At 74.1% G+C, this 57671-nt stretch carries 45 protein-coding genes (1 of these 45 cut by a window edge); 22 read left to right on the top strand and 23 right to left on the bottom strand.

What is annotated here, in order from left to right; all coding sequences use genetic code 11:
• Positions 1-583, top strand: the end of a protein-coding gene (locus tag ACIQOW_RS30090) for an ABC transporter ATP-binding protein (protein WP_401090183.1). Its footprint begins 1163 nt before the window's first position; only the last 583 of its 1746 coding nucleotides appear in the window; its start codon lies beyond the left edge, outside the window; the stop codon is at positions 581-583.
• Complete coding sequence (locus ACIQOW_RS30085) at positions 580-2334, top strand: ABC transporter ATP-binding protein (protein WP_401090181.1); 1755 nt, start codon at positions 580-582, stop codon at positions 2332-2334. The genes ACIQOW_RS30090 and ACIQOW_RS30085 overlap by 4 nt, the downstream gene beginning before the upstream one ends.
• Before the next feature lie 54 nt (positions 2335-2388).
• Here the strand turns inward: ACIQOW_RS30085 and ACIQOW_RS30080 are convergent, their stop codons facing one another.
• Positions 2389-2556 carry a hypothetical protein gene (locus ACIQOW_RS30080; RefSeq protein ID WP_401090180.1) on the bottom strand — a complete coding sequence of 56 codons (168 nt, stop codon included), beginning with the start codon at positions 2554-2556 and terminating at the stop codon, positions 2389-2391.
• Positions 2557-3143: 587 nt separating this feature from the next.
• Between ACIQOW_RS30080 and ACIQOW_RS30075 the strand changes: the two genes are divergently transcribed.
• The 3 genes from ACIQOW_RS30075 (at position 3144) to ACIQOW_RS30065 (ending at position 7157) form a co-directional block, all read left to right on the top strand.
• Positions 3144-4085 (top strand): C40 family peptidase, encoded by a 942-nt coding sequence (locus ACIQOW_RS30075; RefSeq protein ID WP_401090178.1) that lies wholly within the window; start codon positions 3144-3146, stop codon positions 4083-4085.
• An 89-nt stretch (positions 4086-4174) separates the two neighbouring features.
• The gene (locus ACIQOW_RS30070) at positions 4175-4588 is read left to right on the top strand and encodes a VOC family protein (protein WP_401090177.1); all 414 of its coding nucleotides are present in this window, start codon (positions 4175-4177) and stop codon (positions 4586-4588) included.
• A gap of 178 nt (positions 4589-4766) precedes the next feature.
• Positions 4767-7157: an ATP-binding cassette domain-containing protein gene (locus ACIQOW_RS30065; protein WP_401090176.1), complete on the top strand. Its 2391-nt coding sequence runs from the start codon at positions 4767-4769 to the stop codon at positions 7155-7157.
• 58 nt (positions 7158-7215) lie between these two features.
• On the opposite strand, the gene ACIQOW_RS30060 is transcribed toward ACIQOW_RS30065, so the two are convergent.
• The 4 genes from ACIQOW_RS30060 to ACIQOW_RS30045 all read right to left on the bottom strand — a co-directional run bounded on the left by ACIQOW_RS30060 (position 7216) and on the right by ACIQOW_RS30045 (position 11711).
• Positions 7216-7725 (bottom strand): GNAT family N-acetyltransferase, encoded by a 510-nt coding sequence (locus ACIQOW_RS30060; protein WP_401090174.1) that lies wholly within the window; start codon positions 7723-7725, stop codon positions 7216-7218.
• 86 nt (positions 7726-7811) lie between these two features.
• Positions 7812-9677, bottom strand: a complete 1866-nt coding sequence (locus ACIQOW_RS30055) for an endonuclease/exonuclease/phosphatase family protein (protein WP_401090172.1) — start codon at positions 9675-9677, stop codon at positions 7812-7814.
• A 224-nt stretch (positions 9678-9901) separates the two neighbouring features.
• Positions 9902-10855 carry a Gfo/Idh/MocA family protein gene (locus ACIQOW_RS30050; protein WP_401090170.1) on the bottom strand — a complete coding sequence of 318 codons (954 nt, stop codon included), beginning with the start codon at positions 10853-10855 and terminating at the stop codon, positions 9902-9904.
• Positions 10856-10895: 40 nt separating this feature from the next.
• Complete coding sequence (locus ACIQOW_RS30045; RefSeq protein WP_401090168.1) at positions 10896-11711, bottom strand: sugar phosphate isomerase/epimerase family protein; 816 nt, start codon at positions 11709-11711, stop codon at positions 10896-10898.
• Between the two features lie 113 nt (positions 11712-11824).
• On the opposite strand from ACIQOW_RS30045, the gene ACIQOW_RS30040 reads away from it, so the two are divergent.
• From ACIQOW_RS30040 to ACIQOW_RS30030, 3 genes are all read left to right on the top strand, one after another.
• Positions 11825-13039, top strand: coding sequence for an ROK family protein (locus tag ACIQOW_RS30040; RefSeq protein WP_401090166.1), 1215 nt, complete (start codon positions 11825-11827; stop codon positions 13037-13039).
• A gap of 70 nt (positions 13040-13109) precedes the next feature.
• Positions 13110-14135 (top strand): hydroxyacid dehydrogenase, encoded by a 1026-nt coding sequence (locus ACIQOW_RS30035; RefSeq protein ID WP_401090164.1) that lies wholly within the window; start codon positions 13110-13112, stop codon positions 14133-14135.
• 3 nt (positions 14136-14138) lie between these two features.
• Positions 14139-15407 (top strand): sulfatase, encoded by a 1269-nt coding sequence (locus tag ACIQOW_RS30030; RefSeq protein WP_401090162.1) that lies wholly within the window; start codon positions 14139-14141, stop codon positions 15405-15407.
• Positions 15408-15441: 34 nt separating this feature from the next.
• Here the strand turns inward: ACIQOW_RS30030 and ACIQOW_RS30025 are convergent, their stop codons facing one another.
• The 7 genes from ACIQOW_RS30025 to ACIQOW_RS29995 form a co-directional block, all read right to left on the bottom strand.
• Complete coding sequence (locus ACIQOW_RS30025) at positions 15442-17451, bottom strand: hypothetical protein (RefSeq protein ID WP_401090160.1); 2010 nt, start codon at positions 17449-17451, stop codon at positions 15442-15444.
• Positions 17452-17468: 17 nt separating this feature from the next.
• Positions 17469-19331, bottom strand: coding sequence for a dipeptide ABC transporter ATP-binding protein (locus tag ACIQOW_RS30020; protein ID WP_401090158.1), 1863 nt, complete (start codon positions 19329-19331; stop codon positions 17469-17471).
• Positions 19328-20176: an ABC transporter permease gene (locus tag ACIQOW_RS30015; RefSeq protein WP_401090156.1), complete on the bottom strand. Its 849-nt coding sequence runs from the start codon at positions 20174-20176 to the stop codon at positions 19328-19330. The genes ACIQOW_RS30020 and ACIQOW_RS30015 overlap by 4 nt, the downstream gene beginning before the upstream one ends.
• Positions 20173-21132: an ABC transporter permease gene (locus ACIQOW_RS30010; RefSeq protein WP_188297993.1), complete on the bottom strand. Its 960-nt coding sequence runs from the start codon at positions 21130-21132 to the stop codon at positions 20173-20175. The genes ACIQOW_RS30015 and ACIQOW_RS30010 overlap by 4 nt, the downstream gene beginning before the upstream one ends.
• Before the next feature lie 84 nt (positions 21133-21216).
• Complete coding sequence (locus tag ACIQOW_RS30005) at positions 21217-22779, bottom strand: ABC transporter substrate-binding protein (protein WP_401090153.1); 1563 nt, start codon at positions 22777-22779, stop codon at positions 21217-21219.
• Positions 22780-22828: 49 nt separating this feature from the next.
• On the bottom strand, positions 22829-23620 hold the full coding sequence (locus ACIQOW_RS30000; protein WP_401090151.1) for a polysaccharide lyase: 792 nt from the start codon (positions 23618-23620) through the stop codon (positions 22829-22831).
• A 67-nt stretch (positions 23621-23687) separates the two neighbouring features.
• On the bottom strand, positions 23688-25256 hold the full coding sequence (locus tag ACIQOW_RS29995) for a DUF3604 domain-containing protein (RefSeq protein ID WP_401090149.1): 1569 nt from the start codon (positions 25254-25256) through the stop codon (positions 23688-23690).
• A 349-nt stretch (positions 25257-25605) separates the two neighbouring features.
• Between ACIQOW_RS29995 and ACIQOW_RS29990 the strand changes: the two genes are divergently transcribed.
• Entirely contained in the window at positions 25606-26622 is a 1017-nt protein-coding gene (locus ACIQOW_RS29990) for a hypothetical protein (protein ID WP_401090147.1), read from the top strand.
• A 28-nt stretch (positions 26623-26650) separates the two neighbouring features.
• On the opposite strand, the gene ACIQOW_RS29985 is transcribed toward ACIQOW_RS29990, so the two are convergent.
• A complete protein-coding gene (locus tag ACIQOW_RS29985; RefSeq protein ID WP_188297988.1) occupies positions 26651-27562 on the bottom strand; it encodes a LysR family transcriptional regulator in 912 nt (303 codons plus the stop codon).
• Positions 27563-27790: 228 nt separating this feature from the next.
• Between ACIQOW_RS29985 and ACIQOW_RS29980 the strand changes: the two genes are divergently transcribed.
• From ACIQOW_RS29980 to ACIQOW_RS29960, 5 genes are all read left to right on the top strand, one after another.
• Positions 27791-29266: a hypothetical protein gene (locus ACIQOW_RS29980; RefSeq protein ID WP_401090144.1), complete on the top strand. Its 1476-nt coding sequence runs from the start codon at positions 27791-27793 to the stop codon at positions 29264-29266.
• Positions 29267-29443: 177 nt separating this feature from the next.
• The gene (locus ACIQOW_RS29975; RefSeq protein ID WP_401090142.1) at positions 29444-30880 is read left to right on the top strand and encodes a TolB family protein; all 1437 of its coding nucleotides are present in this window, start codon (positions 29444-29446) and stop codon (positions 30878-30880) included.
• Positions 30881-31088: 208 nt separating this feature from the next.
• Positions 31089-32495, top strand: a complete 1407-nt coding sequence (locus ACIQOW_RS29970; RefSeq protein ID WP_401090140.1) for a TolB family protein — start codon at positions 31089-31091, stop codon at positions 32493-32495.
• Positions 32496-32702: 207 nt separating this feature from the next.
• Positions 32703-34064 carry a TolB family protein gene (locus ACIQOW_RS29965; RefSeq protein WP_401090138.1) on the top strand — a complete coding sequence of 454 codons (1362 nt, stop codon included), beginning with the start codon at positions 32703-32705 and terminating at the stop codon, positions 34062-34064.
• Positions 34065-34238: 174 nt separating this feature from the next.
• Entirely contained in the window at positions 34239-35786 is a 1548-nt protein-coding gene (locus ACIQOW_RS29960; protein ID WP_401090136.1) for a TolB family protein, read from the top strand.
• A gap of 225 nt (positions 35787-36011) precedes the next feature.
• Here ACIQOW_RS29960 and ACIQOW_RS29955 read toward each other — a convergent pair whose 3' ends face one another.
• Positions 36012-37205, bottom strand: coding sequence for a glycine C-acetyltransferase (locus tag ACIQOW_RS29955; protein ID WP_401090134.1), 1194 nt, complete (start codon positions 37203-37205; stop codon positions 36012-36014).
• Between the two features lie 117 nt (positions 37206-37322).
• Positions 37323-38351: an L-threonine 3-dehydrogenase gene (gene tdh / locus ACIQOW_RS29950; protein ID WP_188297981.1), complete on the bottom strand. Its 1029-nt coding sequence runs from the start codon at positions 38349-38351 to the stop codon at positions 37323-37325.
• A 507-nt stretch (positions 38352-38858) separates the two neighbouring features.
• Between tdh and ACIQOW_RS29945 the strand changes: the two genes are divergently transcribed.
• Positions 38859-40307 carry a serine hydrolase domain-containing protein gene (locus ACIQOW_RS29945; protein ID WP_401090132.1) on the top strand — a complete coding sequence of 483 codons (1449 nt, stop codon included), beginning with the start codon at positions 38859-38861 and terminating at the stop codon, positions 40305-40307.
• A gap of 88 nt (positions 40308-40395) precedes the next feature.
• Here ACIQOW_RS29945 and ACIQOW_RS29940 read toward each other — a convergent pair whose 3' ends face one another.
• Entirely contained in the window at positions 40396-41457 is a 1062-nt protein-coding gene (locus ACIQOW_RS29940; protein ID WP_401090130.1) for an ATP-dependent DNA ligase, read from the bottom strand.
• Between the two features lie 66 nt (positions 41458-41523).
• Between ACIQOW_RS29940 and ligD the strand changes: the two genes are divergently transcribed.
• Positions 41524-42558, top strand: coding sequence for a non-homologous end-joining DNA ligase (gene ligD, locus ACIQOW_RS29935; protein ID WP_401090128.1), 1035 nt, complete (start codon positions 41524-41526; stop codon positions 42556-42558).
• A 16-nt stretch (positions 42559-42574) separates the two neighbouring features.
• Here ligD and ACIQOW_RS29930 read toward each other — a convergent pair whose 3' ends face one another.
• Positions 42575-43771: an 8-amino-7-oxononanoate synthase gene (locus ACIQOW_RS29930; RefSeq protein WP_401090126.1), complete on the bottom strand. Its 1197-nt coding sequence runs from the start codon at positions 43769-43771 to the stop codon at positions 42575-42577.
• A 171-nt stretch (positions 43772-43942) separates the two neighbouring features.
• On the opposite strand from ACIQOW_RS29930, the gene ACIQOW_RS29925 reads away from it, so the two are divergent.
• Entirely contained in the window at positions 43943-46435 is a 2493-nt protein-coding gene (locus ACIQOW_RS29925) for a DEAD/DEAH box helicase (protein ID WP_401090349.1), read from the top strand.
• A 48-nt stretch (positions 46436-46483) separates the two neighbouring features.
• Here ACIQOW_RS29925 and ACIQOW_RS29920 read toward each other — a convergent pair whose 3' ends face one another.
• Positions 46484-47335, bottom strand: coding sequence for a hypothetical protein (locus ACIQOW_RS29920; RefSeq protein ID WP_401090124.1), 852 nt, complete (start codon positions 47333-47335; stop codon positions 46484-46486).
• 259 nt (positions 47336-47594) lie between these two features.
• Here ACIQOW_RS29920 and bioB point away from each other — a divergent pair, with 259 nt between their 5' ends.
• From bioB to ACIQOW_RS29900, 4 genes are read left to right on the top strand one after another with little or no spacing between them, the layout of a single operon-like run.
• Entirely contained in the window at positions 47595-48851 is a 1257-nt protein-coding gene (gene bioB / locus ACIQOW_RS29915; protein WP_401090122.1) for a biotin synthase BioB, read from the top strand.
• Between the two features lie 30 nt (positions 48852-48881).
• The gene (locus ACIQOW_RS29910; protein WP_401090120.1) at positions 48882-50186 is read left to right on the top strand and encodes an adenosylmethionine--8-amino-7-oxononanoate transaminase; all 1305 of its coding nucleotides are present in this window, start codon (positions 48882-48884) and stop codon (positions 50184-50186) included.
• Complete coding sequence (bioD, locus tag ACIQOW_RS29905) at positions 50183-50941, top strand: dethiobiotin synthase (RefSeq protein ID WP_401090118.1); 759 nt, start codon at positions 50183-50185, stop codon at positions 50939-50941. The genes ACIQOW_RS29910 and bioD overlap by 4 nt, the downstream gene beginning before the upstream one ends.
• A gap of 52 nt (positions 50942-50993) precedes the next feature.
• Entirely contained in the window at positions 50994-51440 is a 447-nt protein-coding gene (locus ACIQOW_RS29900; RefSeq protein ID WP_401090116.1) for a hypothetical protein, read from the top strand.
• Between the two features lie 133 nt (positions 51441-51573).
• Here the strand turns inward: ACIQOW_RS29900 and ACIQOW_RS29895 are convergent, their stop codons facing one another.
• Positions 51574-53181, bottom strand: a complete 1608-nt coding sequence (locus tag ACIQOW_RS29895) for an MFS transporter (protein WP_401090114.1) — start codon at positions 53179-53181, stop codon at positions 51574-51576.
• 87 nt (positions 53182-53268) lie between these two features.
• Here ACIQOW_RS29895 and ACIQOW_RS29890 point away from each other — a divergent pair, with 87 nt between their 5' ends.
• Positions 53269-53634: a winged helix-turn-helix transcriptional regulator gene (locus ACIQOW_RS29890; protein WP_401090112.1), complete on the top strand. Its 366-nt coding sequence runs from the start codon at positions 53269-53271 to the stop codon at positions 53632-53634.
• Between the two features lie 60 nt (positions 53635-53694).
• Here the strand turns inward: ACIQOW_RS29890 and ACIQOW_RS29885 are convergent, their stop codons facing one another.
• Genes ACIQOW_RS29885 through ACIQOW_RS29870 form a run of 4 tightly spaced genes read right to left on the bottom strand, consistent with a single transcriptional unit; the run spans position 53695 to position 57405 of the window.
• Positions 53695-55008, bottom strand: a complete 1314-nt coding sequence (locus ACIQOW_RS29885) for an NtaA/DmoA family FMN-dependent monooxygenase (RefSeq protein WP_401090110.1) — start codon at positions 55006-55008, stop codon at positions 53695-53697.
• Positions 55005-55853: a creatininase family protein gene (locus ACIQOW_RS29880; RefSeq protein ID WP_401090108.1), complete on the bottom strand. Its 849-nt coding sequence runs from the start codon at positions 55851-55853 to the stop codon at positions 55005-55007. Before ACIQOW_RS29880 ends, ACIQOW_RS29885 begins: the two co-directional genes overlap by 4 nt.
• The gene (locus ACIQOW_RS29875) at positions 55850-56779 is read right to left on the bottom strand and encodes a dihydroorotate dehydrogenase (protein WP_401090106.1); all 930 of its coding nucleotides are present in this window, start codon (positions 56777-56779) and stop codon (positions 55850-55852) included. The genes ACIQOW_RS29880 and ACIQOW_RS29875 overlap by 4 nt, the downstream gene beginning before the upstream one ends.
• Positions 56780-56832: 53 nt before the next feature.
• The gene (locus tag ACIQOW_RS29870; protein ID WP_401090104.1) at positions 56833-57405 is read right to left on the bottom strand and encodes a nucleoside 2-deoxyribosyltransferase; all 573 of its coding nucleotides are present in this window, start codon (positions 57403-57405) and stop codon (positions 56833-56835) included.
• Positions 57406-57671 lie beyond the last annotated feature (266 nt).

The following is a 57671-nucleotide window of genomic DNA, read 5'->3' as shown; positions in this document are numbered from 1 at the left end:
CTGGGGAGGCGTTCCGCTCGCGGACGTCGCCCTGGCCGAGGTCCGCGGCCGGATCGTGGTGGCGGACAACGACGCCGACCTCTTCTCCGGCCCGCTGCGCACGGTGGTCGGGGGCCGGACCGAGCACACCGACGCGTCCATCGCCCGGGCCGTCCGGGACGCCGCCGCACAGGACGTCGTGCAGGCGCTGCCCGACGGTCTCGACACACCCGTCGAGGCCCGGGGCAGCAACCTCTCCGGCGGGCAGCGCCAGCGGCTGCGGCTCGTCCGCGCCCTGCTCGCCGACCCCGAGGTGCTGCTGCTGGTCGAGCCCACCTCCGCCGTGGACGCCCACACCGAGGCCGCCATGGCCGCCGGGCTGCACCGGGCCAGGGCCGGGCGCACCACCGCCCTCACCTCGACCTCCCCCGTCCTGCTGGAGCGGGCCGACACCGTCTGCTACCTCGCCGACGGCCGCCTGGTGGCCGCCGGCCCGCACCGGGCGCTGCTCGCGTCGGAGCCCGGCTACCGCGCGCTGGTGGCCCGCGGCGGCGACGGACCCGACGCCACCGCGTCCGCCCACTCCGAGGAGGCCGCCCGATGACCGCCCCCACCGAGACCGCCCGCGGGCTCCCGGTCGCCGGGGCCGCCGAGGCCCGCCGTGCCGCCGTGCGCCTGGTGCGCGAGGACGGCCGCGCGGTCGTCGCGATGCTGGCCCTCAACGGGCTCGCCGCGGCGGCCGGGCTGGGCGGGCCCTGGCTGCTCGGCAGGATCGTCGACGACGTCAGGGCCGGGGCCGGGACCGGCCACGTCGACCGGCTCGCCCTGGGCATCCTCTGCTTCGCCCTGGCGCAGCTGCTGCTGGGCCGCTTCGCCCGGTACGCCGGGTACCGCTTCGGCGAGCGGACCCTGGCCCGGATCCGCGAACGGTTCGTCGAGCGGGCCCTCTCCCTGCCCGCCTCGGTGGTCGAACGCGCGGGCACCGGCGACCTGATGACCCGTGGCACCGCCGACGTCGCCACCGTCGGCACCACCCTGCGCGACGCCGCGCCCGAGGTCTCCGTCGCCCTCGTCCAGGTCGTCCTCATCCTGGCCGCCATGCTCGCGGTCGACCTGCCGCTGGGCGTCTGCGGGGTGCTCTGCCTGTCCGGGATCTGGTTCGCCACCCGCTGGTACCTGCGCCGCGCCCACACCGGCTACCTCGCCGAGGGCGCCGCCGACTCCGCGCTCGCCGAGGTGCTCGGCTCCACCGCCGCCGGGGCCAGGACGGTCGAGGCGCTGGGCCTGGAGGAGCGCCGGATCGCCGCCGCCGCCGAGGCGATCGAGAACTGCCGGGCCGCCCGCACCCACACGCTCAACCTGCGCAGCGTGCTCTTCCCTGTGGTCGAGTTCTCGTACGTCGCCCCGGTCGCGGGCATCCTGCTGATCGGCGGCGCCCTGCGCGGCACCGGCGCGGTCGGCATCGGAGCGGTCGTCTCCTGCGCCCTCTACGTCTGGCAGCTCGCCGAGCCGATGGACAAGGCCCTGCTCTGGCTCGACCAGCTCCAGCGCAGCAACGCCTCCTTCGCCAGGGTCGAGGGCGTCGGCCGGATCGACGCGCCGGTCGTGACCGGTGGCGCGCGGCCCGCCGACGACCGGATCGACGTGGTCGGCGTCCGGTACGCCTACCAGGGGGAACGGGACGTCCTGCACGGCGTCGACCTGACGGTCCGCCCCGGCGAGCGACTGGCCGTGGTCGGCCCCTCGGGTGCCGGAAAGTCCACCCTGGGCCGGCTGCTGGCCGGAGCCGAGGTGCCGCGCACCGGCCGGGTGACGGTCGGGCGGGTCCCCGTCGCCGAGCTGGACCCGGCACAGCTGCGCCGCCACGTCGTCCTGGTCTCCCAGGAGCACCACGTCTTCCTCGGCACCGTCCGGGACAACCTCGGGATGGCCGCGCCCACCGCCGGCGACCAGGAGCTGCGGGCGGCGCTGGCCGCCGTCGGCGGCGACTGGGTGGACGAGCTGCCGGACGGGCTGGACACCGGACTCGGCGCCGGAGGGCACCGCCCGGACGCCCAGCAGGCCCAGCAACTCGCCCTGGCCCGCGTGGTCCTGGCCGATCCGCACACGGTGATCCTGGACGAGGCGACCTCGCTGCTCGACCCGGCCACGGCCCGGCACACCGAGCGCTCCCTGGCGGCCGTGCTCAGGGGCCGCACCGTGATCGCCATCGCCCACCGCCTGCACACCGCGCACGACGCGGACCGGGTCGCGGTGATGGACGGCGGCCGGGTGACCGAACTGGGCAGCCACGACGAGCTGTTGGCGGCCGACGGCGGCTACGCGGCGCTGTGGAGGTCCTGGCACGGCGGCTGAGGGCGCGGCCCGGCGGGTCCGGTTGCCGCACGCCGCCCGGCCCCGCGGGTCCGGTCACACCGGGCCGGCCAGCGTCTCGATCGGGTCCGCGGCCCACGGATCGGGCTCGCGGGTGAGGCTCGCCAGTTCCTCGGGCGGTTCGCTCCCGTCCCGGACGGCGGCCACGTAGGCCCTGGCCTCCCGCAGGCCCAGCCGCTGGGCCCGCCGGCGCAGGTGCCGCATGGCGGCGGCCGGCCCGGCACCGTCCGCGAGGCGCCGGACGTCCGCGGCGAGGGGGTCGGGCGGTCGGATGCCCCTGACCCGCCTGAGGTAGTCCTCCTCCCAGTCGTCCCGCCACTCGGTGCCGGGGACGAAGTGGATGCTCCCGTCCTCCCGGTCGACCAGGCAGGGGCCGCCGAGGAGGGTCCCGCGCAGGGCGGGGTCGCGAGCGCCCTGCCGAGGTCCAGTGGACGAGCCAGCCGACCGACCGCTCCTCGACGGCGTACGCGGCCAGCTTCGGGATCCGCCGCGCCCACGCCCAGCCCGGCCGCTCGCGCTCCAGACAGGACTCGACCAGCTCGACCGCTCGCTCCCGGGAGATCACGCCGCCCATTCTTCACCCCCGGTCAACCGGGATTCCGGCCCCTTCCGTGCTCGGTCCGCCGGCGCGGGAGCGCGCGCGTCGGCGGCCGTTCACCCCCGGGCGGGACGCCGTACAGATGCCGGTCGCCATACCCCTGACCTGCGAAGAAACAGGTGTTCGGAGCACAGGAAGTGTGTGCACGACAGCCATTGACCCGGAGTCAGGGATTCCGAAAGGATGCGCGACCATGACTACTACGCGCGTAAACCTTCTGTCGAGACGGTTGATCGCCCCGCTGCGCTGGGCGGCCCTGCTGTCGCTGCTGGTCTCGGTCGGAGTGTTCTTCGCCGGCGCCGGCGAGGCCCAGGCGGCGCCCTCGTGCGCGGTGCTCTCCACCGGTGCCGCGCCGCAGGCGAGCGCCGCCGTCCGCTCCGCCTGCGGGCTGATCGGCACCCCGTACTCGTGGGGCGGCGGCCACGGCGGGCAGCCCGGCCCGACGTACGGCCTCTGCGACCCCGCCAACGGCGCGCCCGACGACTGCCACGTCCGCGGCCTGGACTGCTCCGGCCTGGTCCGCTACGCCTACGACCTGGCCGTCGGCGAGGACGTCATCAACGGCACCACCCGGACCCAGTGGCCGACCTCCCGGGCGGTCGCCCGCTACTACCGGGCGGACGGCACCGCACCGCTGCTCCCCGGCGACCTGGTGTACTTCGGCAACACCGCCTCCACCATCCACCACGTCGCGATGTACCTCGGGCAGGGCTGGATCGTCGAGGCCCCGTACTCCGGCGGCTACGTCCGGGTGGCGGCGCTCTCCTCGCACGGCGACTACTACGGCGCCATCCGGCTGTACGGCCCCGGCAACTCCGGCACGACGCCGCCCACGCCCCCGACCACGCCCCCGTCGGGCGACGGCAGGTACTGGGTGGACACCTACGCCAACGCGCCGGTGTACGGCTCCCCGGCCTCCACCACCGGCACCGGGACGCTGTACCAGGGGACGAACTACGTCTACTGCAAGGCCTGGGGCCGCGAGGCGTCGAACGGCAGCGGCTACAACCACTGGTGGCTGAAGACCGACCCCGACGCGGGCCCCGGCGGCCAGTGGGTCTCCGCCCTCTACCTGTCCCGCTGGGGCAACGACACCGCCAAGGACAACAACGGCACCACCATCCCGAACTGCTAGGTCCGCCCGCATGCCGCCCCGGGCCGGTCGCGCGGACCGATCAGGATTCGAGAAGCGCCCGGCCCGGGTGCGCGCCTAGCGTTGCAGTCATGAACGAGATCACCATTCACTGGACCTTCCTCCCGCACACCGACCCCGAGGCCTCCCTCGCCTTCTACCGCGACCTGCTCGGCTTCGAGGTGCGCAGCGACGTCGGCGGCGGCCCGATGCGCTGGATCACCGTCGGCCCCGCCGGCCAGCCCGACGTCTCCCTGGTGCTGGAGCCGGCCTCCGCCGACCCGGGCCGCACCGAGGAGGAGCAGCGGACCATCACCGAGATGATGGCCAAGGGCACCTACGCCCGGCTCGTCCTGGGCACCCCCGACCTGGACGGCGTCTACGACCGGCTGAAGTCCGGCGGCGCCGAGCTGGTCCAGGAGCCGACCCGGCAGCCGTACGGCGTCCGGGACTGCGCGTTCCGCGACCCGGCGGGCAACATGGTCCGCTTCAACGAGGTGCGCTGACCCTCGCCGGTACCGGGCCCGTCCTGCCCGCCGCCGGACGTGCGCGAACCTGTTCGACCCCGGCCGGAAATGGTTGGATCGGGGGGTTCGAGCACACCGACGGCGGCCGGACCGGGCGGGCCCACCGGTCCACCACCTGTCCCAGAGAACCGCCGAGAGCCAGGGAGCGAAGAGAACGATGCCCAAGCGGACGGACGCGCAGCCGCACGTCGCCGACAGCCACGACCTGATCCGCGTGCACGGCGCCCGCGAGAACAACCTCAAGGACGTCAGCGTCGACCTCCCCAAGCGCCGGCTGACGGTGTTCACCGGGGTGTCCGGCTCGGGCAAGAGCTCCCTGGTCTTCGACACCGTCGCCGCCGAGTCCCAGCGGCTGATCAACGAGACCTACAGCGCCTTCGTCCAGGGCTTCATGCCCACCCTGGCCCGCCCCGAGGTGGACGTCCTCGAGGGCCTCACCACCGCGATCATCGTCGACCAGCAGCGGATGGGCGCCGACCCGCGCTCCACCGTCGGCACCGCCACCGACGCCAACGCGATGCTGCGCATCCTGTTCAGCCGCCTCGGCACCCCGCACATCGGCTCCCCCAAGGCGTTCTCCTTCAACGTCCCGTCGATCAGCGGCGCCGGCGCCGTCACCGTCGCGCGCGGCGGCAAGACGGTCAAGGAGCGGCGCAGCTTCAGCATCACCGGCGGGATGTGCCCGCGCTGCGAGGGCCGCGGCAGCGTCTCCGACATCGACCTCACCCAGCTCTTCGACGACGGCAAGTCGATCTCCGAGGGCGCGATCACCATCCCCGGCTGGAAGACCGACAGCTGGTGGACGGTCGGCGTGTACGCCAACTCCGGCTTCCTCGACCCGGACAAGCCGATCCGCAGGTACACGAAGAAGGAGATGCAGGACTTCCTGTACCGGGAGCCGACCAAGGTCAAGGTCAACGGCGTCAACCTCACCTACGAGGGCCTGATCCCCAAGATCCAGAAGTCCATGCTGGCCAAGGACAAGGACGCGCTCCAGCCGCACATCCGGGCCTTCGTGGAGCGCGCCGTCACCTTCACCGCCTGCCCCGACTGCGGCGGCACCCGGCTCAGCGAGGCCGCCCGCTCGTCCAGGATCGCGGGCGTCAGCATCGCCGACGCCTGCGCGATGCAGATCAGCGACCTCGCCGCCTGGGTCGCCGGCCTCGACGAGCCCTCGGTGGCACCGCTGCTCGGCACGCTCCGCCAGGCCCTCGACTCCTTCGTGGAGATCGGCCTCGGCTACCTCTCGCTCGACCGCCCCTCCGGCACCCTCTCCGGCGGCGAGGCGCAGCGGGTCAAGATGATCCGCCACCTCGGCTCCTCGCTCACCGACACCACGTACGTCTTCGACGAGCCCACCACCGGCCTGCACCCGCACGACATCGAGCGGATGAACCGGCTGCTGCTGCGCCTGCGGGACAAGGGCAACACGGTGCTGGTGGTGGAGCACAAGCCGCAGACCATCGCGATCGCCGACCACGTGGTGGATCTCGGCCCCGGGGCCGGCGCGGCGGGCGGCACGGTCTGCTACCAGGGCGACGTCGAGGGGCTGCGCACCAGCGGCACGGTGACCGGCCGCCACCTGTCCGACCGGACGGCGCTGCGCGGGACGGTGCGCGAGCCCACCGGCCGGCTGGAGATCCGCGGCGCGAGCACCCACAACCTGCGGAACGTGGACGTGGACGTCCCGCTCGGGGTGCTCACCGTGGTGACGGGGGTGGCGGGCTCCGGGAAGAGCTCGCTGATCCACGGGTCGCTGTGCCGACCGTCGGGGGCCGGGAACGAGGGCGTGGTCTCCGTCGACCAGGGCGCGATCAAGGGCTCCCGGCGCAGCAACCCGGCCACCTACACCGGGCTGCTCGACCCGATCCGCAAGGCCTTCGCCAAGGCCAACGGCGTGAAGCCGGCCCTGTTCAGCGCGAACTCCGAGGGCGCCTGCCCGACCTGCAACGGCGCCGGGGTGGTCTTCACCGACCTGGCGATGATGGCCGGGGTGGCCACCACCTGCGAGGACTGCGAGGGCAAGCGGTACCAGCCGGCGGTGCTGGAGTACCACCTGGGCGGGCGGGACATCGCCGAGGTGCTGGCGATGTCGGTGACCGAGGCGGAGGAGTTCTTCGGCTCGGGCGAGGCGAAGCTCCCGGCCGCGCACCGCGTCCTGGAGCGGCTCGCGGACGTCGGGCTCGGCTACCTCAGCCTCGGCCAGCCGCTCACCACGCTCTCCGGCGGCGAGCGGCAGCGGCTCAAGCTGGCCACCCACATGGCGGACAAGGGCGGTGTCTACGTCCTGGACGAGCCGACCACGGGGCTGCACCTGGCCGACGTCGAGCAGCTGCTCGGGCTGCTGGACCGGCTGGTCGAGTCCGGGAAGTCGGTGATCGTGATCGAGCACCACCCGGCGGTGATGGCGCACGCCGACTGGATCATCGACCTGGGCCCCGGCGCCGGGCACGACGGCGGGCTGGTGGTCTTCGAGGGCACCCCGGCCGAGCTGGTCGCCGCGCGGTCCACGCTGACCGGCGAGGCGCTGGCCCGGTACGTGGGCTGAAGCCGCGCGTGGGCTGAGCCGTACGTGGGCTGAGCCGAGGGCTCTCCCGGCGGGCCGGTCAGTCCAGCGGGAGGGCCATCTCCAGGATGCGCGCCGAGGCGTCCAGCACGTACGGCGTCGCCTCCCCGGTGTACGCGAACCCGCGCCGCAGGTAGAAGGCGGCGGCGCGGGGGTTCGCCTCGTGCACCCCGAGCAGCAGCCGCCCGGCGCCCCGGACCCGCGCCCAGGCGAGCACCGTGTCCAGCAGGGCGTCGGCGACGCCGCGCTCGCGGCCGCGGTGTGCCGGGTCCACCCAGACGCCGATGACGTCCAGCGCGGAGGCCTGGACCCGGTTCGGGGCGGACAGCATGGTGGCGACCCACTCCCCCGCGGTGTCCACCGCGACCAGGCCGAGCCGGTCGGGCTCGTTGACCCAGTCACACCGGGCCCGCCACTCACCCTCGCCGTGGCGGGTCGCGGTCTCGTGGGTCTCGCCGAACGCGAGCGGTGTGTCGAGGAGTTGGGCCAGCCGCACCTTCCGCAGCCGCTGCCAGTCGGCGCGCCCGATCCGCTCGATCCTGCACTCCATCGCTTCGGCTCCCCCGTCGCACGGCACGGCACTGCCTCCGCCGCCGGTGATCACCGGCGGCGGAGGCAGGATAGCCGGGGCGCCGGTCACGGCTTGATGCGGACCACCTGCGGGTCGTGGTCGCTGGCCTGCTGGGCGAACTCGGCGTTGATGTGCACCACGTCGTACTTGGCGTAGCCGACCTCGGGACTGACCAGGATGTGGTCCAGCACCTGCGAGTTGCCCTGGTAGACGTACGAGTACTGCTCGGTCTCCGGCAGCTGGTTCACCAGGTCGCGCAGCACGCCGTCCTTGGTGAGCGCGGCCAGCGCGGGCGAGAACTGGTAGTCGTTGAAGTCGCCGAGGGAGACGACCCTGGCCTCCTTGTCGGCGGCCAGCAGCTTGGCGACGAAGGCCTGCTCGATGGTGGCCTGCTTGATCCGCTGCACCTCGGAGCCGCGGGTCGGCTGCTGGAAGCGGCTGTCGATGCCCTGGTCGCCACCCTTGCTGTTGAAGTGGTTGGCGATCACGAAGACCTTCTTGCCGCGGAAGGAGAACTGGCCGACCAGCGGCTTGCGGCTGGTGGTCCAGGCCTCGTCGTTCGGCTCGATCCGGCCGGGCGAGGCGGTCAGCGCGGTGCTCGCGCCGGTGCCGGTCACGCCGACGGCGGTGGTGGCGTCGCCGCCGGGGATGTCGGTGAAGGACACCCGCTGCGGGTTGAACAGGAAGACCTGGCGGATGTTGCCGCCGGGCTCGCCGCCGTCCTTGCCGTCCTGCGGGTCGACCGAGCGCCAGTCGTAGGCCGGGCCGCCGGCCGCCCTGATGGCGGCGACGAACTTGGCGACGGTCCGGCTCGCGTCCACCGTGCCGTCGTTCGTGGCCCCGTTGTCGTCCTGGATCTCCTCCAGGGCGACGATGTCGGGCGAGCGCAGGTTGGTGACGACGCCCTGGGCCAGCTCGGCGAACTTGGCGTCCGGGTTGCCCGGGGCCAGGTTCTCCACGTTGTAGGTGGCGAGGGTGAGTTCGCGGTCGGCCGGCTGGGCGGTGACCTCGCGCTGGAGGTGGTTGTCCTTCAGGGCGCCCATGGTGCCGGCGACCAGGGTGTAGCCGCCGAAGTTGTTGTAGTCCAGCGGGCCCGCGGTGGTGCCGGTCAGCTCGTCGCCGACGTTGGCCACCGGGAACGGCTGCTGGCCGACCGGGGCCTGCTGCTGGATCATCAGGCGGCCGACGTTGGGCTCGCGGTAGGACTCGTACAGCACGCCGCCGCGCTTGCTGCGCTGGTCCTGCTTGTCGGCGGCGACCCACAGCTCGTTGTACTTGTCGGTCGCCTGGATCACCCGGACGTCCTTGACCTGGACGAGCATGCCCTCCAGGGACTCGTAGAAGTCCAGGGCGTACTTCTCCGGGTCGAGCGCCACGGCGTCGATGGAGCCGTCCGCGGCGGCCGGCGGGGCGTAGGTGCCGGGGATGTTGCGGGTGTCCACGGTGACCGGGGCGGGCAGCGGGTTGCCGGCCGACAGCACCGTGATGCCGGGGGCGGTGATCTCGGTGATGGACTGCGAGCCGCCGCCGAAGTTCGGGTAGTACTCGGTGACCTTGCCGCTCACCAGCACCGAGTCGCCGGCCTTCACGGTCGGGTTGCCGCCGGTGAAGACGAAGACGCCCTCGCTGGTGGCCGGGTCGGCGTCCGGGTTCGGGTCCTGGATCCAGAAGCCCTTGGAGCTGCCGTAGGCGCGCACGCCGGTGACGATGCCGGGCACGCCGGTGACGGGCTTGCCGGCCTGCGGGGATATCCGGGTGCCGCCCTGGACGTCGTGGATGCGCAGCGGGCCGGCCTCGGTCGGGGCGGGGGTGGCCGCGGCGGCGTTCGCCACCGGCAGCGGGACGAGCACCAGCGAGGCGGCCAGCGAAGCCGGGATCAGGGCGGCGCGCAGCAGGGCTCTGCGGGGGCGGGGAGCGGAGGCGGTGGTCACCGGGGCAGGACTCCTAGCTCCGTCGTGCGGCACTGGTGGCGCGCGACGGTCCGGGCGGAGGCGCGAACGGGCGCGCGCTACTCGCGGAGAGGGAAAGCGGAGGACGGACACCCGCCCCCCGCGGCGCCCCTCAAGATACGCGCGTAGAAAATGCCCCGACAAGACCCTGCCGGTGAACTGTCGGTTCCTCGCAGGTGACGTGACCTCCGGTCAGGCCGGGCCGCTCACAGCCCGCTCCCAGTGGACTCCCAGGAAGCCTCGATCCGCTCGACGACCAGCTCGCACAGCTCGTGGGTGCGCAGCGCGTCGTGGGCGTCCAGGGTGTGCCCGGCGCGGACGGCGGCCAGGAAGGCGAGCACGCACTGCTCGATGCCGCGCTGACGGGCCACCGGCACCCAGTCCCCGCGGCGGCGGACGGTCGGCTGGCCGCGGTGGTCGATCACCTCGGCGAGGTTGTGCACCTCGCGCTTGGAGTCGCCGCCGGAGACCTCCAGCACCTCCTCGGTGGAGCCGGAGACCCGGTTCATGATGCCGAGCGCGGTGAACCCGTCCCCGCCGAGGGTCAGCACCACGTGCTCGACCAGTCCGTCGCGGCTGCGGGAGCGGACGTCCACGTGCTCGATCTCGCCGGGGGCCAGGAAGCGCAGCACGTCCACGACGTGGATGAAGTCGTCGTACACCAGGGTGCGGGCGGTCTCGGCCAGGCCCTCGCGGTTCTTCTGCAGCACGATCAGGTCGCGCGGGCGCTCCCTGGCCTGGGCGTAGCCGGGCGCGTGGCGGCGGTTGAAGCCGACCATCAGCGAGCGGCCGGTGCGGTCGGCCAGGTCGACCAGCCGGCGGGCGCCGTCCAGGGTGTAGTCGAGCGGCTTGTCCACGTAGACGTCCACGCCCGCGGTGAGCAGCTGCTCGACGATCGGGACGTGCTGGTCGGTGGCGGCGTGCACGAAGGCGGCCCTGATGCCGCTGCCGATCAGCGCGCCGAGGTCGGTGAAGCGGTGTCCGGGCGCGATCCGGTGGGTCTCGCCGAGGCGGTCCAGCTTGGCCGCGTCCCTGGTCATCAGCCGCAGGTCCAGCCCGGGCAGGGCGGCGAGCACCGGCAGGTAGGCCTTCTGGGCGATGTCGCCGAGGCCGATCACCCCGACCGGGAGCGGGGTCTCGGTCGTTGCGCTCGCGTTCATCGGGTGCCTCCTGCCGGTGGGATGGTCGTACGGGTACACCCTAGAGGGCGGGCCGATCGGCCCGGCGGTCGGCGGCGCGACGGTCGGCGGCGCGGAGGAAGGCCGCGCCCGCCGGGAGCAACGGGGGCAGCGGGGCGGCGGCCGGGTGCCAGGGCGCCTCGTACTCCCAGCAGACCCAGGCGTCCGGCGGCAGCAGGCGCAGGCAGTCGGCGATCGGCAGGACGCCCGCGCCGAGCGGGAGCGGGGTGCGGTCCTGGGGGTCGGCGATGTCCTTGACCTGCACGTGGCCGAGGTACGGGGCGAGCGCCGCGTGGCTCCCGGCGGGGGTCTCGCCGGCCAGGTGGGTGTGCATCAGGTCCCACAGGGCGCCGACGGCCGGGTGGGCGACCCGGGCCAGCAGCCCGGCCACCGCCCGGCCGCCCCGGTGGGAGTCGTGGGTCTCGACGAGCACCCGCACGCCCAGCCGCCCCGCCTCCTCGGCGACGTCCGCGAGCCGCCGGGCGGCCCGGTCGTCGGCCTCGGCGCGCGGGCCGTCGCCGCCGCGCGGGAAGACCCGGACGGCGCCCGCGCCGAGGTCGGCGGCGAGCCGCAGGTGGGTGCGGAGCGAGCCGGTCACCGGGGCGTCCGGGCCCGGGGCGGCGACGCCCACGTAGGAGGCGAGCGCGAGGGGGGTGAGGCCGTGGGCGCGCATGGTGCGGGCGGCCGCCCCGCGCTCCCCCCGGGTCATCGCCGGGTGGACGGACTCGCCCTCGGCGCACCGCAGTTCGAGCCCGTCCCAGCCGTGGCCGGCGGCGAGCCCGGCGGCCTCGGCCAGCGGGAGCCCGGGGACGCCGAGCGTGGAGTAGGCGAGCGGCATGGCGGCTCCGTGAGGTGTCGGGCGGCCCGGGGCGGGCCGGGCCAAGGATATATTCAAGCTGAGACAAAGTCCTGACCAGCCACCCGGGCCCGGTCAGGTCCGAGGAGCGCGCGATGCCCACGAGCCGCACCCCCGCCACCGCCACGACGCAGACCGTCGCCCAGGTGAACCAGACCGTCCTGCTGGAGGTGCTGCGGCGGCACGGCACGCTGTCCCGGCAGCGGCTGGCCGCCGAGAGCGGGCTGAGCACCGCGACCGTGCACCGGCTGGTGGAGGTGCTGCGCGCCGAGGGGCTGGTGGAGGTGGAGACGGAACGGGCGCCGTCCGGTGGCGGCCGGCCGCCGCAGCTGATCCGGTACAACGCCCGCGCGCAGACCGTGCTGGCGGTCGCGGTGCGCCCGCGCCGGATCGTCGGGGTGGTGGCCGCCCTGGACGGCACGGTGCTGCACGAGGCCGAGCACCACTGGGAGTTCGCCGGCTCGGACCGGCCGCGGGAGATCGCGTCCGCCGACCTGACCGGCCCGCTGCTCGCGCTGGTGGACGGGCTGCGGGACTGGGCCGGGCGGCACGCGGGGGCTCCCCGCGCCCTCGTCACCGGCGTGCCCGGAGTGGTCAGGGACCGCACCGGGCTGGTGGAGTTCGCGCCCGCGCTGGACTGGCCGGGGCTGCGGCTGGGCGTGCTGCTCCAGGAGCGCTACGGCGTCCCGGTGGCGGTCGAGAGCAACGTCAACCTGGTCGCGCTGGCCGTGCGGCAGTCGCCGGCCGCGGCCGGTGTGAGCGACCTGGCGGCCGTCGTGGTGGGCATCGAGGTCGGCGCCGGGATCGTGCTGGACGGCCGGCTGCACCGCGGCCGGCTGGGGGCGGCCGGGGCGCTCGGCCATCTGATGTCCGGGCACGCGGCGCTGGACCGGCCGCTCGGGCGGACCGGCGACACCCAGGCGGGGATCGGCGACCACGCGGTGGACCGGCGGATCACCGAGGCCGGCCTGACGGTGTCCGGCACCCCGGCGGAGCGGGTGGCCGGGCTGTTCCGGCTGGGCCGGGAGGGCGATCCGGCGGCGGTCCGGCTGATCGGCGAACTCACCGACGACCTGGCGCTGCTGGTCGCCAACCTGAGCGTGGTGCTCGCGCCGGAGCTGATCGCCCTCGGCGGGCGGCTGTTCTGGGAGAGCGGGGGCGAGCTGCCCGCCGCGATCGAGAGCCGGCTGCAGGGGCGGGTGCCGGTGCTGCCGCGCCTGGTGGTCGTGCACAGCACCACCACCGAGCTGGTCGGCGCGGCCGCCGCCGCGGTCCGGCTCGCGGACGGGGCGACCTTCATCACCCGGTGAGCGGGCCGACCCACCCTCGTCACTATTTCTCACTGTGATAGAAACTCCTCGTGCGCCAGAGTTCCGGCGCGTGCGCCAGCGACCCGAGGAGAACCGGATGCCCACCGCCGCCTTCGCGATGGACCCGGAGCGCTTCCCCGACGTGTACGGCCCGGAGGCCCGCGCCCGGGTCGCCGCCCACGCCGGGCTGACGGCCGACCCGGCCTCGCCCCACGGGGTGTGGAGCGCCGAACGGCTGGCCGCCGCACCGGAGGCACTGCGCGACGTCGAGGTGCTGTTCACCGGCTGGGGCGGCCCGGTCCTGGACGCCGCCGCCCTGGCCGGGCTCCCCCGCCTGCGACTGGTGCTCTACGCCGCGGGATCGGTGCGCCGGATCGCCGGCGAGGCGTTCTGGGCCACGGGCATCCCGATCGTCACCGCCGCGCACGCCAACGCCGTCCCGGTCGCGGAGTTCACCGTCGCCCAGATCGTCTACGCGCTCAAGGGCGGCTGGCGCCACGTCCTCGCCGCCAGGGCCGCCCGCGCCGCCGTCCCGGCCGCCCGCACCCCGGGCGGGTACGGCTCCACCGTCGGCGTCCTGTCGCTCGGCGCGGCCGGCCGGCTGGTCTGCGAGATGCTGCGCGGCTACGACGTGCGGGTCCTCGCGCACGACCCGTACGCCCCGGTGCCGCCCGGGGTGCGGGCCGTCGGCCCGGACGAACTCTTCGCCACCGCCGACGTGGTGAGCGTGCACACCCCGCTGCTGCCCGAGACCCGCGGACTCGTCGGGCGGCGGCTGCTGGAGTCGATGAAGCCCGGCGCCACACTGGTCAACACCTCGCGCGGAGCCGTCCTGGACGAGCCCGCACTGCTCGCGGTCCTCGCCGAGCGCCCCGACCTCTTCGCCGTGCTCGACGTCACCGACCCCGAGCCGCCGCTGCCGGACTCGCCGCTGTTCACCCTGCCCAACGTGGTCGTCACCCCCCACCTGGCCGGCAGCCGGGGGCTGGAGCGCCGCCGCCTCGGCGACCTGGTGGTCGACGAGTTCGAGCGCTGGCTGCGCGGAGCCCCGCTGCGCCGGGCACTCGACCCGCACACCTACGAACGGATGGCCTGACCCGTGCCGAAGCCCCGCAACCCCGACGTGGTGGTCGTCCTGACGGACCAGCAGACCGCCGACGCGATGAGCGCCGCGGGCAACCCGTACCTGCGCACCCCCGCGATGGACTCGCTGGCCGCCGCCGGCACCCGCTACCCCCACGCCTACTGCGCCCAGCCGCTCTGCACCCCGTCCAGGGCCAGCCTGATGACCGGCCGCCTGCCCAGCACGGTCGGCGTCACCGGCAACACCGGCGGCCCCGAGGACCCGCTGCTCGGACGGCTGTTCACCGAGGCCGGGTACGACTGCGGCTACGGCGGCAAGTGGCACCTGCCGGAGCTCGACCTGCCCGAGGGCCGGGGCTTCCGCCGGATCCACCCGGCGGGCGGGGACGACGCCGGACTGGCCCGCGCCGCCGCCGAGTTCGTCCGCGCCCCGCGCGAGCGGCCGTTCCTGCTGGTCGCCTCCTTCCTGGAGCCGCACGGCATCTGCGAGTGGGCCCGCGGCCAGGACCCGCGCACCGGCCCGCTCCCGCCCGCGCCGCCCGTCGCCGAACTCCCGCCGCTGCCCGCCAACTTCCCGGTCGGGCCGTACGATCCGGCACTGCCCAGGCTCGCCCGGCAGGCCCAGCCGCACACCCATCCGACGGCCGAGTGGCGGGAGGACGACTGGCGCCGCTACCGGCATGCCTACTACGCGCTCGTGGAGCGGGTGGACCGGCACGTCGGACAGCTGCTGGCGGCGCTGGAAGGGCGGGGCAGGGAGACGGTGGTGGTGTTCGGCTCCGACCACGGCGACGGCGCGGGCGCCCACCGCTGGAACCAGAAGTGGGCGCTGTACGAGGAGTGCGTACGGGTGCCGCTGGTGGTCACCGGTCCCGGGGTGGCCGCCGGCGCGGTCGACGAACGGCTGGTCGCGGTCGGCCTCGACCTGATCCCGACGCTCTGCGACCTGGCCGGCATCGCCGCGCCCGACGGCCTGCCGGGCCGCAGCGTCCGCGCGGCGCGCCCGCACACCAGCGTGGTGGTCGAGACCCGCTGGGAGATCCCCGGCTTCAACAACGCCCTGGGACGGATGGTCCGCGCCGGACGGCACAAGTACGTCTGCTACGCCTGGGGCGACCACCGGGAGCAGCTGTTCGACCTCGCCGCCGACCCCGGCGAGCTGGTCAACCTCGCGGTGGACGCCCGGCACGCGGCGCTGCTCGACCGGTTCAGGGACCTGCTGGCCCGGCACTGCGCCGGGGTCGCCGACCCGTTCGCGCGCTTCGTCCCGCGGGCCGGGCGCTGACGAGGGGGCCGGCCCCCTCGTCGGCGCCGGGGAGCTACGGCCGGACGGCGATCAGCTCCCGCCCGCGCAGCGTGTAGAGCACCCCGTGCTCGTCCGCGGCCAGCCGGGCGCCGCTGTACCACTCGGCGTCCAGATCGACCAGCACGGTGGCGGCCAGGGTGTCGCGGTCCAGCCGGAACAGGGAGCGCTCGCTGACCCCGTACAGGACCCCGCCGAGGGCCAGCAGGCGCGGGTTGGCGCCGGCCGCCGGGCCCAGGTCGGCGCGCCGCCCGACCGTCGGAACGAACCCGGGCCGCCGCGAGCCGCGCAGGTCGACGGTGAACGCCCGGCCGTTCACCGTCAGGCCGTACAGGGTGTGCCCGTGCACCGCCAGGCTGCTGACGCCCGCGCCGAGGTCGGTCGCGGTGCGCCACAGCTCGCGCCCGGCCACCGGGTCCCAGGCGGCCAGGTCGCCGCGCGGGCCGGTCGGCCTGGCGTTGTCGCCGCCGAGGAACGCCTGCCCCTGCCCGGCGGCCACGGCGCGGACCAGCTGCCCGGGGCCGAGCGGGTCGGTGTGCACGGCCGGCCGGCCGCTGCCGGGGCGGTAGGTGACGAAGGAGCCGCCGCCGGTGGTGTCGGCCTGGACGCCGAGCAGCAGCAGGCCGCTGTCCGGGTCCCTGCGGATCACCTGCGGGCGGTTCTGCTCCTGGGGCAGCGCGGCCTCCTGCACGGGCGCCCGGTCCGCCCCCGGCCGGTAGCGCCAGATGCCCTGCGAGGAGTAGACGGCCAGGTAGAGGGTGCCGTCGTCGAGGACCACGGTGTCCTTGGCCTCGCCCGGCACCGGGAGCTTGCGGACGGTTCGCGCCGTCAGGTCGTGCAGGGCGACCGAGCCGTTGCCGCCGACGTACACCCGCCCGGCGCGGGCCGCCACCGACATCCCGAGCTGGGCGGCGGCGGGCGCGCCCGCCTCGACCAGGTCCCGGGTGGCGACGGCGCCGGTGCCGAGGTCCAGGGTCCACACGGTGCCGCCCTCGGTGACCCCGGCCAGGGTGTCGCCGAGCCGGCCGAGGCCCCAGGAGTTGCCGTCGGGTACGGGCACCGCGAGCCGGTCCAGGGCGCCGGTGGCGAGGTCGTGGCGCCACAGCACGCCGTGCTCGGTGGAGGTGAACCAGAGGGTGTCGCCGCGCCGCTGGAAGTTGGTGACGCTCTTGGTGCCGGGGACGGCGAAGGCGCGCAGCACCCGGTGGCCCGCCGGGTCGAGGAGCGCCACGTGGGCGGGCGCGCCCTCGGTGGACACCGCCAGCAGGTCGTCGCCGAGGACGGTGATCCGGCGGATGATCGTGTCGCCGCGCAGGTCGGGCGGGGTGATGTCGGTGACGGCGCCGGTGGCCCGCTCGACGGCGTACAGGGTCGCCCCGGCCGCTCCGCCGCCGCCCGCCAGGTTGCTGCCGACGCCGAGGTAGGCGTGGGTCGCGGTGGCGGCGACGGCGCGGCCCTGGGTGGCGTTCGGCGCCGGGGAGGCGACCTCGGTGACGGCGCCGGTGTCCGGAGCCCAGGCGTACAGGCCGGGGCCGGCGGCCCTGCCCTTCTGGCGTCCGGTCGCGTAGACCGTGCCGTCGGGCGCGACCGCCACGTCGCGGACGTCGGCGCCGGGGACGTTGCCGAGCGCGGTCAGCGTGCCGTCGTAGCGGTAGAGGTTGGCCGCGCCGGGGGCGTCGGTGACGCCGAGGTGGAGCACGCCGGCGTGGGCGGCCGAGCCCTGGACGAAGTTGCCGGTCGGCAGCTCGACGGTGGTGGTGACCCGGCCGGTCGGCAGGTGGTAGCCGATCACCCTGGCGGGCGCGAGGTTGCGCGAGCCGATCCACAGGGTGTCGCCGATCAGGGTCGCGCTCATCAGCGGGAAGTCGGTGTTCCCCGGGCCGAGTCCGGTGACCCGGGGGCCGGGCGGCGGGCCGGCGGCGGTGACCGCGGTGGTGGCCGCGGCGGTCGGGCCGAGCGCCGAGAGCGCGGCCACCGCGCCGGTGCCGAGCAGGAGTCGGCGGCGCGAGGGGTTGACGGCAGGCATGGGGCTCCAGAGTCCGGTCATGGGCGGGGCGTGGGGCGGGGCGTGGGGCGTGTCGTGGGGAGGGGTGGGGCAAGGGGCAGCGGGCCGGGGGCGCCGGCGGCCGCCAGCAGCTCCCGGGTGTACGGGTGGGCGGGGGCGGCGAACAGCTCGGCGGCGGGCGCCCGTTCGACCACCCGGCCCCGGCGCAGCACCAGTACCTCGTCGCACAGGTGGCGGACCAGCGCCAGGTCGTGCGAGATGAACACCAGCCCGATGCCGGTCCGTTCGCGCAGTTCGGCGAAGAGGTTGAGGATCTGCGCCTGGACCGAGACGTCCAGTGCGGAGGTCGGCTCGTCGGCGACCAGCACCCGCGGGCCGACGGCCAGGGCCCGTGCGATCGCGACCCGTTGGCGCTGGCCGCCGGAGAGCCGGTGCGGTCTGGCGTCGAGCACCGCCTCCGGCAGGCCGACCAGCTCGCACAGCCCGCGCGGGTCCCGGTCCCGCAGCCCGTGGGTCACCAGCGGTTCGGCCAGCGCCTCGCGCACCGTCATCCGGGGGCTGAGCGAGGCGTACGGGTCCTGGAAGACGAGCTGCACCCGGCGCCGCAGCTCGCGCTCCTCGGCGCGGCCGGCCCCGGCCCAGGAGCGGCCGTCCACCCGTACCGTCCCGGCCTGCGGGCGCACCAGCCCGAGCAGTGCCCGGGCCAGGGTGGACTTCCCCGACCCGGACTCGCCGATCACCCCGACCGCCCGGCCGGGCGCGGCGCTCAGGCTCACGCCGTCCAGTGCCGGGGGGCGGCGGCGGCCGTAGCGGACGGTGAGGTCCTCGGCGACCAGGACGGGCTCGGCAGCCGGCCCCTCCGGTCGCTTCTCGCTCTTCTGACGTTCCGTCACCATTACTTGGGTCACCGGGAGATGGCAGGCGAAGCCGGCCGCGCCGGTGCCGGTCCACTCCGGCGCCGAGGTGGCGCAGCGGGCCTCGGCGGCGGCGCAGCGCGGGGCGAAGGCGCAGCCGCCCTGCGCCTCCCCGGCCGCCGGCGGGCGCCCGCCGATGACGGTGAGCGGCACGCCGGGCGGGCCGTCCATCCGGGGCACGCCGGCCAGCAGCCCGGCGGTGTACCGGTGCCGGGGTCCGGCCAACAGGCCCGTAGTGGGGCCGCGTTCGACGATCCGGCCCGCGTACATCACCTGGACGGTGTCGCAGCTGCGGGCCACCACGCCGAGGTCGTGGGTGATCAGCAGGACGGCCGTGCCGGTCTCGTCGCGCAGCCGGACCAGCAGGTCGAGGATCTCCACCCGGGTGCTCGGGTCGAGCGCCGTGGTCGGCTCGTCGGCGATCAGCAGCTGCGGGCGGTTGGCCATCGCCATGGCGATCAGCACCCGCTGGCGCATGCCTCCGGAGAACTCGTGCGGCCGGTCCCGGTAGCGGCGGGCGGACTCGGCGATGCCGACCAGGTCGAGGAGTCCGAGCGCCCGGGCGCGGGCCTCGCGGCGGCTCGCGCCGTGCACCAGGGCGGCCTCGGCGAGCTGGCGGCCGACCGGCATCCGGGGGTTGAGGTGGGCCAGCGGGTCCTGGAAGACCATGCCGATGCGCCGCCCGCGCACCGCGCGCACGGCGGGCTCGGGCAGGGCGAGCAGGTCGGTGCCGTCGAACCGGACGGTGCCGCCGGTGGTGCGGCAGCCCGGTGGCAGCATCCGGTTGACGGCCAGCGCGGTGAGGGTCTTGCCCGAGCCGGACTCGCCGACCAGGCCGAGGATCTCGCCGGGCCGCACGGTGAAGTCCACGCCGCGCACCGCTTCGCCGCCGCCCGCCGTGACGCGCAGGCCGCGCACCTCCAGCAGCGGCGTGCCGGTCGCCGGTGCGGCACCGGTCGGGGCCTTGACGGCATCGGTCGTGGTCACCGCAGTCTCTCCCGGTTGAACGAGTCGGCGAGCAGGGTCAGGCCGAACACCAGCAGGCCGAGCAGGACGACCGGCGTCAGGGCGTAACCCGGGTGCAGGAACAGGTACTTGGAGCCGGTGTTGATCATCGTGCCGAGCGAGGGGGCGGGCGGCTGGATGCCGAGCCCGAGCACGCTCAGGCCGCCCTCGGTCTTGACCGCGTGCGCCATCGCCACGGCCAGCAGCGCGGTCGTGGCGTCGACGACGTTCGGCAGCACGTGGCGGCGCAGGATCCGGCCGCGCGGCACGCCGAGCACCCGGGCCGCCGCCACGTGGTCGCGGGCGAGCTGGCCGAGCAGCGCCGCCCGCGCCTGGCGCCCGAAGGAGGGCAGCGCGCTCAGCACGATGGTGGCCACCACGGTGCCCGTCCCGGGGCGCACCAGCAGGGCGAGCGCGAGTCCGAGCAGCACCCCGTGCAGGCCGAGCAGCAGGTCGAACAGCCGCTGGACGGCCTCGCCGAGCAGCCGGTTCAGGCCGCCGAGCAGGCCCAGCGCGGTGCCGAGCACGGCCGCCGCGGGTACCGCCAGCAGGCAGACCAGCAGCTCGGTGCGGATGCCGGCCAGCGCCCGGGCGAGCAGGTCCCGCCCGACCTCGTCGGTGCCCAGCAGGTGGGCGGCCGACGGTCCGGCCAGGGCGTCCTGGCCCTGCCGGTACGGGTCCGCGGCCAGCAGCGGGCCGAGCAGTCCCAGCAGCACCACCAGCAGGACGAGGAGCGCGCCGGTGCGCCCGCGCCGGGTGCGCAGCGCGGCCGGGAGCGCGGGCGGGCGCAGCCGTCGGCCGCGGGCGGGGGCGGTGGTGGCGGTCACCGGTCCTCCCCGGTGCCGGCGCGGGCGATCCGCGGGTCGAGCCGGCCGACGAGCAGCTCCGAGCCGAGCTGCACGAGGACGGCGACCGCGACGGCGAGCATGATCAGGGTCTGGGCGACGGGGTAGTCCCGCTGGTTGATGGCGTCCAGCAGCAGCTGGCCGAGGCCGTGCCGGGCGAAGAGCTGTTCGGCGACCACCGCGCCGCCCAGCAGCTCACCCAGGTGCAGGCCGAACTCGACGCAGAACGGGGCCAGGCTGTTGGGCAGCACGTGGCGTGCCAGGACCCGCCGGGGCGAGGCCCCCTTGGCGACGGCGGTCAGCACGAACTCCTCCTGACGGGTGCGGCGCAGCTCGGTGGCGAGCAGCCGGGCCAGCACCGCCGAGCCCGGCAGCGCGAGCGCGACGGCGGGCAGCGCGAGGTACTGGACGGCGAGGTCAGGCGCGGCGAACAGGTCCCGCTCGCCCCCGGCGGGCAGCAGCCGCAGCAGCACCGCGAAGACGAGGACGAACAGCACGGCGGTGACGTACACCGGCAGCGCGAGCAGGGCGGTGGCCAGCGGGTCGAGCACCCTGGCCAGGCGCCCGCGGCGCTCGGAGGCCAGGGCGACGCCCAGCAGCAGGCCGAGGACCAGCATCAGCAGCCCGGCGGCGAGGGCGAGCTGGACGGTGCTGCCGACGCTCTGGCCGATCAGGCGGGTGACCGGTTCCCGGTAGTGGAAGGAGCTGCCGGGGTCGCCGGTGAGCAGCCCGTGCAGCCAGCCCAGGTACTGGACGGGCATCGGCCGGTCCACGCCGAGGCTGTCGGCGAGCCGGTCGCGCTGCTCCTGGTCGGCCTCGGCGCCGAGCGCGGCGGACACCGGGTCGCCGGGGGCGAGGCGGAGCAGCAGGAACACGGCGACGGAGGCGAGCCAGAGCGTGGCCAGCGCTCCGGCCGCCTTTCTGGTCCAGTAGGGCACGGGGGGCTCCGGGTGGTGGGGAACGGCGGGTTCGCCGGCCCCGGACGGTGGGGGGCGTCCGGGGACGGCGCTCGTGAGGGCGCGTCAGGCGGTGCGCCGGGTGTCGTCGAGCCGCAGGTAGCCGAGCGCGCTGGTGGCCACGCCGCGGACGGAGGAGGCGAGGGCGTAGGTCTCCCAGGCGTGCGCGAGGGTGATGTGGAAGGACTCGGCGAGCAGGTACTCGGACAGTTCGTGGTTGACGTCGGCCCTGGACTGCTCGTCGGCGGCGGCGAAGGCGCGGGACTGGAGGTCGGCGTAGGCGGGGTCGGTGACGTGCGAGGTGTTCCGGCCGACCTGGAGGGGCCCCGAAACGGTGATCCCGCTCAGCGGGGAGACGCTGACCATGCCGTGGTTGGCGATGAACAGCCCCTCCAGCGTGCCCTGCTGGATCTTCGGCTGGAGCGCGGCGTTGTCCATCAGCTGGACGTCGACGCCGAACCCGGCCTGTTCCAGGTCGTACTTGACCAGTTCCACGAGGGAGGCGAAGACCGGCGAGCTCGCGGCGGTGAGCGGCACCCGGGTGCCCTCCGCGCCGGCCTCCCTGAGTAGTCCGCGGGCCTTCTCCGGGTCGTGCGGGTAGCGGGTGACCTGGTCGGGGGTGACGCCGGGGGTGTGGGAGGGCCAGGGCAGGCTGCTCGCCTCGGCGTGGCCGCCGTACACCTGGGCGACGATGCGGTCGCGGTCCACCGCGTACTGGAGGGCCTGGCGCACCCGGCGGTCGTCGAAGGGCCTGCTGGTGACGTTCACCCCGAGGAACGCCTGCTGGTACGAGGACCTGGCGGACTGCACGGTGAAGGCCGGGTTCCCGGCCAGCACCTTGAGGTCGCGCCCGGGCACCGCGCCGATCAGGTGGGACTGCCCCGACTGGAGGGCGGACAGCGCGGCCTGGCTGCTGGTCACCGAGCGGACGGTGATCCGCTCGACGTGCGGCCGGCCGCTCTGCCAGTAGTGGTCGTTGCGGGCCAGGTCGAGCTGGTTGCCGCCCTTGAACGCCTGCCAGGTGAACGGCCCGGTGCCGTTGACCTTCTCGGCGGCCTTGCCGTCCACGTAACTGCGGGAGTCCACCACGGGGTTGAAGGCGAGCGCGTCGAACAGGTTGCTGGTGGGCTTGGCGAGGGTGAGGGTGACCTCGTGCGGGGCGCTCGCCCTGATGTCGGCGAGCCGTTCCAGCAGCGGCTTGACCTGGGAGGTCTTGGCCGCGCCGGTGAGCGAGAAGACGACGTCGTCCGGGCTGAGCGGGCGGCCGTCGTGGAAGGTGACGTCCTCGCGGAGCTTGAGCACCAGCTTGGTCCGGTCGGCGTTCCACTCCCAGGCGGTGGCGAGCCAGGGCACCGGCTGGAGGGTCTGCGGGTCGAGGTCGACCAGCCGGTCCAGCACCAGGTTGACGAAGACCGGGGTGTCCGGGCCGCGGTGGAGCAGCTGGGTGGGGTCGGGGGCGGCGCCGTAGACGATCTGGAGGTCCGGCGCGGTGGTGGTGGCGGAGGCCGCGGCCCCGCCGGCGGCGTCCTCGGTGGCCGAGCGGCAGCCCGCCGCCAGCAGGACCGCTCCGGCGCTCAGGCCGAGGAAGCCTCTTCGGGGCAGGCCGGTGGGACGGGCTGCGTCGCTCATGGTGGTGCTACCTCTTCGGTTCTCGGGTTCCGGGGTGGGTGGTCGCGGGTCAGTACCTGGTCACGACGACGCTGTCGCTCCAGGCCACCACGTCGGGGCCGCCGGTCGGGTAGGGGATGTTCTTGGCCGGGTTCCAGTTGGCCCGGTAGATGCCGGTCTTGAAGTACGGCGACTGGTTCTGGTGGTAGTTGTTGAGGCCGGTGTGGGCGCCGACCTGGACGCCGTCCCGGAACACGGTGACGGCGCCGGGGGTGGTGTCGGTGGACCAGGTGATGTCGAAGGCCCACTGGTTCCAGTGCCCGAACTGCACGGCGCCGAGCGGGATCACCGCCTCCTGGACGGTGCTGGGGTCGGACAGCCAGTGCACCTTGAGCCGCCAGCTGCCGTCCTTGACGGTCAGGGCGATCGGCGGCTTGGTGTCGCTGCCGTCGGCGAGCGGGTAGCCGTGCCACTGGGCGAGGATCGTCTCGGTGGAGGTCGGCACCCAGTCGGCGGGCAGGTAGTCGGCGAGGGCGAAGCGGTAGCTGCCCCAGCCGAGGGAGTTGACGGCGACCTCGGAGCGGTAGGAGGCGCCGTCGTTCGGCACGCTGAAGCGGGCGGCCTGGCCGGTGCCGCCGGCGGGGGCGGGGGCCACGGTGATGCTGCCGTTGCCGTCGATGCGCTGGCGGGTCCAGGCGGAGACGGTGCCGGACTCGAAGCCGTCGGCGAAGACGTCGACGGACGCGGTGACGGGGGCGCCGGGGGCGGCCTGGGCGGAGGTGGCGTGCGCGGGGGCGGCGGCGGTCACGGCCAGGGCGGCGGTGAGCGCGGCGGCGGCGAGGCGGCCGGAGAGGCGGGACATCGTGGTTCTCCTTCTCGGGTTCGGGGCTGATCGACCGGGGGTGACGGCCGGTTGACCGGTTGCGCGGTCAGCCGGCCCGGCGACAGGAGCCGGCCGGTCCCACCCAGGTCGGGCTGGACCAGGCCCACTGGTCGTTCAGCTGTCGTACCCGGACGTGGTAGAAGTCCCCGTCGCCGCCCGGGCGTTCGTCGGTCAGCTCGAAGTCGGCGGCCGTCTCGTGCTCGGGCACGGCCCGGTCGAAGCGGTAGGCGCCGGAGACGAACCCGCCGGTGAAGCCGGTCCGCGCGCCCTCCAGGAGTTCGCCGACGGCGTGGACCGTCTCGACGCCGTTCACGACGGCGACCAGCCGGGTGCGGGCGTCGCCCTCGATCCGCAGCGAGAAGCCCTGGGTGCTGTCGGTGGCGGTGTTGGGGTTGCCGTCGGTGACCGTCCACAGCCGGACCTCGCCCGGCCCGCCGCGCTCCCACCGGGACGGCCGGTAGGTGTCCGGCTCGGCCTCGGCCGGCGCGACCGTCTCCGGGCCGCGCAGGCGGGGCTGGACGTCCAGCAGCCGCCCGCCCTCGACCCGCAGGGTGACGTCCCACCGCACCGGTTCGCCGCGCCGGCCCCAGCCGACGGCGAAGCCCAGGGTGCCGGTGAAGGCGTCCGACGCCCGTGCGCCGGCCAGCAGTTCGGGGCGGCTGACCCGGTGCAGCGGCACGCCGTTGCGCAGCACCTCCACGTGGTCGAGGGCGTCCCTGCCCCGCACCGTCACCCGGATCCGGCGCCGGTCGGCGGAGCCGGTCACGGCGCCCATCGGCGCGCCGTTGACGGAGGTGGCGAGCAGGATGCGGTCGCCGGTGATCGCGTAGGTGCGGCGCTGCTGGACGGCCGTCCAGATCCCGTCGCGGGTCAGCTCGGGGGCCCAGACGGCGACCCGGCCGTGCCCGTGGCTGCCGGGGAAGGCGCTGTGGTGGTCGGTGGAGCCGATCAGCCCGAAGCGGTGGCCCAGGCGCAGGCCGTGGACGGCCGTCCCGGCGGCGGCGCGCGGGCCCATGGTGTGCAGGTAGCCGCGCGGCGCCTCGTCGGACTCGGCGCAGCCGTGCATCGACACCATCTCCACCACCGGGGCGAACTCCTCGGTGTAGGAGGCCCAGTCGATGCCGCGGCGGGCCGGCCCGTAGCCGATGTGGTGCGGCAGCGCCCAGGTGCGGACGCCCTCGGCGGCGAGCCCGCGCAGCCGGGCGCGCAGTGCGTCCAGGTCGGCCGCCCTGATGATCTCGCCGCGCGGGCCGTCGAAGTACACGCAGTGGTCGCCGTACGCGAGGCTGTGCCACTCGAAGGACTGGAAGGTGACGAAGCGGCCGTCCTCGTGGGCGGCGGCGGTGACGTCCTGGACGTGGTCCCAGAGCCGGGCCAGCCGGGCGAAGCCCTCGGTGTGGTAGTCGACCAGGCTCGCCAGCTCGGGGGTGCGCTCGGGCAGGTCGTGCCACCAGCCGTGGCCGGTGACGCTGGCGAAGTCGAGCTGGAGCCGGGCGTTGGCGTAGGCGTCCTCGATGCTCCCGTGGCCGTAGCTGATGCCGCAGTGGTTGTGGAGGTCGCCGACGTACAGGCCCAGGCCTGCGTAGCCGGGCGCGTCGGTGGTGGGGGCGGTCATCGGGGCGGGGGCTTCCTCGGGTCGTGGTCGCGGAGGTCGGGGCTCCGGGCGACTCTGGGCGGTCCGGTCGACCCAGGGCATTTGATCGACTCTGAGAAGAAGCTAGCCGCGATCTCCGGGGGCGGGTCAAGGGTCGACCATGCGGTGTCGTGCGATCGCCATCGGGCGAAACATGACCTTCACAGAAGACCAGCAGGTGGAGAGGGGGGATTCCTGGTCAGCGAGGCGGCCAGGGCGCCGCGGGGTCGGCTCAGACTTTTGATCGATCTGATAGAAACTCCCGGAGATACCTCCCGAGATACCTCCCGACATCCCCACCCGACATCCCCACCCGAAGGACGGCCGAACGATGCCGCACCCCGCCCTGCCCGCCGCACCCGACCTCGGCGCCTCCCTCCTCGTCCGCGCCCCCGAACGCCCCGAACCCGGCTACTGGGCCGGCTGCCCGAGCGTCCGCTACGAACCGGACCACGACCGCTTCCTGCTCACCTACCGCGAGCGCCGCCCGCGCGGCGCCGCCGGCGGGCCCGACCGGGGCTGGCGCTGCGCCGTCGCCGAGAGCCCCGACGGCATCGCCTTCCGCGACCTGTGGTCCGTCCGCAGCGACGAACTGGGCTCCCCCTCGATGGAACGCCTCGCCCTGCTGCGCCGCCCGGACGGCTACCTGCTCCACCTCAGCTACGTCGACCCGGCCGACAACCGCTGGCGCGTCGACGCCCTCACCGCCGACGCCCCCGAGTCCTTCGACCTCGCCACCCGCACCCCCGTGCTCACCGCCGCGACCACCGGCACCGAGGGCGTCAAGGACCCGTACCTGCTCGAAACCGGCGCCGGCGTCCACCTGTTCTCCACCGTCTCCCGCGCCCGCCCGTTCACCTCCGAGGAGCAGGCCCGCGCCCACGCCACCGCCGACATCCACACCACCGGCCTCACCGTCCAGCCCACCGCGCTCGCCGTCTCCCCCGAAGGGCTGCGCTTCACCGCCCCGCAGGGCCGCGCCGCCGAGGTCCTGGACGTCGGCCCGGCCGGGGCCTGGGACGGCTACGAGTCCCGGATCACCACCGTCCTCCCCGACGGCCAGGGCGGCTGGCTGGCGCTCTACGACGGCTCGGCGGAGGCCGCCGGCAACTACGAGGAGCGCTGCGGCCTGGCCGCCTCCGCCGACCTGCGCGCCTGGCACCGCCTCACCCCGGACGGCCCCTGGCTGGACGTCCGGTACGCCGACCTGGTCTCCGCCCGCGGCCGCTGGTACCTGTACTACGAGCAGAGCCGCCCGGACGGCGCCCACGAACTGCGGGTAGCCGTGCTGGACGAGTTCGCCGGAGTCCGCCCCGACGGCGGCCCGGCGGCGGCCCGTAGCCGCTGACAGCCCGCCGGAGCCGTACGGAACCGGGTCAGGCGCTCGCGGCGGCCGCCTCGGCGAGCGAGTCGAGGACCGGCCGGATCAGCGGGTGCCCGTCGGCACCGGCCCGGACGGCCGCGAACACCCGGCGGGTGGCGAGCTCGCTGTCCACCGGGCGCACCGCGACCTGCCCGAGGTCGACGCCGCGCAGCGCCGAACGAGGCACCAGGGCCACGCCGAGGCCCGCCGAGGCGAGCGCGACCACGGCCCTGAAGTCGTCCGAGGAGTGCAGCAGCCGGGGCTGGAACCCGGCGTGCTCGCAGGCCAGCAGGACCACGTCGTGGCACGGGTTGCCCGGGTACGGCCCGATCCACGGCTCGTCGGCCAGCGCGGCGACGGCCAGCGGGCCGGACTCGGCGGCCAGCCGGTGACCGAGCGGCAGCACGGCCTCGAAGGGCTCGGCGTACAGTGCCACCCTGGTCAGCCGGGCGTCGTCGGCCCGTGGGGCGCCCCGGTACTCGACGGCGACCGCGAGGTCCGCCCGGCCCTCCAGGACCATCGGCAGGCTGGCGTCGCCCTCGGCGTCCAGCACCTTGAGCCGCACGCCGGGGGCGCGCCCGGCGAGCAGACCGACCGCCGGGGCGAGCACGGAGGCGATCGCGGTCGCGAAGGAGGCGACGGTGACCTCCCCGGAGACGCCCGCGCTGTACGCGGCGAGGTCGGCCTCGGCGCGCTCCAGCTGGGCGAGCACCACGTCGGCGTGGCCGAGCAGGATCTCCCCGGCGGCGGTCAGCCGCACGCCCCGGCCCTCCCGGGCGAGCAGGTGGTGGCCGGTCTCCTGCTCCAGGGCGGCCAGCTGCTGGGAGACCGCGGAGGGGGTCAGGTAGAGGGCGGCCGCCGCGGCGGTCACGGTGCGGTGGTCCGCCACGGCCCGCAGGGTCCGCAGCCGTCGTGCGTCGATCACGGTCCAATTCTGCCAGCGCGGCGCGGCGGACCGGCCCGGGCCCGGCGGGCGAGAGCCGGCGGGCGGGGGCAGGCGCACCGGCGGTTCCGGCCGGAGCTACGACCGGTGGCGTATTTCCGGCCGAGATCGTTCCCGGTCGTTGACCACCCGCCGGGGCCGGCGCTTGGCTCTTCCCACCGGGCCGGCTGGGGCCGTGGGCCCGGGACCGTCACCAGGGGAGGACGATCCATGACCACCGCACGCACCCGCCGCCGGCTCGCCCGCACCGCCGCCGTCCTGCTCGCCACCGCCGTGGCCGGCGCCGCGATGCCCGCCGCCCAGGCCAAGCCGCCCAAGGGCGACACCGCCCGGGTCAGCGAGGGCGCCAAGGGCGAGGCGCTGGACGGCGCCTCCCTCGCGCTGGGGCTGAGCGGCGACGGCCGCTACGCCCTGTTCTCCTCGGCCGCGACCAACCTGCTGCCGGGCGGGGCCGGGGCCGTGGGCGACGTCTACGTCCGGGACCTGCGCAACGGCCACACCGAGCGGATCAGCGTCGCCCCCGACGGCGCCGCGCTGGACGCCGGCAGCAACGACGCGGCGATCAGCGGCAACGGCCGGTACGTGGTGTTCTCCAGCTACGCCGGCAACGTGGTGGCCGGGCAGCCGAAGCACCCCTCCGACGTCTTCGTCCGGGACCGCTGGACCGGCCGCACCGAACTGGTCACCACGGGCGACGGCAGCTCGGGCGCGGGCGACGACCAGAGCGGCCGCAACGCCTTCAACGCCGCCGTCAGCTGGGACGGCCGCTACGTGGTCTACTCCTCCGACCGCACCGACCTGGCCCCTGGCGTGCACCGCGGCAAGTTCAACGTCTTCGTCACCGACCGCTGGGCCCACACCACCCGGGTGGTCAGCACCGGCGCGGACGGCACCCCGGCCGACAACAACTCCTACCGTCCGACGATCAGCGCGGACGGCAGCGTCATCGGCTTCACCTCGCGGGCCGGCAACCTGCTCCCGGCCGACCGGACCCCGCCCGCCTCCCCGGCCGCGGCCGGCACCGACGGCTCCGCGGCCACCGGCCCCGGCAACACCGCCGACGGCTCCGCCGACACCGCCGAGGCCGCGCAGGCCGCCCGGACCACCGCCGACCACGCCGGGCCGGCCGCCATCCGCGCCTACCCGTACTACGTCTGGAACGCCCGCACCGGAAGGATCACCGGCGCCAGCTACGACGAGGCCGGCGAGCTCACCGGCAGCGGCAACGACGCCCGAGTCAGCCCCTCCGGCCGCTACGCGCTCTACACCGTCTTCGCGGAGGGCGGCCGGCCCGGCTCGCACGGCCTCCACCAGGACGTCTACGTCCGTGAGCTGGCCACCGGCACGTCCACCAAGGTCGGCAAGCCGCTGTCCGGCGCCGCCGGCCTGGACTCCTCCTACGACCCGGCGATGTCGCTCACCGACCGCTGGGTGTACTTCACCTCCGACGTCACCGACCTGGTGCCGGGCGACACCAACGGGCAGGCCGACATCTTCCGCACCGAGCTGTCGACCGGGCGCACCGAGCGGGTCACCCTCACCCAGGACGGCTCGCAGAGCACCACGTCCGCGTTCTTCCCGCAGGTCGACGCCTTCGACACCACGCTGCTGTTCAGCGCAGAGGACGGCAACCTGGTGCCGGACGTCGCGAACACCACCACGGACGTCTTCCGGCGCCGCCTGTGACGCCCTGGCCCCCCGACGCCCTGCCTCCCCGACTCCCTTGCGGCATACGCCCGTTGGCGTATTTCCCGAACGGGATCACCCCCGGCCGTTGACCCTCCGGCCCTCCCGGCGGTTGGCTCTGCGGAAGCCCGCCGCCGGGAGGGAGTCCGGCCGGGCGATCCCAGGGGAGGACGACCCATGACCACCACACGCACCCGCAGACGGCTCGCCCGTACCGCCGCCGTCCTGCTGGCCACCGCCGTGGCCGTGGCCGCGATGCCCGCCGCCCAGGCCAAACCGCCCAAGGGCGACCCCGCCCGGGTCAGCGAGACCACCAAGGGCGAGCAGCTCGACGGCTACTCGTCGGGGCTCGGGCTGAGCGAGGACGGCCGCTCCGCCCTGTTCCGCTCGGCCGCCACCAACCTGCTGCCCGAGCCGGGTACGCCGAACTCCGACGAGGTCTACGTCCGGAACCTGCGCAACGGGCACGTCGAGCGGATCAGCGTCGCCCCCGACGGCTCTCGGCTGAACGCCCCCACCGCCGACGCCTCGATCAGCGGCGACGGCCGCTACGTGGCCTTCAGCACCAGCGCCACCAACGTGCTGCCCGGGCAGGCGGCGCACCAGAGCGACGTCTTCGTCCGGGACCGCTGGACCGGCCGCACCGAGCTGGTCACCGTCGGCGGCGTGCCCGGCGCCGGCGACCAGAGCCTGTTCAACGCCACGAGCCCCAGCATCAGCCGGGACGGCCGGTACGTCGCCTACGTCTCCAACCGCTCCGACCTCGTCCCCGACCCGAACGTGCGGCGCGGCAAGAACAACATCTACGTCACCGACCGCTGGACCCGCACCAGCCGGCTGGTCACCGTCGGCGCGGACGGGGATCCCGCGAGCGACAACTCCTCCGAGCCGTCGATCAGCGCGGACGGCGCCACCATCGCCTTCACCTCCAGAGCCGGGAACCTGCTCCCGGACGACCCCGCCACCAGCGGCCCGGGATCCGCCGATCCGGGCTCCACCGACCCCGGGTCCGGCCCCGGCACCGAGCCGGGCACCGGGTCGCCCGAGCTCGCGAGCGGGCCCCGCTACTACTCCTCCTACGTCTGGAAGGCCGACACCGGCAGGATCGCCGTCGCCAGCCTGGACGGCACCGGGCAGCGGGCGGGCAGCCGCTACGGCCGGATCAGCCCGGACGGCCGCTACGCCGTCTACAGCCTCGCCGTGCGGAACAGCGGGCTGCCGGGCCACGGCAGCGTCCGGCTGGACGTGTACATCCACGAGTTGGCCACCGGCAAGGTCACCAAGATCAACACCGGCCTGCCGGACACCTTCGCGAACGGCTCCGCGTCCGGCGCCGTCATGTCGGCCGACGGCCGCTGGGTCTACTTCGACTCCTACGCCGACAACCTCGTCCCCGGCGACACCAACCAGGCCACCGACCTGTTCCGGCACGACCTGTGGACCGGCCGGGTCGAGCGGATCAGCCTCACCCGGGACGGCGGGCAGAGCGACACCCCTTCCTACGACCCGTTCGTGGACGCCACCGGCAGCACCGTGATCTTCGACGCCCTCGACGGCAACCTGGTGCCGGAGGACACCAACACGCTGCTGGACGTCTACCTGCGCCACCTGTGACACCGGCCTGACTCCCCTGCGGGGAAAGGCCGTTGACGCCTCCCCCCGCAGTCACGCACCCGTCGGACGGTTCTCGGCCGGAGGTACGAACAGTGGCGTATTTCCGGCCGGGAACGCATTGACCGAACACGCTCACGACGCTTGGCTCTTGCCCAGCCCGGGCCGCGGGGGTCGAAGGCCCGGGACCGTCACCAGGGGAGGACGATCCATGACCACCGCACCCACCCGCCGCCGGCTCGCCAGGGCCGCCGCCGTCCTGGCGGCCACCGCCGTGGCCGGCGCCGCGATGCCCGCCGCCCAGGCCAAACCGCCCAAAGGCGACACCGCCCGGATCAGCGAGACCACCAAGGGCGAGCAACTCACCGGCCACTCGTCCGCCCTCGGGCTGAGCGACGACGGCCGCTCCGCCCTGTTCCGCTCGGCCGCCACCAACCTGCTGCCGAACCCGGACACCCCGAACACGTACGAGATCTACGTCCGCAACCTGCGCAACGGGCACGTCGAACGGGTCAGCGTCGCCGACGACGGCTCCGCGCTGAACGCCTCCACCACGGAAGCCTCGATCAGCGGCGACGGCCGCTACGTGGCCTTCAGCACCGGCGCCACCAACGTCGTCCCCGGGCAGCCGGCGCACCAGAGCGACGTCTTCGTCCACGACCGCCGGACCGGCAGCACCGAGCTGGTCACCGCCGCGGCCGTGCCGAGCGCCGACGACCAGACCATCCGGGGCGCCGTGCACCCCAGCATCAGCCGGGACGGCCGCTACGTCGCCTACGCCTCCAACCGCACCGACCTCGTCCCCGACCCGAACGTGCGGCGCGGCAAGAAGAACATCTACGTCACCGACCGCTGGACCGGCACCACCCGGCTGGTCACCGTCGGCGCGGACGGCGGGCCCGCCGACAACCACTCCCTCAGCCCGACGATCAGCGCGGACGGCTCCACCGTCACCTTCACCTCCCGGGCCTACAACCTGCTCCCGCGCCCCGAGCCGGCCCCCGTAACCGATCCCGCGCCCGACGCGGAGACGCCCGACGCCAGGCCCCTGCTCGAACGCGGGCCCCGCTACGACGCCGTCTACGCCTGGAACGCCGACACCGGCACGATCATCGGCGCCAGCCTGGACGCCACCGGGAAGCTCTTCGGCACCTGGGACGCCCGGATCAGCCCGGACGGCCGCTTCGCCCTCTACAGCGTCCCCGCCTACGAGGTGCCGATGCCGCCGCACCGCGCCAAACCGCTGCGCGTGTACGCCCACGAGCTGGCCACCGGCAAGGTCACCAGGATCGACACCGGCCTGCCGGGCACCACGTCCACGGAACACTCGTTCGCTGCCGCCATGACGGGCGACGGCCGCTGGGTCTACTTCCGCTCCACCGCCGACAACCTCGTCCCCGGCGACACCAACGGCGTCAGCGACGTGTTCCGCCGCGACCTGTGGACCGGCCGGATCGAACGCGTCAGCCTCACCCGGGACGGCGAACAGAGCAACGCCCCCGCCGAGAACCCGTACGTGGACGACTCCGGCGACACGGTCGTCTTCGACGCCGAGGACGGCAACCTGGTCCCCGGGGACACCAACGCCGCCACGGACGTCTTCCTGCGCCGCCTGTGACATTCGCCGACTCCCTCACGTGGAAAGGTCGTTGACGCATCCACCCGCCGTCCCGCACCCGTCGGCGGGTTCTCGGCCGGAGGTACGAACAGTGGCGTATTTCCGGCCGGGAACGCATTGACCGAACACGCTCACGACGCTTGGCTCTTGCCCAGCCCGGGCCGCGGGGGTCGAAGGCCCGGGACCGTCACCAGGGGAGGACGATCCATGACCACCGCACCCACCCGCCGCCGGCTCGCCAGGGCCGCCGCCGTCCTGCTGGCCACCGCCGTGGCCGGCGCCGCGATGCCCGCCGCCCAGGCCAAACCGCCCAAAGGCGACACCGCCCGGATCAGCGAGACCGCCAAGGGCGCACAGCTCAACGGCGCGTCGAGTGCGCTCGGGCTGAGCGACGACGGCCGCTTCGCGCTGTTCACCTCGGCCGCGACCGACCTGCTGCCCGGGCCCGGCACCCCGAACACGGACGAGATCTACGTCCGGGACCTGCGCAACGGCCACGTCGAGCGGATCAGCGTCGCCGCCGACGGCTCCCGGCTCAACGCCCCCACCACGGACGCCTCGATCAGCGGCGACGGCCGCTACGTGGCCTTCACCACCGCCGCCACCAACGTGGTGCCCGGCCAGGTGGCGCACGACAGCGACCTCTTCGTCCGCGACCGGTGGACGGGGCGCACCGAGCTGATCGCCACGGACGGCAACTCCACCAGTCCGAGCCTGAGCCGGGACGGCCGTCACCTCGCCTACGTCTCCACTCGCACCGATCCCGACCCCGAGCTGAACCGGCCCCACTCCGACGTCTTCGTCACCGACCGCCGGACCCGCACCACCCGGCTGGTCTCGGCCGGAGCGGACGGCGGCGCCACCGACGATTCCTCCTACAACCCGACGATCAGCGCGGACGGCTCCACCATCGGTTTCAGTTCCCGAGCCCACAACCTGCTCCCGGACGCCCCGGCCGTGACCGACCCCGGCGAGACCACCGCCGACGCAGCGGCCCCGGGGCTGGCCCAGCCCCGCTTCTACCCGTACTACGTCTGGAAGGCAGGCACCGGCAGGACCTCCGGCGCCAGCCTGGACGACGAGGGCTACCTGCGCGGCGTCGGCGTCGGCGCCCGGATCAGCCCCGACGGCCGCTACGCGCTCTACCTCGTACCGGCCTTCGGCTCCGGGCAGCCCGGTTCGCCCCGCCTCCGGATGGACGTGTACACCCGCGAACTGGCCACCGGCACGCTCACCCGGATCAACACCGGCCTGCCCGGCACCGCGACCACCGGCCACTCCTTCGCCCCCGTCATGACGGCCGACGGCCGCTGGGTCTACTTCGAATCCCTCGCCGACAACCTCGTCCCCGGCGACACCAACGGTGTCAGCGACGTGTTCCGCCGCGAGCTGCGGACCGGCCGGATCGAACGGGTCAGCCTCACCAGGGACGGCGAGCAGGGCAACGCCCCCGCCGAGAACCCGTACGTGGACGCCGGCGGCGACACGGTCGTCTTCGACGGCGGGGACGGCAACCTGGTGCCCGGCGACACCAACGCCGCCAAGGACGTCTTCCTGCGCCGCCTGTGACGGCCCGGCAGCCTGACGGCAGGATGGCCTGATTCTCTTTCCGCATACGCCCGTTGACGTATTTTCCGCCGAGATCACCCGCGGACGTTGACCCCGGGCCCTCCCGACGATTGGCTCTGCCGAAAGCCCGTCGCCGGGAGGGAGCCCGGCCGGGTGATCGGAGGGGAAGACCTTATGACACGCACCATCCGCAACCGGTGGCCGGCCGGCGCCGCCGGCGCGCTGGCCGCGGCCGCCCTGCTCGCCGTCACCGCCGCGCCCGCCCAGGCCGCCCCGCTGCCGCGCGGCACCGTCCAGGTGAGCACCGGGGTGAACGGCGCCGCGCCCGACAACCAGTCCTTCGGCCTGGGCGTCAACGCGAACGGCCGCTACGCGCTGTTCAGCTCGTGGGCGACGAACCTGGTGTCCCAGCCCGCCCGGGGCGGCCGCGACGTCTACCTGAAGGACCTGCGGACCAACCGTGTCGAGCGGGTCAGCCTGGCGGACTCGGGCGAGGGACAGGCCGGCTGGTCCGAGGAGGCCGCGATCAACGCCGACGGCCGCTACGTCGCCTTCGTGAGCAACGGCGAGGACGTGGTGCCCGGCATGCAGGTCAGGGGCCGCACCGAGGTGTACGTCCGGGACCGGCGGACCGGCCGCACCGAGCTGGTCAGCGGCGGGCTCACCTCCACCGATCCCGACCGGTTCCACTACTCCTACGCGCCCTCGATCAGCGCCGACGGCCGGTACGTCGCCTTCGTGTCCTCCCGGAAGGACCTGGACCCGACCGTCGTGGACCCCGAGCCCGAGCCGGAACCCGAGCCCTCGCTCGCCAGGCCCTACACCTGGAAGCTCAACATCTACCTCACCGACCGCCGGACCCACACCACCCGGCTGATCTCGCGCGACGCGGCCGGCAAGCCCGGCGAGAGCACCTCCTTCCACCCGAAGCTCAGCGCGGACGGCCGCACCATCGGCTTCGGCTCCCTCTCGGACCTGCTGCCGCCCGAGCAGCCCCCGGCCGCCGCGCCGGCCGCCGGGACCGCCGACGTGGACCTGCCCCCGGGCGCCGAGAAGTACCTGCCCGCCGGGGCGCAGCCGAGCCTGGCCCGCCCGACGAGTGCCGTCTACTACACGTACGACGTGCCCTCGGGGAAGCTCTCGCCCGCGAGCTTCGACGTCGGCGGCTCGCTCGCCTACGCGGCCTTCGACGCCACGATCAGCCCCGACGGGCGGCGCGCGGTCTACGCCCTGTCCGAGCCGGGCGGCTCGACCGGCGGCCACCGCTCCCACACCGTGCTGCACGTCCGGGACCTGCGGACGGGCGTCGTGACGAAGGTCAGTGCCGGTCTGCCCGGCACCAGTTCGGTCGGTTCCTCCGGCCACGGCTCGATCACCGCCGACAACCGCTGGCTCTACTTCGAGTCCGCCGCCGACAACCTGGTGGCGGGCCCGCAGCACCCGGGCTGGGACGTCTACCGCCAGGACCTGCGCACCGGTCGCACCGAGCGGGTCGCCACCGCGCCGGACGGCTCGTTCGGCAACGGCTCCTCGAAGCAGCCGTTCGTGTCGGCCAACGGCAGGACCGTGGTGTTCGAATCGTCCAGCGGCAACCTGGTCGCCGGCACCGACGTCCCGGCGGCCGAGGGCTACCAGGTCTTCGCCAAGCCGGCCCGGAGCCACCACGGCGTCGCCGACGACCAGGGCCTCGCCGACGACCAGGGCGAGAACGAGGACGACTGACCGGCCCGCGCCGCCCGGGAACCACGACGGGGGCGGGACGTCGGCCTGGGCCGGCGTCCCGCCCCCGCGGTGGGAGGGTGGGGCAGGTGGTCGGTGGGCCGTGTGGCGGGGCGGATCGATTCGCCTCCGCCGCACGGCGGTGGTGAGCCCGTGGGCCGGTCCGGTTCCGAGCGGTCCGGCCCACGGGCGGTCTGGTCGGGCCTGGGGCGGCCCTGGGTGGGAGGGTCAGCCCTCCATCGCGGCGCGCGCGTCCACGAAGGCCGCGACGGCGCGCTCGACGTCCTCGGTGGAGTGCGCCGCGGACAGCTGCACCCGGATCCTGGCCTTGCCGTGCGGCACCACCGGGTAGGAGAAGCCGATCACGTACACGCCGCGCTCCAGCAGCAGCTCGGCGAGCCGGCCGGCCACCGCCGCGTCACCGATCATCACCGGGGCGATCGGGTGGTCGCCGGGCAGGATCTCGAAGCCGGCCTCGGTCATCTTCGTCCGGAACAGCGCGGTGTTGGCCGCCAGCCGCTCGCGCAGCTCGTTGGACTTCTCGACCAGGTCGAGCACCTTGAGCGAGGCGGCCGCGATCACCGGGGCCAGCGAGTTGGAGAACAGGTACGGGCGGGAGCGCTGGCGCAGCAGGGCGACGATCTCCCTGCGGGCCGCGACGTAGCCGCCGGAGGCGCCGCCGAGGGCCTTGCCGAGGGTGCCGGTGATGATGTCCACGCGGTCCGTCACGCCGTGCAGTTCGGGGGTGCCGCGGCCGCCCGCGCCGACGAAGCCGACGGCGTGCGAGTCGTCCACCATGACCATGGCGTCGTAGCGGTCGGCCAGGTCGCAGATCTCGCGCAGCGGGGCGACGTAGCCGTCCATCGAGAAGACGCCGTCGGTGACGATCAGCCGGCGGCGGGCGTCCTGGGTGTCCTGGAGCTGCTTCTCCAGGTCGGCCAGGTCGCGGTTGGCGTAGCGGTGGCGGCGGGCCTTGCTGAGCCGGATGCCGTCGATGATGCTGGCGTGGTTCAGCGCGTCGGAGATGACGGCGTCGCGGTCGTCCAGCAGGGTCTCGAAGACACCGCCGTTGGCGTCGAAGCAGGAGGAGTAGAGGATCGTGTCCTCCTGGCCGAGGAAGGCCGAGAGGCGGTCCTCCAGCTCCTTGTGGACGTCCTGGGTGCCGCAGATGAAGCGGACCGAGGCCATTCCGTAGCCCCAGCGGTCCAGCGCGTCCTTGGCGGCGGCGAGCACCTCGGGGTGGTCGGCCAGGCCGAGGTAGTTGTTGGCGCAGAAGTTCAGCACCTCGCCCGGGCGGCCGCCGGCGGTGACGGTGACCGCGGCGCTCTGCGGGCTGCCGATCACCCGCTCGGGCTTGAACAGGCCCGCCTCGCGGATCTCGTCCAGGGTGGCGGCGACGTCGGCACGCACGTTGTCGAACACTGCGGGTCTCCTTGGCAGTTCGGCGGGAGCGGTTCGGGCGGGAGCGGTTCGGCGGGGTTCAGGCGGGCGGGTTCGGCGGGCGGGGTCCGGCGGGCCGGGGCTCGGACCGGGCGGGGTTCAGGCCGTCCAGTCGAGGATGATCTTGCCGCAGTTGCCGCTCGCGGCGTCGTCGAACGCGGCCTCGTAGTCGGCGGCGGCGTAGCGGCCGGTGATCACCGGGCTGAGGTCCAGGCCGCCCTCCAGCAGCACGGACATCGCGTACCAGGTCTCGAACATCTCGCGGCCGTAGATGCCCTTGATGGTGATCATCGAGGTGACGATCGAGGCCCAGTCCACCGGGAACTGCTCGGCGGGCAGGCCGAGCATGGCGATCTTCCCGCCGTGGGTCATGTTGGCGATCATCGACTGCATCGCCTCGGGGCGGCCGGACATCTCCAGGCCGACGTCGAAGCCCTCGCGCAGGCCGAGCTTCTGCTGGCCCTCCTCGATGGTGTGCTGGGAGACGTCGAGCGCCAGCGTCACGCCGACCTCGCGGGCCAGGTCGAGGCGGTACGACGAGACGTCGGTGATCATCACGTTGCGGGCGCCGGCGTGCTTGGCGACGGCGGCGGCCATGATGCCGATCGGTCCCGCGCCGGTGACCAGCACGTCCTCGCCGATCAGCGGGAAGGACAGCGCGGTGTGCACGGCGTTGCCGAACGGGTCGAAGATCGCGGCCACGTCCAGGTCGACCGGCACCCGGTGCACCCAGACGTTGGAGGCGGGCAGCGCCACGTACTCGGCGAAGGCACCGTCCCGGTTGACGCCCAGGCCGACGGTGTTGCGGCACAGGTGGCGGCGGCCGGCCAGGCAGTTGCGGCACTTGCCGCAGACCAGGTGGCCCTCGCCGCTGACCAGGTCGCCGACCGTGATGTCCGCGACGCCGGCGCCGATCTCGGCGACCTCGCCGACGAACTCGTGACCGAGCACCAGCGGGGTCCTGATGGTCTGCTGCGCCCAGCCGTCCCACTTGCGGATGTGCAGGTCGGTGCCGCAGATGCCGGTCCGCAGCACCTTGATCAGCACCTCGCCGGGGCCGATCTCGGGCATGGGGACGTCCATCAGCCAGAGCCCGGGCTCGGCCTGCTGCTTGACGAGTGCCTTCACGGCGGGCTCCTGACATGCGGGTGGGACGGCCCGCGGGTGCGGGCAGGCCGAAGGGGCCCGGTTGGGCCGCTCCTGACGGGCGCGCACTCCGGACAGGCAGAAATCTGCCTGGTGGGGGCGGGTGCGGTCCATCGAGGAATTCTTAACGGCGGCCGCAGCTGGGCTGAACGATCGTGCCCGAGCAGCGGCCGGCGGCGGGCGCGGCGTGCCGGTGCTCACCCGTCCGGCCGAGCGCGGGGCGGCCCTCGCGACACCGCCCGCCGGCCGTCCCCGGGTGCTTGACGCCCGGGGTGCCCGGCCACGGTCCGCCAGCGGGGCGCGGCACCCGGCTGACGGTGCTCCCGTTCGGGTCAGCCCGGCGCCGACCCGCGCGCGGCCGCCCGGCCCCGGTGCTTACGGTGACGACGCTCCCCCCGCGGCCCCGTGGAGAGGCGCTCCGGCCCCGCCGAGCAGCACGCCGGGGCCCTTCGCCAAGGGGCCGTCCGCCCCAGAGAGGCCCCTCCGCCGATGACCGACACCCGACGGCCGCGCCCGGCCGTTCCCTGCTCCCCGCGCGTCCCCCGCCCGCCGCACACCGCCGTCCCCCGCTCCGTACGGGTGGCCTCGGCCGCCCTCGCGCTGGCCGGCCTGCTCGCCGTCTCCGCCTGTTCCGGGGACTCCAAGCCCGCCCGGCCCGCCGCCGGCGCCGCGGTCACCGCCGAACCGGCCGCGCTCAGCCCGTCCCCCACGCAGGGCGGCAGCCCGTCCGGCGGGGTGGTGGCCCTCACCCCGGCCGTCCAGGCGAAGCTGGACGCCGCGATCAAGCAGGTGATGAGCCAGGTCTCCATCCCCGGCGTGATCGTCGGCTACACCACCCCCGACGGCAGCTACCAGCGCACCTTCGGCGTCGCCGACAAGGCTGCGGGGACGGCGATGTCCCCCGACCTGTACATGCGGATCGGCAGCGTGACCAAGACCTTCACCACGACCGGCATCCTGCGGCTCGTGGACCAGGGCAAGCTGGGCCTGGACGACCCGGTCTCCAAGTACGTCCGGAACGTGCCCGGCGGCGACGGGATCACCCTCCGCCAGCTCGGCGAGATGCGCAGCGGCCTCTTCAACTACACCCTGGACTCCGGCTTCCAGCAGGCGTTCTTCAGCGACCCGAGCCGCCCGTTCACCCCGGACCAGCTGCTCGGGTACGCGTTCAAGCACCCGGCGAACTTCTCCCCGGGCAGCAGCTACGAGTACTCCAACACCAACCTGATCCTGCTCGGCCTGGTCGTCGAGAAGGTCGGCGGGCAGCCGCTCCAGGACTTCCTGACGCAGCAGGTGTTCACCCCGGCCGGGCTCACCAAGACCAGCCTGCCGACCGACGCGGCCTTCCCCGACCCGCACGCCCACGGCTACACCAACCAGACGCTCAGCGGCCAGGTCGAGGACTCCACCACCTGGAACCCGTCCTGGGGCTGGGCCGCCGGCGCCGCGATCTCCACCGTCGCCGACCTCCAGACCTGGGCCAAGGTGCTGGCCACCGGTGAGCCGCTGCTCAAGCCCGCCACCCAGGCGGAGCGGCTCAAGACCGTGCCCGTCGGGCCCGACCCCGACCTCGGCTACGGCTTCGGGGTGTTCGACACGCACGGCTGGATCGGCCACAACGGCTCGCTGCCCGGGTACGAGAGCGTGGTGCTCTACCTGCCGCAGGCGAAGGCCAGTCTGGCCATCCTGCTCAACACCGACATCACCCACGACGGTTCGGAGCCCTCGACGTTCCTGGCCCGGGCGATCACCCGGATCGTCTCGCCGGACAACGTCTACACGCTGCCCACCCCACCCGGCTCGGGCTCGCCCACCGCCTCCCCGTCCCCGTCGCCGTCCCCGTCGCCGTCGGTCTCGCCCACGGCCTCCCCCACGCCGCTGGTCTCCCCCACAACCTCCCCCACCGCGACCGGTACCGTCACGCCGCACCTCTCCTGAACCCGGGAGCACCGCGCGAGGCCCGGCCCGGACGACCGGGCCGGGCCTCGCGGCGCGCCGTCGAGTCCCCGGCGTCGACTCCCCGGCTTCAACTCCCCAGCACCCTGGCCAGGTCGTACGAGACCGGCTCCTCCAGCTGCGCGGAGGTACAGCTCTCCGGCGTGCGGTCCGGCCGCCAGCGGCGGAACTGCGCGGTGTGCCGGAACCGGGTGCCCTCCATGTGGTCGTAGGCGACCTCGACCACCCGCTCGGGGCGCAGCGCGATCCAGGACAGGTCCTTGCCGCCGGTCCAGCGGCTGACCGCGCCGGGCAGCCGGCCCTCGGCGTGCGCGGCCTCGTCCGCCCAGCCGCCCCAGGGGTGCCTGGCGATGTCGTCCATCCGCAACGGGGCCAGCTCCTCGGCGAGTTCGCGCCGGCGGGCCATCGGGAAGGCCGCGCAGACACCGACGTGCTGGAGCCTGCCCCCGTCGTCGAAGATGCCGAGCAGCAGCGAGCCGACCACCGGGCCACTCTTGTGCTCGCGGTAGCCGGCCACCACGCAGTCGGCGGTGCGCTCGTGCTTGATCTTGTACATGGTCCGCTCCCCCGGCCGGTACGGCTGGTCCAGCGGTTTGGCCACCACGCCGTCCAGCCCGGCGCCCTCGAACTCGGCGAACCAGGTGCCGGCGAGGTCGAGGCCGGTGGTGGCGGGGGCGGTGAACACCGGGTCCGAGGCGTCCGCGAGCGCGGCCTCCAGCGCCGGGCGGCGCACCGACAGCGGCTCGTCCAGCAGCGAGTCGTCACCGAGGGCGAGCAGGTCGAAGGCGACGAAGGAGGCCGGGGTCCGCTCGGCGAGCAGCTTCACCCGGCTCGCGGCCGGGTGGATCCGCTCCAGCAGTTCCTCGAAGCGCAGCCGGCCGTCCCGGGCGATCACCACCTCGCCGTCCAGCACGCAGCGCGGCGGCAGCTCCCGCCGGAACGCCTCGACCAGCTCGGGGAAGTACCTGGTCAGCGGCTTGCCGGTGCGGCTGCCGAGCTCCACCTCGTCGCCGTCGCGGAACACGATGGAGCGGAAGCCGTCCCACTTGGCCTCGTACTGCATTCCGGGCGGGATCCTGGCCACCGACTTGGCGAGCATCGGCGCCACCGGCGGCATCACGGGCAGGTCCATGGGTCCGATGGTCGCCCCGATGGCCTCGGGGCGCGCGTCGGGCGCGCGGCGCCTAGCGTGAGGGGCATGGGCTCAGCCGTGGAACTGGATGTCGCCGGGCGCACCGTCCGGCTGTCGAACCCGGACAAGGTGTACTACCCCGAGCGCGGCTTCACCAAGCTGGATGTCGCCCGGTACTACCTGGCCGTCGCCGACGGGGTGCTGCGCGGGCTGCGTGACCGGCCGACCACCCTGCAGCGCTTCCCGGACGGGGTGGACGGCGAGTTCTTCTACCAGAAGCGCGCGCCCAAGGGCCTGCCGGAGTGGCTGCCCACCGCCCGGATCGCGTTCCCCAGCGGCCGCTCCGCCGACGAGATCTGCCCCACCGAACCGGCCGCCGTGCTGTGGGCGGCCAACCTCGGCTGCCTCACCTTCCACCCCTGGCCGGTGCGGCGCTCCGACACCGATCACATCGACGAGCTGCGGATCGACCTCGACCCGCAGCCCGGCACCGACTTCCACGACGCCGTCCGGGCCGCCCACGAACTGCGCGCCCTGCTGGAGGAGCACGGGCTGCGGGGCTGGCCCAAGTCCTCCGGCGGGCGCGGCCTGCACGTGTACGTGCCGCTGGCGCCCGAGTGGACCTTCACCGACGGACGGCACGCGGTGATCGCGCTCGGCCGGGTCCTGGAGCAGCGGATGCCGGGGAAGGTCACCACCGCCTGGTGGAAGGAGGAGCGCGGCGAGCGGATCTTCGTCGACTACAACCAGATGGCGCGCGACCGCACCATCGCCTCCGCCTACTCGCTGCGCGCCCGCCCCCGGGCCACCGCCTCCGCCCCGCTGCGCTGGACGGAACTGGACGACGCCGCCCCCGAGGACTTCGACCTGCGCACCGTCCCCGCCCGGTTCGCCGAACTCGGCGACCTGAACGCGGAGATGGACGACCGGGCGTACCGGCTGGAGGGCCTGCTGGAGCTGTACGGGAAGCAGCTGCGCGACGAGGGCCTCGGCGAACTCCCCTACCCGCCCGACCACCCCAAGGCGGCCGGCGAGCCCACCCGCGTCCAGCCGAGCCGCGCCAGGAGGACCGACCGGCCGGGCCGCGCGAAGGAGGAGTAGCGCCGTACGGCCGGCCTCAGCTCCGCGCGCCCGCCGGGGCCAGCCCGGCGACGATGCGGACGGCCTCGGCGATCTGCCCGTCCGTCAGGTCGCCGCGGGCGGTGAGCCGCAGCCGGGAGATGCCGTCCGGGACGGACGGCGGGCGGAAGCAGCCGACGGCGAGGCCCGCCCGGCGGCAGTCGGCGGCCCAGGCGACGGCGGCCTCGGGGCCCGGGGCGCGGACGGAGACCACCGCGGCCTGGGGGTCGCAGCTGTGCAGGCCGGCGGCGGTGAGCTGCCGGGCCAGGGTGCGGGCGACCTCGCGGGCGCGCTCGGCGCGGGCGGGCTCGGCGCGCAGCAGCCGCAGGGCGGCGAGGGCGGCGCCGGCGGCGGCCGGGGCGAGGCCGGTGTCGAAGATGAAGGTGCGGGCGGTCTCGGTGAGGTGGCGGATCACCCGGCGCGGGCCGAGCACGGCGCCGCCCTGCGAGCCGAGCGACTTGGAGAGGGTGACGGTGGCGACGGTGTCCGGCTGCCCGGCGAGCCCGGCCGCCGCGAGCGCCCCGGTGCCGCCGGGGCCGAGCACGCCGAGCCCGTGGGCGTCGTCCACCAGCAGGGCGGCGCCGTGCGCGCGGGCGGCGGCGGACAGCTCGGGCAGCGGGGCCGCGTCCCCGTCCACCGAGAACACCGAGTCGGTGACCACCAGCGCCCGCGGCCGGGCCCGCCCGGCGAGCGCCTCGGCGACCGCCGACGGGTCAGCGTGCGGGGTGCGGTGGACGTCGGCGCGGGAGAGCCGGCAGCCGTCGATCAGCGAGGCGTGGTTGTAGGCGTCGGAGACGATCAGGGTGTCGGGGTCGGTGAGCGCGGTCAGCGCCGCGAGGTTGGCCGTGTACCCGGAGGAGAACACCAGCGCGGCCTCCACCCCGCAGAACTCGGCCAGCTCCTCCTCCAGTTCGGTGTGCAGCGCGGTCGTCCCGGTCACCAGGCGCGACCCCGTCGACCCGCCGCCCCAGCGCAGCGCCGCGTCCGCCGCCGCCCGGGTCACCACCGGATGCCTGGTCAGCCCCAGGTAGTCGTTCCCCGCGAGGTCCAGCACCCCGTCCTCCGCCGCCCGGCTGCGCAGCGTCCGCGTCAGCCCGGCCTCGGCCCGCATCGCGGCCGTCTCGTCGAGCCAGTCGAACACCTGCGCCGGAGCGAGGACGGAGGGGCGCGGCTCGGCCGCGAGCGGATGGTTCATGCCCGGCACTCTGGCACGGCCTTCGAACCGGGATCAATGTGCCGCTCGGCACAGGATCGGCACGTCCGGCTGGCCGGTCACCACAAGAGGGCCACCCGCCCGCCGCGGCCCCGGGCTTTGCCCGGGGTGGCGGCGAGCAGGCAAGATAGCCGGGTGACCCTCCTTGATCTGATGCCGAAGCCCGCCACCCCCGACGCGCTGTACGAGACGTTCGCAGCCTGGACGGAGGAGCGGGGGATCACGCTGTACCCGGCGCAGGAGGAGGCGCTGATCGAGCTGGTGTCGGGGAACAACGTGATCCTCGCGACGCCGACCGGGTCGGGCAAGAGCCTGGTGGCGGCGGGGGCGCACTTCGCGGCGCTGGCCGAGGGGCAGCGGACCTTCTACACCGCCCCGATCAAGGCGCTGGTCTCGGAGAAGTTCTTCGACCTGGTGAAGATGTTCGGCACCGAGCAGGTCGGCATGATGACCGGCGACGCGAGCGTGAACCCGACCGCGCCGATCATCTGCTGCACCGCCGAGGTGCTCGCCCAGATCGCGCTGCGCGACGGCGCCAAGGCGGACATCGGCCAGGTGGTCATGGACGAGTTCCACTTCTACGCCGAGCCGGACCGCGGCTGGGCCTGGCAGATCCCGCTGCTGGAGCTGCCGCAGGCGCAGTTCCTGCTGATGTCGGCGACGCTGGGCGACGTCCGCCGCTTCGAGGAGGACCTGACCCGCCGCACCGGCCGTCCGACCACGGTGGTGCGCAACGCGACCCGCCCGGTGCCGCTGTTCTACGAGTACCGCCGCACCACGATGCACGACACCCTGGAGGAGCTGCTCCAGACCGGCCAGGCCCCCGTCTACGTCGTGCACTTCACGCAGAAGGAGGCGGTGGAGCGGGCCCAGTCGCTGATGAGCATCAACATGTGCTCGAAGGCGGAGAAGGAGGCCATCGCCGATCTGATCGGCGGCTTCCGCTTCACCACCAAGTTCGGCCGCAACCTGTCCCGTTACGTGCGCCACGGCATCGGCGTGCACCACGCGGGCATGCTGCCGAAGTACCGCCGGCTGGTGGAACGCCTCGCCCAGGCGGGCCTGTTGAAGGTGATCTGCGGCACCGACACGCTCGGCGTCGGCGTCAATGTGCCGATCCGCACGGTGCTGTTCACCGCCCTGTCCAAGTACGACGGACAGCGGGTGCGCATCCTGCGCGCCCGTGAGTTCCACCAGATCGCCGGCCGGGCGGGCCGGGCCGGCTTCGACACCGTCGGCCAGGTGGTGGCGCAGGCGCCGGAGCACGTGATCGAGAACGACAAGGCGATCGCGAAGGCCGGGGACGACCCGAAGAAGAAGCGCAAGGTGGTGCGTAAGAAGGCCCCGGAGGGCTTCGTCGGCTGGACGGAGGAGACCTTCGAGAGGCTGATCGGCGCCGACCCGGAGCCGCTGGTCTCCCGGTTCAAGGTCAGCCACGCGATGCTGCTGTCGGTGATCGGCCGCCCGGGCAACGCCTTCGAGGCGATGCGCAAGCTGCTGACCGACAACCACGAGGACCGGGCCGCGCAGCGCCGCCACATCCGCACCGCGATCGCCATCTACCGCTCGCTGCTGCAGGGCGGCGTGGTGGAGCGGCTGCCCGAGCCGGACGCGGAGGGCCGGATCGTCCGCCTCACCCTGGACCTCCAGGAGAACTTCGCGCTCAACCAGCCGCTGTCCACCTTCGCGCTGGCCTCCTTCGAACTGCTCGACCCGGCCTCGCCCTCGCACTCGATGGACGTGATCTCGGTCGTCGAGGCGACCCTCGACGACCCGCGCCAGATCCTCGCCGCGCAGCAGAACAAGGCGCGCGGCGAGGCCGTCGGCGAGATGAAGCGGGACGGCATCGAGTACGAGGAGCGGATGGAGCGGCTCCAGGAGATCACCTACCCGAAGCCGCTGGAGGAGCTGCTCACCCACGCCTACGAGGTGTACCGCACGGCGCACCCGTGGATCGGCGACCACCAGCTCCAGCCCAAGTCCGTGGTCCGCGACCTGTACGAGCGGGCGATGACGTTCTCGGACTACGTCGGCTTCTACGAGCTGGCCCGCACCGAGGGCATCGTGCTGCGCTACCTGGCCGGCGCGTACAAGGCGCTGGAGCAGACCGTCCCCGAGGACGTGAAGACCGACGACCTCAAGGACGTCATCGCCTGGCTCGGCGAGCTGGTCCGCCAGGTCGACTCCAGCCTGCTGGACGAGTGGGAGCAGCTGGCCAACCCGACCGAGCCGCAGGCCGCCGAGGTGTCGCTGGACGACAGGCCGGCGCCGGTCACCGCCAACGCCCGCGCCTTCCGGGTGCTGGTGCGCAACGAGCTGTTCCGCCGGGTCGAGCTGTGCGCGCTGGAGCACTACGAGGAGCTCGGCTCCCTGGACGGCGAGTACGGCTGGGACGCGGACCGCTGGGCGGACGCCATGGACGGGTACTGGGAGGAGTACGACGACCTCGGCACCGGCCCGAACGCGCGCGGCCCGAAGATGCTGATCATCGAGGAGGAGGACTCCTCCTGGCGGGTCCGGCAGATCTTCGACGACCCGGAGGGCGACCACGACTGGGGCATCAGCGCCGAGGTCGACCTGTACGGCTCGGACGAGGAGGGCCGGGCGGTGCTGCGGGTGACCTCGGTGGACCGGCTCGGCGGCTGAGCCCGGGCGGACGCCGTGACTCCCCGGGGGAGTCACGGCGTCGGCGGGTCACATCCAGACGAAGGGCGAGCCCGCCGCGTAGGAGAGCGCCCTGGTGGCCTCGTCCAGGTTCTGCTCGCTGCCCGGCCCCGTACCGGTGGGCGCCGTGACCGGCGTGGTCGGCGCCCCGGTGCCGCCCGTGGCGGAGCCCGCGGGACGGCCGTCGCCCGGCCGCGAGCTGGTGACCGTCACGTAGTGGCCGACCGCCTCGATCCGCGGCTCGCCGCCCGCCTTGGCCCCCGCGGCCTGGGCGGGGGCGGTGGAGGCGTCGGCGAGGATGAAGGCGACCGCGCCGGGCTTGGCCCGCAGGGCGTCGGCGGCCTTGGCGGCGGAGGCCTGGTCGGGGAAGCGCAGCAGGGTGACGCTGCTGAGCACCGGGCGGTCCTGGCCGGTGAAGCTGACGGTCAGGTAGGCCTGGCAGCCGCTGTCCTTCAGCGGGTCCTGGGCGCGGTCCTGGAGCACCTCGACGCAGTTCTCGCCCTGCCGGACGCCGTTGCGCCGCGCCTTGTAGGCGCCGACCTCGACCGGCCGCTGGGCGGGGAAGAGGTTGTCGACGTTGAGGGCCCCGGGGTCGGTGGGCGGCGGCGGGGCGCCCACCACCCGCGGCGTCTTCTCGGAGTCCTTGGTGGACGGGCCGAGCCCGGGTATGTAGTCGCCGGGCATCGGGCGGGTGATGATCCATCCGCCGGCGGTGACCACACCGACCACGGCGACCCAGCCGACCGCCCGACGTGCCGTCAACCGCCGTCCCCGTCTGCGGCCCGTCCCACCGTCGGTGCCGGCGCCCCCGCCGACCCGCTGCCCTGCCCGGCCGTCCCGGCCCTCTCCCGGAGTCGGGGTGCGCTCCCCCTGCGTGGTCATGGCGCAGATTCTAAGCACCCCTCGGGTGGCGTGGATCACTGGGTCGGGGGTTGTGGATCACCGATGGACCACGGGCGTCCCGGCATCCACGGACGCCACCTTCCTACTCATCGGTAACCGGATGCCGGGGTTCCCGTCAAGCGCGTGACCAGCGGCGGAGCCGTGACCTTCGACACTGTGGCAATCGGCACATCCTCGCGCCGATCTTCTGGCGGATTTGCTCTGGCGCCGCCCGATCGCCACCAGGCAGGATCGCCCCATGGATCTGCTCGATACCCTGACCGCCAAGGGCCTGCGCGGCGAAGTCCCGACCCGCGAGGAGGCCCTCGCCGTCCTCGCCACCACCGACGACGAGCTGCTCGACGTGGTCGCGGCGGCCGGCAAGGTGCGCCGCCGCTGGTTCGGCCGCCGGGTCAAGCTCAACTACCTGGTGAACCTCAAGAGCGGGCTCTGCCCGGAGGACTGCTCGTACTGCTCGCAGCGGCTCGGGTCCAAGGCCGAGATCCTCAAGTACACCTGGCTCAAGCCGGACCAGGCCGCCGACGCCGCCCGCGCCGGGGTGGCCGGCGGTGCCAAGCGGGTCTGCCTGGTCGCCAGCGGCCGCGGCCCGACGGACCGTGACATCGACCGGGTCACCGACACCATGGCCGCCATCAGGGACGCCGACCCCGAGGTCGAGATCTGCGTCTGCCTCGGCCTGCTCTCCGACAACCAGGCGGAGCGGCTCAAGGCGGCCGGCGCCGACGCCTACAACCACAACCTCAACACCTCCGAGGGCACCTACGGGACCATCACCAGCACCCACACCTACGCGGACCGGGTGGACACCGTGCAGAAGGCCCACGGAGCGGGCCTGTCCGCCTGCTCCGGCCTGATCGCCGGCATGGGCGAGAGCGACGAGGACCTGGTCGACGTGGTGTTCGCGCTGCGCGAGCTGGGCTCGGACTCCGTCCCGGTCAACTTCCTGATCCCGTTCGAGGGCACCCCGCTCGCCAAGGAGTGGAACCTCACCCCGCAGCGCTGCCTGCGCATCCTGGCGATGGTCCGCTTCGTCAACCCGGACACCGAGGTGCGGATCGCGGGCGGGCGCGAGGTGCACCTGCGCTCGATGCAGCCGCTCGGCCTGCACATCGCCAACTCCATCTTCCTCGGGGACTACCTGACCAGCGAGGGCCAGGCCGGCCAGACCGACCTCGACATGATCAAGGACGCCGGCTTCGACGTCGAGGGCGCCGGCGAGGCCACCCTGCCGCGCCACCGCGCGGACGTCGCCGAGGCGGCGCAGACGGCGGGCGGCTGCGGCAGCGGGGCCTCGGCCTGCGGCAGCGCGGCACCGGCGTCGGTGTCGGCGTCGGCGTCGGCCTGCGGCAGCGGCGGCGGCTGCGGGCCGTGCGGCGGCCACGCGCACGCCGCGCCGGAGGCCGCCGCCCCGGAGAGCGCCGACGACGAGCTCCGCGGCGACCTCGTCAAGGTCCGCCGCCGCGGCGCCGGCACCCGACTCGCCCCCAACGCCTGACCGTTCCACCGTTCTGGAGAGTCACCCACCATGTCCCAGCCGTCCGCGGCCGCCCTGCTCGCCCTCGACCGCGCCCACGTGTGGCACCCGTACGGGCCGATGCCCGGCACCGTCACCCCGTACGTGGTCGAGTCCGCCTCGGGGGTGCGGCTGCGCCTGGCCGAGCCCGTCGCCGGCGGGCAGCGCGAGCTGGTCGACGGGATGTCGTCCTGGTGGGCGGCGATCCACGGCTACCGGCACCCGGTGCTGGACGAGGCCGTGCGCGACCAGCTGGGGCGGATGAGCCACGTGATGTTCGGCGGGCTCACCCACGAGCCCGCCGTCCGGCTGGCCGCGACGCTGGTGGAGATCACCCCGGGGCCGCTGCAACACGTCTTCCTCGCCGACTCGGGCTCGGTGGCCGTCGAGGTCGCGATGAAGATGTGCCTCCAGTACTGGCAGTCCGTCGGGCGGCCGGCCAAGCGCCGGCTGCTCACCTGGCGCGGCGGCTACCACGGGGACACCTTCCACCCGATGTCGGTGTGCGACCCGGACGGCGGGATGCACCACCTGTGGGGCGGGGTGCTGCCCGGGCAGCTCTTCGCCCCGGAGCCGCCGGCCGGGTTCGACGCGCCGCTCGATCCCGAATACGCCGCGCGGTTCGAGGAGTTGATGGCCCGGCACGCCGACGAGCTGGCCGCCGTCATCGTCGAGCCGGTGGTCCAGGGCGCGGGCGGGATGCGCTTCCACTCGCCCGCCTACCTGCGGATGCTGCGCGAACTGTGCGACCGGTACGGGGTGTTGCTCGTCTTCGACGAGATCGCCACCGGATTCGGGCGCAGCGGCGCACTGTTCGCCGCCGACCACGCGGGCGTCTCGCCGGACGTGATGTGCCTGGGCAAGGCGCTGACCGGCGGCTACCTGACGCTGGCCGCCACGCTGTGCACGAGCGAGGTCGCGGACGGGATCAGCCGCGGCGAGGTGCCGGTGCTCGCGCACGGGCCGACGTTCATGGGCAACCCGCTGGCCTGCGCGGCGGCCAACGCCTCGCTGGAGCTGCTGCTCGGGCAGGACTGGTCGACGGAGGTCAAGCGCGTCGGGACCGGGCTGGCCGAGGGCCTCGCGGCGGCCGCGGACCTCCCCGGCGTGCACGACGTACGGGTCCGGGGGGCCATCGGCGTCGTGCAGTTGGACCACCCGGTGAACGTCCCCGCGGCGACCGAGGCGGCCGCCCGCGCGGGCGTCTGGCTGCGGCCGTTCCGGGACCTGATCTACACCATGCCGCCCTATGTGACGGAGGACGAGGACGTGGCACGGATCGCCGCCGCCGTGACCGCCGCGGCGGTGGCCGGATGAGCGCGCGCATCCTGTTCGTGACGGGGACGAACACGGACGTCGGCAAGACGGTCGCCACCGCCGCCGTCGCCGCGGTGGCGCTGCGGGCCGGCCGGAAGGTCGCCGTGCTCAAGCCGGGGCAGACCGGCGTCTCCCCGGGCGAGCCCGGCGACGCGGCCGAAGTCCGGCGACTGGCAGGCGATCTGACGTTCCGTGAACTGGTGCGCTACCCGGAGCCGCTGGCGCCCGACACGGCCGCCCGGCGGGCCGGCATGGCGTACCTCTCCCCCGCCGAGGTGGTCGGGGCCGTCGCCGAGCTGGCTTCCACGCACGACCTGGTACTCGTGGAGGGCGCGGGCGGGCTGCTGGTCCGCTACGACGACGAGGGCCGCACGCTCGCCGACCAGGTGCGCGCCGTACTGGACGCCGGGCTGCCGGCCGAGGTGCTGCTGATCGCCTCCGCCGGGCTCGGCACTCTCAACATCGTCTCCCTCACGGCGGAGGCCCTGGCGGCCCGTGAACTGCCGCTCACGGGCGTCGTGGTCGGCTCCTGGCCCGATTCGCCGGGCCTCGCCGAGCGCTGCAACCTCGCGGACCTGCCCCGCTCCGCCGGCGCCCCGCTGCTCGGCGCGCTGCCCGAACGGGCCGGCGGCGCCGAGGACTTCGCGGACCTCGCCGCCACCGCGCTGGCCCCCGCGCTCGGCGGCACCTGGAACGCCGAGCACTTCGCGCAGGCCCACCGGGCCGTTTCGGCCCCGCTTCGCTCGAAGGGGTGATCCCGGCTTCCGGCCCTGTCGGAAGCCGGGACGGCTCAATACCGTTCCTTCCATGACAGACGGGCTCACCGCAGACGAGGCCCTGCGGGCCTTGGCCGCCCTGGAGGCGGCGTGGAAGGACGACGACGAGGCGCTCTCCGCCCTGGCGGCGGGCAGCCCCGGTGAACGGCCGCTGCCGGCACTGGTCGCCGCGTACGGCGAACACGCGATGGACACCCTGATGGCGCTGGCCTTCGGGCTGCGCAGCACCATGAGCGACGAGGAGCTCGCCGAGATCTCCGACGCGGTCAGCTCCAACATCGGCGCCCGGATGAGCGCCCTGCTCACCCAGACCCTGAAGGCCTGGGGCACCCTCGCCCCCTCGGAGGACCTCTCGGTGACGAAGATCATCGCCCACACGGTGATCGACGCGATGCGGGCCGTCACCGAGGATCCCAGCAAGACCGAGGTGCTGCCGCTGCTGGCCACCTTCCGCAGCTACGCCCTCAACGGCACCTGAGCAGAAGGAGTTTCGGTGCGGGCTTCGAGTCACCTCGAAGCCCGCACCGCCGTGTCCGCGCTCTCTCAGGCGCTTGAACTCCTGCCCTGCGAGCATGAACGCACGTCCACCGGCCCTGCCCCTCCGGCACCGGTCAGCCCTCGCCGGCCTGCTTCGCGGCCGGGCGGGGACGCAGCAGGGCCGCGGCCATGAGTGCGGTGCCCGCCAGGCCGATCGCCGCGATCACCGCCACCGCGGTGAAGCCCCGGTCGTAGGCCTGCCGTGCCGACCGCAGCACCGCGTCGGCGGTCAGGGACGGCAGGTGCGTCACGACGTCCTCCGCCGCGGCGAACGACTCCCCGGCCCTGGCCTGCTGCTCCGCGGAGAGGCCCGGCACGTCGGGCAGGCCGGTGCGGTACACGGCGGTCAGGACGGCCCCGAGGACGGCGACGCCGAGCCCGGCGCCGAGTTCGAAGGACGTCTCCTGGATCGCGGCCGCCTCCCCGGACCGCTCGGGTTGCGCGGCGCCCATGATGGAGTCGGCGCCCAGGGTCATGACGATGCCGGCGCCGTACCCGGCGGCGAGCAGCGGGACGAGGAGGACGCCGTAGTGCCCCGCGTCGCCGACGGCCGCGATGGCGGCGCACGCGAGGGCGAAGAGGGAGAGTGCTCCGGTGAGGGCCCAGCGGTTGCCCCACCGGTTCGCCGCCCAGGGGGCCGTGACCGCGCCGAGGGCGTTGGCGCCGGCCAGCGGCATCAGCGCGAGCCCGGCGCGCACCGGCGAGTACCCGCCCACCTGCTGGAGCCACTGGGTGAGGAAGAACAGCAGGGCGACATAGCTGCCGAAGCAGCCGATGACACACAGCGTGGCCGTGCTGAAGCGGCGTTCACGGAAGAGGGTGAAGTCCAGCAACGGCTCCCGGATGCGCCGTTGGCGTCGTACGAAGGCGTAGAGCAGGACGCCGCCGGCGAGGGCCAGGAGGACGATGACGGCGCTCACCCCCGCGTGCTCGCCGGCCTGCTTGAGCGCGTAGACCACGGCGGCCAGGCCGGTGACGGACAGCGCGACGCTGGTGACGTCCCAGCGGCGGGGTTCGGGGTTGCGTGACTCGGGGATGACGCGGACGCCGACGGCCAGGATGACGACGATGACGGGGACGTTGATGAGGAACACCGCTCCCCAGCCCCACTTCTCGGTGACCAGGCCACCGGCCAGTGGACCGATCGTGGCCCCGACGCTGTGCGCGGAGGTCCAGATGCCGAGCGCCATGGCGCGTTCGCGGTCGTCCGTGAAGACGACCCGGATGATCGCCACCGTGGACGCCATGATCATCGCCGCGCCGACGCCCAGTGCGGCCCGCGCGGCGATGAGTTGTGCGGTCGAGGTCGCGAACGCGGCCGCCGCGGAGGCGAGACCGAAGGCGAGGAAGCCGCTGAGCACCATCCGGCGCCGGCCGATGCGGTCGCCGAGGGTGCCGCAGGTCACCAGGAGGGCGGCCAGGGTCAGCGAGTAGACGTCGACGATCCACAGCAGCTGGGCCGGGCTCGGTTCGAGGTCCCGGCTCAGGCTCGGCACCGCGACGTGCAGGACGGTGAGGTCGATGCCGCACAGGAAGAGGCTCCCCGACACCACGGCCAGCACCAGCCACCGCTGCCGCGCGGGAAGGGCCGGTCCGCCCGGCTGCCCCGAGTCCGTCGAATGCCCCGCACGCTCTTTCCCGGCGGCTCGTCCGGCCGCGACGGGGGCCTTGCTCTCTGTCATAGTCTCAGCTTCCGGAAGTACCGACGCGGGCCGCAAGTACGGTCTTTTGTGTCCCCTGGTGCCACGCTGTATACCAATGGAGGTCAGGTGCGTTCCAACGTCGAAGAATCCTCGGACGACTGCGCGGTCGAGTTCGCCATGGAGCTCCTCGGCGGCCGGTGGAAGCTGGCCATTCTCAAGCAACTGGTCTCGGGAACCCACCGGTTCGGCGAACTGCGGCGCGCCCTGCCGGGTGTCACCCAGCGCATGCTGACCCGCCAGCTCCGGGAGCTGGAGGCGGACGGGCTGGTGGAACGGACGGTGTACCGGGAGGTGCCCCCTCGGGTCGAGTACGCGCTCACCGACGCCGGCCACACGCTGGACTCCATCACGGAGCAGCTGGACACGTGGGGCCGCTGGTACCGCGACACGGTGCGCGGTGCGGTGCCGTCCGGTCCCGGCGGGTCCGCCTGACCGTGGCGCGGTGGGCGGACGCCGGGACCGGACGGCTCTCACCGGGTGCGGCGGGGCTGCTCAGAACTCCGCGAGGTTCTGCCGCAGGGTGTGGCCGGGGGTGTACGTGCTCCGGGTCAGCCCGCGGCGCTGGAGCGCGGGCACGAGTCCGTCGGTGACATCGGCGACCCAGTGGCGGTTCAGCCGCAGTACCGGCGTCGTCAGCATGAAGCCGTCCCCTCCGACCTCCTCCATGACCTCCCCCATCCGCTGCGCCACCTGGTCGGGTGTGCCGATGAGTTCCACCGAGGAGACCAGCCCGCCGGCGGCGTCCAGCACCAGTTCCCGCAGCGTCTTGCCGCTGCCCCACTGCTGGAGCTGGTCCAGTGAACCCTGCTCGCCATTGGTCTTCAGCCGGTACGGCAGGGGCTCGTCGAGGTCGAACCGGGCGAAGTCGATCTCCGTGAGCGCGGAGGTCTCGGCGAGGATGTCGTGGATGAACTGGGGCGACGAGATCATCCGCTCGTACTTGGCCCGTGCGTCCTGCTCCGTCTCGCCGAGCGTGGGCGTCACGCAGAACAGGACCTTGACCTCGTCGGGGTCACGGCCGGCCGCTTCGGCGTGTTTGCGCACGTCGTCCCTGAACTCCTTCATCCCCTCCACCCCGTTGGCGATGGCGATGACCGAGTCGGCGTTGCGCGCGGCGAAGACCCGGCCCCGGGGCGAGGCCCCGGCCTGCACGAACGCGGGCCGGTGCTGCGGGGAGGGCACGGTGTTCAACGGACCCCGCACGCTGAAGTGTTCGCCCTTGAAGTGGATCGGCCGGACCTTGGTGTGGTCGGCGTAGATCCCCTTCTCCCGGTCGAGTACGACGGCGTCCTCGTCCCAGGAGGCGAAGAGCTGCCGGACGACGTCGACGTACTCGTCGGCCATGGCGTAGCGGACGTCCCGTGACGGCAGCTTCTCCAGTCCGAAGTTCCGCGCGGCCAGGTCCTCGGCGCTGGTGACGATGTTCCAGCCGAAGCGCCCGCCGAGCATGCTGTCCATCGTCGAGGAGAGGCGCGCGGTCATGAACGGCGGGTACGCCAGGGTCGACAGGGTCGCGACGATTCCCAGGTGGGACGTGGCGAGGCCCATCGCGACGGCCAGCGGGACCGGGTCGTGCTTCGGGACGACCATGCCCTGCCGCAGTGCCCGCTCGGCGGAACCGCCGTAGCTCTCCGGGACCATCAGCTTGTCCTCGATGATCACGTAGTCGAAGCAGGCCCGTTCGAGCGCCTGGGCCACCTCCGTGTGGAACTTTCCGTCCCAGGGTGAGCCTCCGGTGCCGAAGGGGCCCTGCCAGTCGTCCGGGGTGAAGTTGAAGATACAGGCGAGGTGGAACTTCCGGGTCACGGCTGCTTCCCTTCGGGATGTGCGGCGGGTCGGCGCTGCGGGTCCGGACGGCGGCGGTCCGGGCGGGTCCGGGCGAGGAGCAGCCCGTCGCCGTCGCGCACCATGGCCGTCGCCTCGTCCACGACGTGGCGCAGCAGCTTCTCCCCGAGGCCCGCGTCGGCGCCGGAGGTCGAGGACAGGACTCCGCGGTTGGTGGTCCGTCCGACGTCGACGGGGTGCAGGTAGACACCCGCTCGAGGCGGATCGTCGTGGTCGGGGCGCTCGTCGGTGACGAGGTCGGGTCGCAGGTGGAGCATGAGGCTCGTCTCGGTGACGCCCGCGTGCTCGGCGTGCCAGCCGGGGAACCGGGGGACTTCCGCGTCGGTCCAGGTGTCCCTGACCAGGCTCCACCAGCTGAACGCGAAGACCTCCGTGCTGTCCAACAGGCCCTGCTCGCGCACCTGGTCCAGCGCCTCGAAGAGGAACGGTTCGTTCTCGTAGTGCCCGTTGACCACGATCAGCCGGGCCATGGGCAGCGCCGACAGCGCGGTGAGCGTCTCGCGCAGGAAGCGGACGAGGGTGTCGCCGGCCACGTAGACCGTGCCGGGAAAGTGGAGCCCGCCGCCGCTCTGGGGCAGGGACCGCGCGCCGACGGCCTGCGCGGGCAGGGTGAACGCGTCGAGTTCCTTCGCGATCCCGGTGGCGAACGCCTCCGCGAGGATCAGGTCGACGGACAGCGGCAGGTGCGGCCCGTGCTGCTCGATCGCCCCGATGGGCCACACGACGGTGCGTCCGCGCACGGTGTCGGCGACCTGGGCGCTGGTCAGGTCGGTGAGCAGCCGGGGGCCGGAGGGTCGGGCGGTCATATCGCCACCTCCTGAGGTGCGCCCTGAGGTGCGCCCTGAGGTGCCTCCCGGGTCGCTTCCGGCAGGAGCGGGGCGGCGGCGGAGGAGCCGATGAGGTCCCGGGTCTCCGCCACGATGCGTTCGAGCGTCTCGTACATGTCGGTGTGCAGCGCCGAGTAGACCTGGACCACGTTCGCTCCGACGCTGAGGTAGTCGGCCACGTCGCGGCCGCTGCTCACTCCTCCGCAGCCCATGACGGGCAACTCGACGCCTCTCCTGCGCAGTTGCCAGAGAGCGGCGAGGACGAGCGGTTTGAGGCCGGGGCCGGAGTACCCGAAGACGCCGTTCAGTTCGAGCCTCCCGGTCGCGGGGGACACGGCCGCGCCGCCGATGGTGTCGCTGAGGGTGACGGCATCGGCTCCGCCCTCGATGGCGGCGTGCACCCGGCCCTGGAGCCCCTCGCCGACGGCCAGCTTGACGGAGATCGGCAGCGCCGTCCTGCCCCGGGTCTCGGAGGTGTAGGCGTAGACCCGGTCGGGGTTGTCGTCCTCCAGCCCCTCCTCCTCGTTGAGGCAGGAGATGCCGAGTTCCAGGGCCCGGCAGCCGGTCGCCTCGACGTCCTTGGCCAGGGCGGCGAGTTCGGCCGGGGTGTCGGCGTGCAGGGAGGCGATGACGGGCAGCCGGTCCTCGGCGAACGAACGCAACACGCCCAGCCAGTGGTTGACCGGCCGCTTGGAGTAGGTGGTGCTGTTCAGCAGCCCGACGGGCAGCCGGATGATCCGCTCGTCGAGGCCTTGCGGCGGGTTGGGGTGGATGGTCTTGGTGACGACGGCTCCGGCGCCCCGCTCGACGAGTCGGCGGATGTTGCGCTCCTGGTCCGTCAGCAGTCCGGATCCGACGATCACGGGGTTGGCCAGCGGCAGGCCTAGGATCGACGCGTCGGGCACTCGATGTCTCCGTCCGTCGGTGGGGCAGGTGGGGGTGTGCCGGCGGGTGCCGGTCAGGCGACGAGGCTCGCGCCGATGGCCTCGCGCTGGCGCTCCGTGGCGGCGAGCACGGCGTCGATGAGCAGCGCCGGCTTCTCGGTGAACTCGTCGAAGTCGATGGTCTGGACGAAGCCGACCCGGTGCAGGCCCTTCAGGAGGTGGCTCGCGGAGTCGACGAAGGGCTGCTTGGTGATCAGGACGATGGGACGCCCCAGGGCCGTGGCCCAGCCGAGTTCGACGTGGGTGCCGTCCGTGCGTCGCAGGGTGCCGTCCTCCAGTACCGGCAGGACGGGCACGAAGACGTCGCACTTCTTCATCCAGCGCAAGTCGCGCACGGAGACCTGCTCCGGGGTGAACGACGCGGTCTCGGCCCCGAACTTCTCCACGAGGTGCGCCGAGAAGACGTTCGCTCCGTTGTCCCGGACGGCGTCGATCGCCGTGGTGATCGCGTCCTGCAGGTGGCCGACGAAACCGTTCTCCAGGATGGCGTGCTGGATCGGTCCGCCGACGAAGACGTCGAGCCCCGTGAGCAGGCCGGACTGTCGCGCGGGCGTCGCTTCGGCGCGCGTGCCGGGCTTCGTTTCCATGACGGTGTCTCTCCTCGTTCGTTCGGGGTGGGTGTGCCCTGCATCGGGCACGGTGGTGTGCGGTGGGGCGGGCCGCGCGGGCGGGCCAGGCGTACCGGCGTCGCGGGCGTCGGCGATCGGTGCGTACCGGCCGCGGTGGTACAGCAGGCGCTGTGGTGACTCGGCCGGCGCCTCGGGTCGGATGCGACAAGCTCTCCAGGCGCCACTCCGGCGATGGATCTGCGAGTCTGCCTCAGCTGATTGATCCCGACAACATCCATCGCTTT

This window comes from Kitasatospora sp. NPDC091335 (genome assembly GCF_044757205.1).
In the GTDB taxonomy this organism is placed as follows: Bacteria; Actinomycetota; Actinomycetes; order Streptomycetales; family Streptomycetaceae; genus Kitasatospora.
This window is presented reverse-complemented; position numbering and strand designations above follow the sequence as displayed.

Bases quoted from the DNA above. Each gene is read 5' to 3' on its own strand.
- ACIQOW_RS30085 (WP_401090181.1), top strand. From the start codon at position 580: ATGACCGCCCCCACCGAGACCGCCCGCGGGCTCCCGGTCGCCGGGGCC.
- ACIQOW_RS30080 (WP_401090180.1), bottom strand. From the start codon at position 2,556: ATGCGGCACCTGCGCCGGCGGGCCCAGCGGCTGGGCCTGCGGGAGGCC.
- ACIQOW_RS30075 (WP_401090178.1), top strand. From the start codon at position 3,144: ATGACTACTACGCGCGTAAACCTTCTGTCGAGACGGTTGATCGCCCCG.
- ACIQOW_RS30070 (WP_401090177.1), top strand. From the start codon at position 4,175: ATGAACGAGATCACCATTCACTGGACCTTCCTCCCGCACACCGACCCC.
- ACIQOW_RS30065 (WP_401090176.1), top strand. From the start codon at position 4,767: ATGCCCAAGCGGACGGACGCGCAGCCGCACGTCGCCGACAGCCACGAC.
- ACIQOW_RS30060 (WP_401090174.1), bottom strand. From the start codon at position 7,725: ATGGAGTGCAGGATCGAGCGGATCGGGCGCGCCGACTGGCAGCGGCTG.
- ACIQOW_RS30050 (WP_401090170.1), bottom strand. From the start codon at position 10,855: ATGAACGCGAGCGCAACGACCGAGACCCCGCTCCCGGTCGGGGTGATC.
- ACIQOW_RS30045 (WP_401090168.1), bottom strand. From the start codon at position 11,711: ATGCCGCTCGCCTACTCCACGCTCGGCGTCCCCGGGCTCCCGCTGGCC.
- ACIQOW_RS30040 (WP_401090166.1), top strand. From the start codon at position 11,825: ATGCCCACGAGCCGCACCCCCGCCACCGCCACGACGCAGACCGTCGCC.
- ACIQOW_RS30025 (WP_401090160.1), bottom strand. From the start codon at position 17,451: ATGCCTGCCGTCAACCCCTCGCGCCGCCGACTCCTGCTCGGCACCGGC.
- ACIQOW_RS30005 (WP_401090153.1), bottom strand. From the start codon at position 22,779: ATGAGCGACGCAGCCCGTCCCACCGGCCTGCCCCGAAGAGGCTTCCTC.
- ACIQOW_RS30000 (WP_401090151.1), bottom strand. From the start codon at position 23,620: ATGTCCCGCCTCTCCGGCCGCCTCGCCGCCGCCGCGCTCACCGCCGCC.
- ACIQOW_RS29995 (WP_401090149.1), bottom strand. From the start codon at position 25,256: ATGACCGCCCCCACCACCGACGCGCCCGGCTACGCAGGCCTGGGCCTG.
- ACIQOW_RS29990 (WP_401090147.1), top strand. From the start codon at position 25,606: ATGCCGCACCCCGCCCTGCCCGCCGCACCCGACCTCGGCGCCTCCCTC.
- ACIQOW_RS29980 (WP_401090144.1), top strand. From the start codon at position 27,791: ATGACCACCGCACGCACCCGCCGCCGGCTCGCCCGCACCGCCGCCGTC.
- ACIQOW_RS29975 (WP_401090142.1), top strand. From the start codon at position 29,444: ATGACCACCACACGCACCCGCAGACGGCTCGCCCGTACCGCCGCCGTC.
- ACIQOW_RS29970 (WP_401090140.1), top strand. From the start codon at position 31,089: ATGACCACCGCACCCACCCGCCGCCGGCTCGCCAGGGCCGCCGCCGTC.
- ACIQOW_RS29965 (WP_401090138.1), top strand. From the start codon at position 32,703: ATGACCACCGCACCCACCCGCCGCCGGCTCGCCAGGGCCGCCGCCGTC.
- ACIQOW_RS29960 (WP_401090136.1), top strand. From the start codon at position 34,239: ATGACACGCACCATCCGCAACCGGTGGCCGGCCGGCGCCGCCGGCGCG.
- ACIQOW_RS29945 (WP_401090132.1), top strand. From the start codon at position 38,859: ATGACCGACACCCGACGGCCGCGCCCGGCCGTTCCCTGCTCCCCGCGC.
- ACIQOW_RS29940 (WP_401090130.1), bottom strand. From the start codon at position 41,457: ATGGACCTGCCCGTGATGCCGCCGGTGGCGCCGATGCTCGCCAAGTCG.
- ligD (WP_401090128.1), top strand. From the start codon at position 41,524: ATGGGCTCAGCCGTGGAACTGGATGTCGCCGGGCGCACCGTCCGGCTG.
- ACIQOW_RS29930 (WP_401090126.1), bottom strand. From the start codon at position 43,771: ATGAACCATCCGCTCGCGGCCGAGCCGCGCCCCTCCGTCCTCGCTCCG.
- ACIQOW_RS29925 (WP_401090349.1), top strand. From the start codon at position 43,943: ATGCCGAAGCCCGCCACCCCCGACGCGCTGTACGAGACGTTCGCAGCC.
- ACIQOW_RS29920 (WP_401090124.1), bottom strand. From the start codon at position 47,335: ATGACCACGCAGGGGGAGCGCACCCCGACTCCGGGAGAGGGCCGGGAC.
- bioB (WP_401090122.1), top strand. From the start codon at position 47,595: ATGGATCTGCTCGATACCCTGACCGCCAAGGGCCTGCGCGGCGAAGTC.
- ACIQOW_RS29910 (WP_401090120.1), top strand. From the start codon at position 48,882: ATGTCCCAGCCGTCCGCGGCCGCCCTGCTCGCCCTCGACCGCGCCCAC.
- bioD (WP_401090118.1), top strand. From the start codon at position 50,183: ATGAGCGCGCGCATCCTGTTCGTGACGGGGACGAACACGGACGTCGGC.
- ACIQOW_RS29900 (WP_401090116.1), top strand. From the start codon at position 50,994: ATGACAGACGGGCTCACCGCAGACGAGGCCCTGCGGGCCTTGGCCGCC.
- ACIQOW_RS29895 (WP_401090114.1), bottom strand. From the start codon at position 53,181: ATGACAGAGAGCAAGGCCCCCGTCGCGGCCGGACGAGCCGCCGGGAAA.
- ACIQOW_RS29880 (WP_401090108.1), bottom strand. From the start codon at position 55,853: ATGACCGCCCGACCCTCCGGCCCCCGGCTGCTCACCGACCTGACCAGC.
- ACIQOW_RS29870 (WP_401090104.1), bottom strand. From the start codon at position 57,405: ATGGAAACGAAGCCCGGCACGCGCGCCGAAGCGACGCCCGCGCGACAG.